Below are 55,081 nucleotides of genomic sequence, written 5' to 3' on the forward strand. Positions count from 1 at the left end.
CGCCACCACCGCGAGCCGGTCGGTGACGAACAGCCGGCCCTCGCCGAAGACGTCGGTGGCGTCGGCGTTCTGGTAGGTGTGCGAGGTCCGGGCTCCGCGCGCGCCCTTGATGTTCAGGTAGAAGTTGGAGTCCAGGTCGCCGGTGCGCAGCCAGGCGCCCAGGTAGGCGTCGGCGCGGCGGCCGCCGATCTCGCCCTGCCAATCCAGCCGGCCGAAGACGCCGTAGTTGCGGCTCTCCTGGTCGATCACCTGGAAGATCGGGTGGTCGAGGTCCTTCCACACCGCATAGACCGCGCCCTCGAAGACGGTGTTCTCGTTGAGCCGCCACCTGGTGCGCAGCGAGGTGCGCACGCCCCGCTGGTTCCGCGCCTGGTCGTTGGCGTAGTTTCCGGCCGCCGGCTGGCGCGGGTCGGCGTCGAACTGGGCCCGGGTGAGCGCCCCGGGGATCTCCTGGTTGATGTTCGAGCCGCCCACGATGAGCCGCACTTCGCGGTCCTCGCCGAAGCTGCGGCCGATGTTCAGGGCCCCGAACTGGATGTTCTGCTGGCTCTGAGGCCGGTAGCCCTGGGCGCGCTGGTTGGTCCCGGCGACGTAGACGTCCCAGTCGCCGAACTGGCGGGCCATGGCCAGGTGCTCGCGGTGCAGGCCGAAGCTGCCGCCCTCGATCCGGGCCTGATAGTCGTAGCCGGCGTCCTTGCCGGTGGGGGTGACCAGGTTGAGCGCCCCGCCCAGCAGGGCCCCGCCGAAGCGGAGCGCGTTGCCGCCGCGATAGACCTCGGTGAAGCGGGTGTTCAGCGGATCGACCGCCTGGCTGTCGCCGTACCCGTCGGCCTCGTTCAGGGGCACGCCGTCCTGGGCGATGAGGAGGCCGCGGTTGTGGTTGGCGTTGCCGATGCCGGAGCCGCGGATCGAGATGCGGATGTCGCCGCCCCACTTGCGCTGGGCGTAGACGCCGGGAGCGTCGCGCAGGACGTCGTCGAGGGCGAGCGCGGCGCGGGCGGCGTAGGATTCCTGCGAGATCACCGAGACGGCGCCGGGCGTTTCCGAGAGGCGCTTGCGCGCGCCGGCCACGACGGGCGGATCCTCGGGGTCGCGGGCGCCGGTGACGATCACCGAATCGACGGTGTTGGGCGGGGCGGCGTCCTCGGCGTGAGCGAGGACGGGCCAGGCGAGCGAGGCTGCGCCCAGCATGAGCGTGCGCCGAAAGGCGCGGGACTGCGAAAGCATATGTTGGGTTTCCGAACGTGACAGAACGGGCGCGCGAGCGGGCTCGCGCGCCGGCGATGCGGTCAGGCGTTCGGGAGCGGTGGCCCTTGTCCGGGCGGGCGCGGGGGCGCGCGGGCCGGCGGGCGCAGCGCCCGGGGCTGAGGCGCCACAGGGGCGCGCTCGATCACGTAGGCGATGCGAAGGATCGACAGGATGGGCGGCGGCGCGGCGGCGATCGCCGGGCAGACGCAGTGCTGGCAAGGGTGGCCGGACGGCGGCGCCGAGGGGTCGGTCGTCCCGCCCGTGACGCCGCCCGCGGCCAGCGGGCTGCAGATCGGCGCCGCGCCGGGACCGGCCGCCGCGGCGGCCAGCGACGGGAGCAGCGCCTGGAAGAGCAGGGCGAACACCGCCACGACAGCGACCATCGCGCGCCGCTCGGCGCGTGGGTCCATGCGCGTTTCGTGTCCAGCCCTCACGGCCGCGCCTTCTAGGCCCATCGCGGGATTCCGCAAGCGCGAACCGTGGGCCATAGTGGGCGGACACAGTACGGAGTGGGAATGGAAGGTCACGTCGAGCCCGGCGCCTACAAGGACGTGGTCCTCTTCCTCGCCACCGCCGGGGTGGTCGTGCCGCTCTTCCGCCAATGGCGGATCAGTCCGATCCTGGGATTCCTCGGCGCGGGCCTGGTTCTCGGCCCCTATGGCCTGGGCGCCCTGGCCCGCGAGGTCCGGTGGCTGGACGCCTTCACCATCGAGAAGCCCGACGAACTGGCGCAGCTCGCCGAGTTCGGCGTGGTGTTCCTGCTGTTCACCATCGGGCTGGAACTGTCATGGGAGCGGTTGCGCAGCCTGCGCCGGTTCGTCTTCGGCCTGGGTGGCGTGCAGGTGGCGCTGAGCACGGGGGCGCTGGCGGCGGTCGCCGCCCTCGCGGGTCAGCCGCCGACGGCGGCCATCGCCCTGGGGGCGGCGCTGGCGCTGTCGTCCACGGCCATCATCATGCCGATCCTGGCGGAGCAGAAGCGCCAGCACACCCTGGCGGGCCGCGCCACGTTCTCGGTCCTGCTGTTCCAGGACCTGGCCGTCGCCCCGATCCTCATCACCTTCACCCTGATGGGCCGCCGCGCGGGCGTGGATCTCTCCCCGGTCATGCTGCTCTCGGCCCTGCCCGCCGCCGCCGGCCTGGGCGCGCTACTCCTGTTCGGGCGGTTCCTGCTGCGCCCGATGCTGCGCTCGGTCGCCCGGGCCAAGAGCGAGGAGCTGTTCGTCGCCGCGTGCCTGCTGGTGGTGATCGGCGCCGGCCTGGTCAGCGCCCTGACCGGCCTTTCCATGGCCCTTGGGGCCTTTGTCGCCGGGTTGCTGCTGGCCGAGACCGAGTTCCGCCACGAGGTCGAGGTGCGGGTCGAGCCGTTCAAGGGCCTGCTGCTCGGGCTGTTCTTCATCTCGGTGGGCATCAGCCTCAACGTGCCGCTGCTGCTGCGCCAGCCGCTGATCATCCTGGGGATCGCCGCGGGCCTGCTGATCGTGAAGAGCGGCGTGGTGCTCAGCCTCGCCAAGGCCTTCGGCCTGCGGACGCGCAGCGCCCTGGAGCCGGCGCTGCTGCTCGCCGGCGCCGGCGAGTTCGCCTTCGTCATCCTCGGCCAGGCGATGGACCAGCGGCTGGTCGATCCCGCCATCGGCCAGGCGGCCCTGGTGGCGGGCACGCTGACGATGTTCGCAATTCCCTCCCTGGCCGCCCTGGGCCTGCGGCTCAGCGGCCGCCAGGTCCTGCCCAGCGAGGAGCCGCCGGACGTCGCCGAGGAGCCGCCGCCCGACGGGCCGCGGGCGCTGGTCGTGGGCTATGGCCGTGTCGGCCGCCTGGTGGGCGAGATGCTGCGTCGCCACGAGATCGCCTGGGTCGGCGCGGATCTCGACGCGCGGCTGGTCGAGCAGGGGCGTCACGCGGGCGAGACGATCTATTTCGGCGACGCGGCGCGGGCGGAGTTCCTGCTGCGCTGCGGCCTGGCCGAGGCCGCCGCGCTGGTGGTGACGATGGACGATCCCGAGGGCGTCGAGACCATCGTGGCCGTGGCGCGCGAACTGCGCCCGGACCTCACCATCGTCGCCCGCGCCCGTGACGCGCGCCACGCCCAGCGGCTCTACGATCTGGGCGCCACCGACGCCGTCCCCGAGACGGTGGAGGCCAGCCTGCAGCTCTCCGAGGCCGTGCTGGTCGAGATCGGCGTGCCGATGGGGCTGGTCATCGCCTCGATCCACGAACGCCGCGACGAGATCCGCACCGACCTGAACCGGCCGGAGTCGCTGGGCGGGCGCGGGCGGCGCTTCCAGCGCGATCAGGGCGGCTGAGGCGCCGCGCCCGCCTGGAAAAATTCATCGCCGGTTCATTTGTTTGGAACCAAGCGTCGCCTTGATCCGTTGGGCTGGCCGTGACGGGATAGATCGGGATCGGGGACGGGCGGAGCATGGCCGGACAGCGTGGGCGTCGATATGGGAGCGGCTCGCCGCGACTCGACGTTCCGGTGCGTCCACTCTTCACCTTTACAAGTGTTGCGATGCTTTCGCGTCAGAACTCGACGCGGGCCATGGCCAAGCTTGATCAGTCTCTGTCAGGTTCTCGACCTGAAAAGACCACCGGCATTGCACGCCCGGCGGGGTGTGTGAGGTTGTTCGCAAGGCGAGGTAACGCGATTCCGGCCGAAAGACCGCGACATCACCGCCCGAGTCCTGTTAGAGCGCGGACAACGCAAACGCGAATGCGGCCCGACTGTGGCTTCGGCGACACTTTCGCAATGGTTGGGCCTTGCTATAACGGCGGCTGGGTCAAACGGCCGCACCAATTGAGGGCAACAAGAGGGCTCCAATAATGAAGTTCAAACTCCTGGCTGGGGCCGCGATGGCCGCGGCGTTCGCCGCGTCCGGCGCGGCCGCCGAAGGCTGGTACGGCGCGGCCGACCTCGGCTACCACTGGCCTTCCAAGTACGAGAACAAGTCGTCGGCCAACAGCCCGAACGGCCTGCCTTACGACTGGGATTTCAACCAGGACAACGACTGGGCGGGCTTCGCCCGGCTCGGCTATCAGATCGACGGCCACTGGCGCGTCGAACTGGAAGCCGGCTACCGCAGCGGCGACGTGGACTCGATCCGCGGCAGCTCGAACCAGGCCATCCTCGGGCTCTGCTCGCCGGGCGTGACCCGCACGGCCGCCGCGCCTGACTGCGGCCCGGCCTCGGGCGACATCAGCGCTTGGACGCTGATGGGCAACGTCCTCTACGACTTCTTCCCCGATTCCCAGATCACGCCGTTCGTGGGCGCCGGTCTCGGGATCAACCACGTGAAGGTGGACACGCTCGGCCAGTTCTCGAGCGTGCCGGCCCCGATCACGGCGGCCAACCCGGCCATCCAGACCCTGACCATCGACGACACCGATACGGCGTTCGCCTATCAGCTGCTCGCCGGTCTCTCCTGGAAGGCGGGCGACCAGCTCAACGTCGACGTCACCTACCGCTACCTCGGCGGTTCGGACATCACGGTGAAGTCGACGGGCAGCGCGGCTCTGCAGCCGGGCTCGTTCAGCGGCCGCTACATCGACAACTCGGTGTCGCTGGGTCTGCGGTACACGTTCGCGGCGCCTCCGCCGCCTCCGCCGCCGCCTCCCCCGCCGCCGCCGCCGCCTCCGCCGCCTCCCCCGCCGCCGCCGCCTCCGCCGCCGCCTCCGCCGGCCTATGAGGCGAAGCAGTTCATCGTCTACTTCCCGTTCGATCAGTACGTGATCACGGAAGACGCCCAGGCGGTGATCAACGACGCGGCGAACTACGCGATGAGCGGCAACGCCACCCGCGTGGTCGTGGTCGGCCACACCGACACCTCCGGCTCGGCCGCCTACAACGTGCGCCTGTCGGAACGCCGGGCGAAGGCCGTGGCCGACGCCCTGGTCGGCGCCGGCGTCGGTCAGACGACGCTCTCTGTCGACTGGAAGGGCGAGACCATGCCTGCGGTCGACACCGGCGACGGCGTCAAGGAACCGCTGAACCGCCGCTCGACGATCGACATCAACTTCTAAGTCGATCGAAGACTGCGACTGAAGATCGGGGCCCGGCGGCGACGCCGGGCCCTTTTCTGTTCAGCCTTCCTCTCCCGCCGCAGGCGGGAGAGGGGGACCGCTCGCCGAGCGGAGCGAAGAGCGAGGGGTGGAGAGGGCAAGCCCCATCCGCCGCGTTGGAACGCCTAAATCGCGGGAGCGGCATGCCCTTCCCACCGCTCGCTCTGCGGCGAGCGGTCCCCCCTCTCCCGCTTGCGGCGGGAAGGGAAGGGGCTCAGATCGGCAGCCGGGTGGTGGACTTCACCTCTTCCAGTACGGCGTAGGTGCGCGTCTCGCGCACGCCCGGGATGCGGACGAGCACGTCCTCCAGGAAGGTCCGCCAGGCGGCCAGGTCGCGCACCCGCGACTTGATCAGGTAGTCGAAGCCGCCGGCCACCATGTGGCACTCCAGGATGTCGGGCGCGCGCCGCGCGGCGGCGGCGAAGGTCTCGAACACCTCCGGCGTGGTGCGGTCGAGCACCACCTCCACGAAGATCAGCACGCCGCGCTCCACCTTCCCGGGATCCACCAGGGCGGCGAAGCCGGTGATGTAGCCGGCCTCCCTCAGCCGGCGCACGCGGTCCGAGCAGGCGGAGGCCGAGAGGTTGCACCGCTCGGCCAGTTCGGCGTTGCTGATGCGTCCGTCCGCCTGCAACGCCCGCAGCAGCCGGCGGTCGGTGTCGTCAAGCCGTGGTTCGTTCGCCATGGGGCCCATCTTATCGAGTATTATTCGGCATAAAGCCTCATCTATCGCAGCACATTCGCCAAATCGTGGATTATTCCGACGTCTTCAACGGAGAATTCCATGGCGTTCGATCCTCTCGACGACGGCAAGTTCGCCGACGAGCGCACGGCGCTCGCCGCGGCGCTTTCGGCCCGCCCCCTCAGCCTGCAGGACCGCGACGCCGTGCAGGCCGAGGCCGAGGCCCTGGTGCGCGCCGCGCGCAAGGCCGCCCGCCGCCAGGGGGTGGTGGAGAGCTTCCTGCAGGAGTTCAGCCTGTCGACCCGAGAGGGCCTGGCGCTGATGTGCCTGGCCGAGGCCCTGCTGCGCACGCCCGACGAGGACACCCGCGACCGCCTGATCGCCGAGAAGATCGCCTCGGCCGACTGGTCGAGCCACGCCGGCCGCTCCGACTCGGTGCTGGTCAACGCCTCCACCTGGAGCCTGATGCTCACCGGCAAGCTGATCGACCCCGACGAGGAGGCGCGCGCCGACCTGTCGGGCTTCATCCGCCGCCTCGCCGGCCGCCTGGGCGAACCGGTGATCCGCCGCGCCGTGGGCGCCGCCGTGCGGATCATGGGCGAGCAGTTCGTGCTGGGCTCGACGATCACCCGCGCGATCAAGCGCTCGGCCGACGAGGGCTTCGTCTGCTCGTTCGACATGCTGGGCGAAGGCGCCCGCACCGACGCCGACGCCGACCGCTACGAGAAGGCCTACGCCGACGCCATCCGCACCGTCGGCAAGCACGCCAAGGGGCAGGGACCCGAACGGGGCCACGGGGTCTCGGTGAAGCTTTCGGCGCTCTCGCCGCGCTACGAGGCCCGCCAGGCCGAGCGCGTGATGGCCGACCTCTATCCCCGCATCGCCCGGCTGGCGCAGATGGCGGCCGAGGCGGACATCAACCTCACCCTCGACGCCGAGGAGGCCGACCGGCTCGTCATCTCGCTGGAGCTTTTGGACCGGCTGGCGCGCGAGCCGTCCTTGGGCGACTGGCGTGGCCTGGGCCTGGCCGTCCAGGCCTACCAGAAGCGCGGGCCGCAGGTGATCGAGGCCGTGGCCGGCATCGCGCGGGCCAGCGGGCGGCGGCTGATGGTGCGGCTGGTGAAGGGCGCCTATTGGGACTCCGAGATCAAGCGCGCCCAGATCGGCGGCCTGCCCGGCTATCCGGTCTACACCACCAAGGCCGCGACCGACGTTTCCTATCTGCTGTGCGCCCGCGCCCTGCTGGCGGCTGCGCCGGCGCTCTATGGGCAGTTCGCCACCCACAACGCCCACACCCTGGCCGCCGTGCGCGTCATGGCCAGCCAGCGCGGCCTGAGCCCTGAGTTCCAGCGCCTGCACGGCATGGGCGAGGCGCTCTATGACGCGGCCCACGACCGCTACGGCGACTTCCCGCTGAGGGTCTACGCCCCGGTCGGCAGCCACGAGGACCTGCTGCCCTATCTGGTGCGCCGGCTGCTGGAGAACGGCGCCAACACCTCGTTCGTCCACGCCCTGCTCGACGAGAAGACGCCGGTGGCCAAGGTGGTGGTCGATCCGATCAAGGCGGTCGAGGAGGCCGGCGCCGGCCCGCATCCGAAGATCCCCCTGCCGCGCGACCTCTACGGGCCCTCGCGGCGCAACTCGATGGGCGTCGACCTCTCCATCGCCGCCGAGCGCGCGCGGCTGACGGCGGCCATCGCCCGTTTGGACGGTGAGGCGCTGGAGGCGGGGCCGATCCTGTCCGGCCGCCTGGCCAAGGAGGGCGCGGGCGCCGAGGCCGTCTCGCCCGCCGACCTCTCCCGCAGGCTCGGCCAGGTCTGGTCGGCCACCCCCGCCGACGCCGACGCCGCCTTCGCGGCCGCCGGGAAAGCCCAGCCCGCCTGGGACGCCCGCGGGGGCGAGGGCCGCGCCAGGGTGCTGCGCGCCATGGGCGACGCCCTGGAGGCCGCGCGCGACCGGCTCATCGCCATCTGCGTGCGCGAGGCCGGCAAGACCCTGGCCGACGCCGTGGCCGAGGTGCGGGAGGCCGCCGACTTCTGCCGCTACTACGCCCATCTCGCCGAGCGGCAGTTCGCCAGCCCGGAGACCCTGCGCGGGCCGGTGGGCGAGACCAACCAGCTCTCCCTGCACGGCCGCGGCGTCTTCGTCTGCATCAGCCCGTGGAACTTCCCGCTGGCGATCTTCACCGGCCAGGTGGCCGCCGCGCTGGCCGCCGGCAACGGCGTGCTGGCCAAGCCCGCCGAACAGACGCCGATCGTCGCCTGCGAGGCGGTGAAGCTGTTCCACGCCGCCGGCGTCCCGGCCGAGTTGCTGCACCTGCTGCCAGGCGACGGGGCGACCGTCGGCCAGGCGCTCGTCGGCCATCCGGGCTGCGACGGGGTGGCCTTCACCGGCGGCACGGACACGGCCTGGGCCATCAACCGCACCCTGGCGGCGCGGCCCGGGCCGATCGTGCCCTTCATCGCCGAGACGGGCGGTTTGAACGCCATGTTCGTCGACACCACGGCGCTGCGCGAACAGGTGATCGACGACGTGCTGACCTCGGGCTTCGGCTCGGCCGGCCAGCGCTGCTCGGCGCTGCGCATCCTGTTCGTGCCGCACGACACCGCCGACCTGCTGATCGACGGCCTGAAGGGCGCGATGAGGACGCTGGTGGTGGGCGACCCGGCCGATCCGCGCACCGACATCGGCCCGGTGATCGACGAGGACGCCCGCGCCGCGCTGGAGGCCCACGTCGAACGCCTTGCGGCCGAGGCCAAGGTGCTGGAGCGGCTGGAAATCCCGGGCGGTGGGCACTTCTTCGCCCCCACCCTGGCCGAGATCCCCGACGCCGGCTTCCTGCCCAGGGAGGTGTTCGGCCCCGTCCTGCACGTGGTGCGCTACGACCCGGCGAAGCTGGACAAGGCCGCCGCCCCGCTGGTCGCCGCCCGCTACGGCCTGACGCTGGGCGTGCACTCGCGGATCGAGGCCTTCGCCGAGCAGGTCCAGCGCGCGGTTCCGGCCGGCAACGCCTACGTCAACCGCTCGATGATCGGGGCGGTGGTGGGGGTGCAGCCCTTCGGCGGCGAGGGCCTTTCCGGCACCGGCCCCAAGGCCGGCGGCCCGCACGCCCTGCTGCGCTATTCGGTGGAGCGCGCGCTGAGCGTCAACATCGCCGCCCAGGGCGGCGACCCGGCGCTGCTGAACCTGGACGCCTGAACGCCTCTCCTAGCTACCCACGCAAGATGGTGCGGGGAGAAAGGGGAGGGCTGGCATCGGCTGCAAGGCCGATCAGGTGGCAGACAGAGGATCGTCGTCAGAGAACGAATGGACGTCCCAGGCTAGCTCGGATGGAGAACGTCCCGCATCACTGGCTCTGCTTGGCTAGCACCTCATGCCGCGCCAACTGCCAGCGGATCGGCTCTGTTCGATGTCCCAGATCGAACACGTGCTGCATTCTCTCCAAGCAGCCCATTTCGTCACCGCAAGCCCGGCGCGCCGCGCCATCATGGAACAACACGACACCCAATCTCTGCATTGCGGAGCGGCTGCGTTCGGCCACGCGGAAAGCTGACGCCAACGCAGGCGCGCCAGTCGCGCATTCCAGTGCGTCCTCAAAGGCCATTTCCCCAAGCAGCTGCTTCACGGTCTGGACGGGGTAGCGGGACAAGGTAGGTCGCTTATCGTAATTGGCGTTGAGCGCGCGTAGGAAGTCCAGCGCCCGGTTGCGATTGATGTCGTCGGTCATCGTCACAGCCATGTAGTGGAGCACGAGCCCAAACGTGGCGCCGCCGGCTTGGTCCGGGGCCATGCCAATCTTTCCATCGAGCGTGTCGGCGCACAACTTTCGAACGAGTTCGACGGCTTTTGCGCGGCTTTCTAAGCACCAGTGGGCGACGCTCATTTGGAACTGTTGGCCTGGGGCGTCCGGAGTCCCCTTCCGCTGATAGGCATCAACCCGCTCGAGCAATGGCAAAGCGGCCTGGAAGTCGCCGATGGCGCAGTAGGACTTTCCAAGTCCATCAAGCCACGCGATGTCATTGGGTTCAGAGGCAACGAGCCCCTCAAAGGCGGCGGCGGCTTCCTCAAACTTGCCGGCCATGAACAGATCGAGCGCTGTCACCGGAAGTCAAACTCCCACCGTTCGCCACTGTTAGCATCGGGCGTCTTCCGTCCGCCCCTTAGCAGACTAACGGCCCAGCCGCGCCGGCGACAGGTCGGCCGCGGTGACGCCGAACTCGGCCACCGCCGGCGGGAGGTCGCCCGTGCGCACCAGCCCGGCGGCCGCCATCCCCATCGCCGGGGCGGTCTGGATGCCGTAGCCGCCCTGGCCGGCCAGCCAGACGAACGACGGCTCGCGCGGGTCGGGGCCGCACACCATCACCCGGTCGGGCGCGAAGGTCCTGAGGCCCGCCCAGCGGTGGGCGATGCGGCGCACCTGTTCGGTGGTGGCGGTCTCGAAGGCGTCGACGGCGTAGGCGATGTCCAGCTCCTCGGGCTGGGCGTCGCAGGGCGGGCTGGCGGTCTCGTCGGCCGGCGACAGCATCAGGCCGCCGGCGTCGGGGCGGAAATAGAACGTCTCCTCCACGTCGATCACGAACGGCCAGTCGGCGAGGCCGTCCTTCATGGCCGGTTCGATGCGCGCGGCGGTGCGCCGGTAGGGCGTGAGGCCGAGGTCGCCCAGGCCCGCCAGCTTTCCGACCTCGCCCGCCCAGGCGCCGGCGGCGTTGACCAGGGTCGGGGCCTCGAAGACCCCGGCCGTCGTCGTCACCTTCCATCCGGTCGGCGTGCGGTCCAGGGCGGTCGCGCGCGCGCCGGAAACCAGCTCCGCCCCCCGGGCCCGCGCCAGGCGCAGGAAGCCCTGCAGCAGGGCGTCGACGTCGATGTCGGCGGCGCCGTCGTTCAGCGCGCCGCGCCAGTCGATCTCCGGCCGCAGGATCGGGCAGAGCCGCAGGATCTCGTCCCGCTCCACGGCCCGCAGCGCGCCCGGATGTTCGCCGAGCAGGGCCTCCAGGGCGGCGGTCTGGTCGGGGCGGGCGATCTCCAGCTCGGCGCGCGGCCGCACCAGCGGATAGTCGGCGAACCCCTCCGGCGGGCTCCAGAAGAACGATCGCGACGCCCGTGTGAGCGCACAGACCTTGGGGTGGCCGTAGGTGTCGATGTAGCTCGCCGCCGAGCGGCCCGTGGTGTGGTAGCCGGGCTGCGCCTCGGCCTCGAGGATCGTGACCGGGCCGTCCCCGGCCAGGAAGGCGGCGGCGGATGCGCCGGCCATGCCGGCGCCGATGACGATGACCCGGCTTTTCATGCCCCCCTTCTGCGGCGCCGAAATCGCTTCGTCGAGGCACCCGAACGGCTCCGCTTGCGTTGTAGGCGGCTGGGATCGTCCAGGGGACACGAATTGACGCTGCAACAGGCGCTGGCCTTCGGGCTCGTTGGCGCGACCATCGTGGGCTTCGTCTGGGGCCGCTGGCGCTATGACGCGATCGCGCTGGTGGCCCTCGCCGTCGGGGTCGCCATCGGCGTGGTGCCGGCGGAGTCCGCCTTCGACGGCTTCAAGAACGACATCACGGTCATCATCGCCTGCGCCCTGATCGTCAGCGCGGCCTTCGCCAAGTCGGGCGTGGCCGAGGCGGTGCTGCGGCCGATCATCCCGCACCTGAAGGGGCCGGGCAGTCAGATCCCGTTCTTCGCCGCGGCGGTGGCCTTGTTGTCGATGGTGACCAAGAACGTCGGCGCGCTGGCGATCCTGATGCCCATCGCCCTGCAGGTGGCGCGGCGCACCGGCACGCCGGCCTCGCGGCTGCTGATGCCCATGTCGTTCGCCGCCCTGCTGGGCGGGACGGTCACCCTCGTCGGCACCTCGCCCAACATCATCGTCTCCCAGGTGCGCCAGGAGGTGCTGGGCCACCCCTTCGCCATGTACGACTACGCCCCGGTCGGCCTGGGCGTGACGGCGGCGGGGCTCGTCTTCCTGGCGCTCGCCTATCGCCTCCTGCCGGCGTCGCGGCCCGTCGCCGAGACCATGGATTCGGCCCTGGCGGCCAAGCCCTACGTCATCCAGGCCGTGGCGCCGGACGACTGGGACCCGGCCCGCACCACCATCGGCAAGCTGCGCCGCATCGCCTCGGGCGACATCGAGGTGACGGGCCTGATCCGCAAGGGCCGGCGCAAGGCCTCGCCTCACGCGAATCTGCGGGTCCTGCCCGGCGACATCCTCCTGCTGGAGGGCGAGCACGACGTGCTCGACGACCTGATCGGGCGCATGAAGTTCCGCCTCGCGCGGCCCGAGCCTGCCGCCGACGCGCCGCCCGAGCGCGCCGAGCGGCGCATCGTCGAGGCGGTGGTCGGGTCCGAATCGAGCCTCGTGGGCCAGTCGGCCCGCAGCGCCGAACTCAAGTCGCTGCACGGCCTCGATCTCCTGGCCGTGAGCCGCAGCGGCTGGCGCCTCGCCAGCGCGCTCGCCACCCTGCGCTTGCGCAGCGGCGACATGCTGGTGCTTGAGGGGCCGGAGACGGTCGTGCCCGGCGCGCTGAAGGCCCTGGGCCTGCTGCCCCTGGCCGAGCGCCAGGTGCGGCTGGGCGGCATTCGCCGCGCGCTGTGGCCGGCCCTGATCCTCGCCGCGGCCATGGTGCTGGTGGCCTTCCAGGTCGCGCCCGTGGCGATCGCCTTCTTCGGCGCGGCGCTGGCCATGGTGCTGGTCGACGCCATCAAGATGCGGGAGGCCTATGCGGCCCTGGATGGCCCGCTGCTGGTGCTCATCGCCGCCCTGATCCCGGTCAGCGACGCGATCCGCGCCACCGGCGGCGCCGACCTGATCGCCGGCGGCCTGGCCGAGGCGTTCCGTGGCCGGCCGCCGATCCTGGCCCTGGCCGGGGTCATGGCGCTGGCGATGGCCGCCACGCCGTTCCTCAACAACGCCGCCACCGTGCTGATCGTCGCCCCGGTGGGCGCCAGCCTCGCGCGGCTGCTGGGCCTGGCTCCCGATCCGTTCTTGATGGCGGTGGCGCTGGGGGCGGCCTGCGACTTCCTCACGCCCGTCGGCCACCAGTGCAACACGCTCGTCATGGCGCCCGGCGGCTACCGCTTCGCCGACTATCCGAGGCTGGGGGCGCCGCTGACCTTGATGGTGCTGATCGTGGGCACGGGCCTCATCGCCCTGGTTTGGCCACTGGCTCGCTAGGAGTTCACACTGTCGTGAGTCGATGGCGCCGCGCGCGGCCTTCCCCGAGGGGAGGGGGGTGCGCCTTAACGTCTCGTTTACGAAAAACCTTGGGGACGGAAGCCCGTCCTCATTGACGAGTCATTAGGACGGGTGCCCCATATGTGGGTTGTTCGGGCTGGGGCCGACACAACATGTAGGGGCTGGGGACCTTCGGAGGAGAGCCGGGGTTCCCAAGATGCATGGGTTCGAGGGACATGAGCGAAGCGGCGAAAGTTGGGATTGCCGAAGGTTCTGAACGGGTTGTGGCTCGTCCGGAGCGGCCGCAGCTGCAGCTGGTCCGGAAGGTCGAGGTCGATCGCAGCCGCGACGCGAAGCTGACCGACTTCGGCAAGACCACGCTGGAAGACCGGTACCTGCTTCCGGGCGAATCCTACCAGGACATGTTCGCCCGCGTGGCGACGGCCTACGCCGACGACGCCGACCACGCCCAGCGCATCTACGACTACATCTCCAACCTCTGGTTCATGCCGGCCACGCCGGTGCTGTCGAACGGCGGCGCGAACCGGGGCCTGCCGATCTCGTGCTTCCTGAACGCGGTGCCGGACAGCCTCGAAGGCATCCAGGGCGTCTGGAACGAGAACGTGGCGCTGGCCTCCAACGGCGGCGGCATCGGCACCTACTGGGGCGGCGTCCGCTCCATCGGCGAGAAGGTGAAGGGCGCCGGCCAGACCAGCGGCATCATCCCGTTCATCCGGGTGATGGATTCGCTGACGCTGGCGATCAGCCAGGGCTCGCTGCGCCGCGGCTCGGCGGCCGTCTACCTCGACATCCACCACCCGGAGATCGAGGAATTCCTCGAAATCCGGAAGCCGTCGGGAGACTTCAACCGCAAGAGCCTGAACCTCCACCACGGCATCAACATCACCGACGAGTTCATGGAGGCCGTCCGCGACGGCGCCATGTTCGGCCTGCGCAGCCCGAAGAACAACGAGGTGATCCGCGAGGTCGACGCCCGCAGCCTCTGGCAGAAGATCCTGGAGATCCGCCTGCAGACCGGCGAGCCCTACCTGATCTTCTCCGACACCGTGAACCGCTCGATGCCGCAGCATCAGCGCGAGCTCGGCCTGTCGGTGCGCCAGTCGAACCTGTGCTCCGAGATCGTCCTGCACACCGGCAAGGACCACCAGGGCCTGGAGCGCACGGCGGTCTGCTGCCTGTCGTCGGTGAACGCCGAGACCTTCCTGGAGTGGCGCGACCACCCGACCTTCGTCGAGGACGTCATGCGCTTCCTCGACAACGTGCTGGAGGACTTCATCACCCGCGCGCCGCCGGAGATGAAGAACGCCGTCTACGCCGCCCGCCGCGAGCGTTCGGTGGGCCTGGGCCTGATGGGCTTCCACTCGTTCCTGCAGAGCCAGAACGTTCCGTTCGAGAGCGCCATGGCCAAGAGCTGGAACATGCGGCTCTTCAAGACGCTGCGCCGCCAGTGCGACGCGGCCTCGCGCAAGCTGGCCGCCGAGCGCGGTCCCTGCCCGGACGCCGCCGAGCGCGGCGTCATGGAGCGGTTCAGCCACAAGCTGGCGATCGCGCCGACCGCCTCGATCTCGATCATCTGCGGCGGGACCTCGGCCGGCATCGAGCCGATCCCCGCCAACATCTATTCGCACAAGACCCTCAGCGGCACCTTCGCGGTGAAGAATCCCTTCCTGGAGCGCCTGCTCGACGAGAAGGGCCAGAACACCCCGGCGGTGTGGGATTCGATCCTCGCCCACGAAGGCTCGGTGCAGCACCTCGACTTCCTGGGCCAGGACGACAAGGACGTCTTCAAGACCGCCTTCGAGATCGACCAGCGCTGGGTCGTCGAACTGGCGGCCGACCGCACGCCCGACATCTGCCAGTCCCAGTCGGTCAACATCTTCCTGCCCGGCGACGTCGATAAGTGGGACCTGCACATGCTGCACTGGCAGGCGTGGGAGCGGGGCTGCAAGTCGCTCTACTACCTGCGCTCCAAGTCGGTGCAGCGAGCCAGCCATGCGGGCGGCGAGGTCGCCGAGATGGTCGCCGCCACGGTCGCGGGCAAGACCGACTACGAGGAATGCCTCGCCTGCCAATAAGGGCGGCGTTCAGCCTGTCATAATTCGCGTGCGACGCTTTCGCGCTTGAAGCGCCCACCGGGCGTGGAACTATGGCGCGGGGACACGGGGAGCACGAGGCATGCGCCGGCTGGCGGGAATGGCCATCGCGCTGGGGACCGCTGCGGCCGCGAACGCCGCCGCGGCGCAGACCGCTGATGCGCGCCGGCTGAACGAAGCCGCCTTCGCCCCCGAACAATGGTCGATCGGCCTGGGCCCGATGATCCGCTACGAGGGCGGGCTGAAGCTCACGCCCCGGGTCGACCTCAAGGTCGGGCTCGCCGTCGCGCCCGAGGGGCCCGACGCCATGCCGCACCTGGGCTTCGGCGCCGCCGGCGCAGGGGCGACGCTGACGGTCTCGAAATCGCGCGAAGCCGCCGCGGTCGAGCGGCTGAAGGCCATGGGCGTCGATGACGGCGCCGAGTTCGGCGACAAGGGCCGCTGGTACCTGTTCGCCGCCGCCAGCGGCCGGGCCGTGGGCCTCAACATGCTGCACGGCGAGCACGGCTGGGACCGCGCCGGCTGGTCCACCGACCCCACCGCCTCCCTGGTCGGCGACGCCCAGGTCGGCGTCGGCTGGCGCAAGGGCCAGATGCAGACCTCGTTCGGCGTGGTCCACCGCGAGGTGAAGGGCAATCACATGGTCTTCGGCCAGATCACCCGCGACGACACCCTGGCCGCCTTCACCTTCTCCATCCGCCCGGGGCAGTGATCCTCCCCCTGAGGGAGAGCGTCAGCCCTGCCAGTCGGCGGGGAAGGGCATGCGTTCGGCCCATAGGGCGGCCAGGCGCGGGTCGGCGTCGACGCGCCGGATCGCCTCGGCCGTCCGCGGCGCCACGGCGTTGAAGCGGCTGCGGCCCGGCGTCCAGCGCGAGACCACGGCGACATAGACGTCCAGGACCGAGAGGCGATCGCCCAGCAGGTGGCGGCCGGGCGAAAGCTGGGCCTCCATCATCGCCCAGCAGTCGGCGACGCGCTGGGCGGTGCGCGCCAGGATCACCGCCTCGGCCGCGGCGTCGGCGGCCAGCCGCGAGGGGACGTCGCGCACCCAGTACATCGAATAGATCTGGGCCGGGATGTAGATCATCCAGCGCAGGAAGGCCGCGCGTTCGGGATCGCCGGGCGCGGGCGCCAGGCCCGCCTCCGGATGGCGCTCGGTCAGGTGGATCAGGATCGCCGCGCTCTCGGTCATCACCTGGCCGCCGGGCAGTTCCAGGGCCGGGATCTGCCGCTGGGGGTTCACCGCGGCCACCGCGTCGGCCTCGGCGCCGCCTTCCCAAGCCGGATGCTCGCGCACCTCGTAGCGCTGGCCCATCAGGGTGAGCGCCGCCTCGACGGCCACCGAGCCCGAGCCCTTGGCTCCCCACACGACGTAGCCGGTCACTTGGCGTCGTCGTCCCTGATCCGCCGCATGCGGATGTGGACGCCCTTGCGCCCGCGGATCTCCAGCCGCTCGCCGTCGGTGCGCAGTTCCGCGTCGTCCAGCCCCCGGCGGAACGCCTCGGCGCGCTCCATCAGCCTCGGATCCCGGCGCGAGGGGCATCCCACGGTCTGGACGATGCCGCCGGTCGTGACCATGCGGCCGCCTTCGAGCCGGTACGCGCCGCCGTAGTTGTTGCATCCATCGTAGCCGCCGTAGTTCCCGGCCTGACCGAACGACAGGATCGCCCGGCGCGCCCGCGGCGGGATGGTGAAGCCGCTGATCCCCTTCAGCCGCCACGAGGTTCCGTCCAGGTCGGCCTGGGTGGCGAGCGCCATGGCGAAGGCGGCGGCGGCGAGCATGCGGCCACCCTGACTTACGGGCGGGCGGTTGGGAAGGCCGCCGGTTCATCCCCATATGGTTCACAAGATGTTGGGAAGTTCGGTGAACTTACCCCTAGATGTAGATGCCGATTGGCGCCTATCGTTGGCCTTGACCTCCTAGCGTACGGAATCGCGCCGTGACCACGTCCAACGTCCGCCAGCTTCCCGGCCTGCTTACGCCGTCGTTCGCCTACAAGCCGTTCCGCTATCCGTGGGCCTACGACTTCTGGAAGAAGCAGCAGCAGGTCCACTGGATGCCGGAGGAGATCCCGCTGGGCGAGGACCTCAAGGACTGGGCCTCCAAGCTCAACGACCGCGAGCGCAACCTGCTCACCCAGATCTTCCGCTTCTTCACCCAGTCGGACGTCGAGGTGAACGACAACTACATGGAGCGCTACAGCCGCGTCTTCAAACCCACCGAGGTGAAGATGATGCTGGCGGCGTTCTCCAACATGGAGACGATCCACATCGCCGCCTACGCCCTGCTGCTCGAGACGATCGGCATGCCCGATTCCGAGTTCACGGCGTTCCTCGACTACCAGGCGATGCGCGACAAGCACGACTACATGCAGCAGTTCGGCGTCGACACCGACGCCGACATCGCCCGCACGCTGGCCATGTTCGGCGGCTTCACCGAGGGGCTGCAGCTGTTCGCCAGCTTCGCGATGCTGATGAACTTCCCGCGCCACAACAAGATGAAGGGCATGGGCCAGATCGTCAGCTGGAGCGTGCGCGACGAGAGCCTGCACTGCGAGGGGATCGTCAAGCTCTACCACGCCTTCAACAAGGAGACCGGCGCGGTCACCAAGGCCGTGGCCGACGACATCGTCGACTGCTGCAAGACGGTGGTGGGCCTGGAGGACAAGTTCATCGACCTGGCCTTCGAGGCCGGCGAGGTGGCGGGCATGACGCCCGACGACATCAAGGCCTACATCCGCTTCATCGCCGACTGGCGCCTGCGCCAGCTCCAGCTGCCCGAGGTGTACGGCGTGAAGGAAAACCCGCTGCCCTGGCTGCAGTCGATGCTGAGCGGCGTGGAGCACGCCAACTTCTTCGAGGCCCGCAGCACCGAATATTCCAAGGCCGCCACCAAGGGCCAATGGCACGGGTCGGAAGGCGTCTGGTCCAGCTTCGACGCGATGATGGCCAAGCGGGGCAGCGAAGGGGCGGGGCTGCCGGCGGAGTAGGGAGCTACTTCCGGCCGCTCGCCGGGTCGGCCGTGGTCGTCGCCTCCCGATAGGGTGAGATCGAGCCGGTCCGCGCATCGACGGCGAAGGCGCTCTCGCCCGCCGCGGGATCGCCGGCCTGCCTGGGCAGGCGCACCACCCAGACACCGCCCTCGCGGGTCGCCGTGAACGGCCCCGCCACCTGGGGCGTGCCGCGCAGGCTCTCATGGACCAGCAGGACGGCCTCGTCGGCCGTGTCCACCCGGTGGCCCGGTGAGCCGCAGGCGGCGAGCAGGAGCAGCGCGGCTCCGATCCAGATACGCATCCTGGCGCGCCTCCCGCCGCCGTCGACCGCGCCGATGCCAGGCCGCCGCGCCCGGCAAGTCAAGGTTGCCGCGGCCGGAGGGCGCCGCTTAGGCTGCGCTCGGCAATTGGCCGCTCGACCAGGGAGTTCTCAAGCGTGCGCCCCCGCATCACGATCAGCCGTGGCAAGGACGGCTTCTTCCAGATTTGGCTGAATCCAGCGGGCCGCGACCTGCTGGTGCGGGAGCTTCAGCACCTGAGCGAGCAACACGACCATTTCCACATCATGCCGGAGGACATGGAGCCCGAACTCCCGGCGCGGAACCGGCCCTATGAGGAGGGCGACGAGGTGATCGAGTGGGGCAAGGTGCTGTTTCGTCCCGACGAGTGGGACGCCCGCTACTATCCGCACGTGATGGACGATGCGGAGGCCTAGGCAGAAGGCCCGATCAATAGCTTGAAAGCATCATAGGTCGTCATGGCCCGGCTTGTCCGGGCCATCCATGAACGCCATGCGGGCAGGCCGGGACGTCGCGCCGCCGCCGCCAAACCGGCCACTGTCCGTGTTCATGGGTCGCCCGGACAAGCCGGGCGATGACGGCGAGAGCCGGTTGATTGAGTCACCAACCTAGACAGCCGGCTCCCGCAAAATCTTCGCCATGGCCTTGCCCTTGGCGAGTTCGTCGATGAGCTTGTCGAGGTAGCGGATCTCGCGCATCAGCGGCTCCTCGATCGCCTCCACGCGGATGCCGCAGACCACGCCCTTGATCTCGGCGCGGGCGGGATTGGGCCGGGGCGCCTGGGCGAAGAAGGTCTCGAGGTTGGATTTCGCCGCGATCTGGGCCTCGAGCTGTTCCTGGCTGAAGCCGGTCAGCCAGCGGACGATCTCGTCGACCTCGGCCTTCGTGCGGCCCTTCCGTTCGGCCTTGGCGACATAGAGCGGATAGACGCCGGCGAAGCTCATTCCATAGATGCGGTGCTTGGTGGTGGTCATGCCCCGGTCCCCGGACGGGCGGCCAATCGGCCGGTGATACGGGGATAATAGCCATCCGGGTCGACGACGCGGAAGTCGGTCAGGCCCCAGGGCCGGGCGACCTGCGCCGTGGTCTCGGCGCCGCCATGGGCCGCGGCGCGGGCGTGGAGGGCCGCCGCGTCCTCGACGACGACGACCGGTTCCACGCCCGGGCTGGCGGCGGGCTAGCCGGCCGCGACCGCCCGCCGGCGCCGGATCGCCGCGCCCACGCCGGCGAAGCCCAGGATCATGATCGCCCAGGTGGACGGCTCGGGCACCGCGCGGGCGGCGTAGACGCCGGCCATGTTGTTCTCGCCGTCGGACATGCCGGCGTTGATCGCGAGCCAGCCGTTCCGATAGCTGTCGCGCTCCAGGCCCAGCGAGGTGATGGCCAGGCCGGCGGCGTCGGGATCGAGGGCGCCGCCGTCCATGCCGTATTCGGCGAGGGTGGAGAGCTCGCCGCCGAACAGGTGGTAGAGGCCCGTCGTGTCGAGGCCGCTGCCCTTGAACGCCGCGTTCCAGCCGTCGGAGGCGATGAACGAGGCCGAGCGCCAGCGGGCCAGCTCGCCGTCTTCCTCGTCCTCCGCGCCGGGGACCTTGCCGGAGAAGTTCCAGTACACGAAGTCCGAGAACTGGTCGCCGGTCTGGGCGACGAGCCGCGTCTCCAGGGTGTCGACGTCGGTGATGAAGAAGCCCTGGTTCACGGCGACGTCGAAGCTGTAGAGCCCGTCGCCGGCGACCCCGCTGCCGGAGGTCAGGCCGTCGTCCTGCGACAGGCAGAAGGCGCTGGTGGCGGCGTTCTCGATCGATCCGCAGCTGACGGTGACGGACCGCGTGGCCGTGACGAGCGCGCCGTTCTGGTCCTTCTCGCCCCAGGCGCCCCAGAAGGCGACGTGCTTGCCGTCGAACGACAGCGCCTCGCCGATCTGGGTGAAGAAGGCGTTCGCCTGGTTGACGACGGCGCCGCCGATGGACGCGATCGTCGTGAGCAGGCTGGGCGTGTCGGCCGCCTTCGCGTCGTCCAGGGCCGCCATGTAGATGCCGCCCTTGGTGGGCGCGGCTTCGTTGTCGACCCCGAGGAACACCGCCCGTCCGCCGGCGGCGCTGGGCGGCGCGGTCGAACCGAACTGCGTCCCGGCGTATCCGGGAATGTCGGTCTTGCTGTCGGCGATGAGTTGGACCGGGGCCGTGCCGCCGTTGGCCAGGACGTCGCGGAAGTAGACGCCGGTCTGGCCGCCCTCGGCGTCGGTCCAGTTTCCCTTGAACACCAGGGTGTCGCCCCCGGTCGCCGAAGGCGCGCCGGGGAACTGGTCGAACTTGGTGTTCGGCGACGTGTTGGGGACCGCGAAGTAGGTGAGGTCCGGGTTGGACGCGAAGGGGTTGCTGCTCACGTTGCCCAGCCCCGCCGCGCCCGTGATGAGCGTGCCGCCCGGATTGGTGTAGATGCCGGTGGTGCCGCCGCGCGTGGTCACGGGCTCGCCGGTGACCGGGTCGACGCCGTTCTGGTACTCGAGCACGGGCCTGGACTGTCCGCGCGTGGCGATCATCGACGAGGTCGCGTCGATCCGCGGGATGGAGGGGAACTCGTTGAACACCGCGCCCGTGTTGTTGGGCTGCGGGACGGCCGACCCGCGCGTGATGATGGGGACGATGGGATTTCCCGGGCTCGACATGTCGCGGGTCAGGATGCCGCTGGCCGGGCTGCCGGATCCGCCCTGGGTGCGGGCGCGGAACACCACGAGGCCCGCGTTGTTCACCGAGGGCTGGTTGTAGCTGTTGAAGTTGCGCGTATCGCCAGGGAACTGCGTGTTGTTGTTGACCACCGTGGACCAGTTCAGCGGCGTGCCGGCGTGAGCCGCGCTCGCCCCAAGCAGACAGGTGGTCGCGGCAAGTGACGCCGCAATCGAGACTGACGTTCGTGTCATGGGTGGCCCCGAAAGTGCCCCTGCCCTCGGCAGGGCGCGTTTGCCGGGCTAATTTCGCTTAACATTTCCGCGTTCGACTTGATTCCGATCAAGCCCGCCCGCGTCGGGGGGATGCGTCCGGCGCTGGCCTCCGACGGCCTTGGTGGGGGATAAGGGGCGCTTTCCCGCGTCCCGCCCGGAGAGGCTCCATGCAAGGTCCCACGTCCCACTTCTATTTCTCGCAGGGGCTGCGGCTGCACTATGTGGACTGGGGCAACGAGGACGCCCCGCCCCTGGTGATGGTGCACGGCGGGCGCGACCATTGCCGCAACTGGGACTGGGTGGCCGAGCGGCTGCGCGACCGCTACCACGTGGTGGCGCCCGACCTGCGCGGGCACGGCGACAGCGCCTGGGTGGTGGGCGGCGGCTACGACATGGCCGGCTACATCTACGACCTCGCCCAGCTGATCCACCAGAAGCAGATGGCGCCGGCGACGATCATCGCGCACTCGCTGGGGGCCGGGATCGCCCTCAACTACTGCGGCGCCTTCCCCGACCAGGTGAAGAAGGTGGTGGCGATCGAGGGGCTGGGGCCGTCGCCCAAGATGCTGTCGGCGCTGGAGAAGCAGACGGTCGGCGAGCGGCTGCGCAACTGGGTGAAGACCCGCCGCGAGAACTCGGGCCGCACGCCGCGCCGCTACGCGACCCTGGAGGACGCCGTGGCGCGCATGTCCTCGGAGAACCCCCACCTCAGCCCCGAGCAGGCGCGCCACCTCACCGTCTATGGCGCCCACCAGAACGAGGACGGCACCTATTCCTGGAAGTTCGACAACAACGTCCGCTGGGGCGGCGGTGTGAGCGGGCTGAGCCACGAGGACCAGCAGGCGCTGTGGCGCGACATCACCGCCCCGGTGCTGCTGATGCGCGGCGAGGAGTCGTGGGCCTCCGACCCCGTGGAGGACGGGCGCATCCAGCATTTCCGCAACGCCCGGCTGGCGAACTTCGAGGGCGCCGGCCACTGGGTCCACCACGACAAGCTGGAAGAATTCATGGCCGAGACCGAGGCGTTCCTCTCGGAATAGCCGGCGGCGCCACCACTTCCGATCTGGCGCGTTTCAGGCGCCGATGAGCTTCGACAAGGTCTTCGCCGCCTTCGCCAACCGCACCTCGCAGGCGGCGGGCAGCCCGTGGACGTTCTGCGCCTGCCTGGCGCTGGTCCTGCTCTGGGCCCTTAGCGGGCCGGTGTTCGGGTTTTCGGAGACCTGGCAGCTGGTGATCAACACCGGCACCACGATCATCACCTTCCTGATGGTGTTCCTGATCCAGAACACCCAGAACCGCGACAACGCCGCGGTGCAGGCCAAGCTGGACGATCTGATCCTCACCTCCGCGGCCGAGAACGATTTCGTCGGCATCGAGCGCCTGACCGATCGGGAGCTGAAGGTGCTGCGCGAGCGCTGCGAGGCGCGCTCGAAGGCGCACCGGAACCTGGGCGAGCGCCTGGATGCCGAGGCCGAGCGCCGCGCCACGCGGCGCCGACGCAAGCCGACGGCTGTCCGAAAACGGGCCGCCAAAGCCGCCTGACGAGGCCGGGCGGGTGACATCCGCGCGGGGCCGGTTAGACAGGGGACATGAGCCTTCATCGACGCACCCTGCTGGCCGCGGCGCCGGCGTTCCTGGCCACGGCCGCGCGGGCCGGCGCGGCCGCGCCCATCGCGGCCCTGACCGAGTACGAACGGGCCAGCGGCGGCCGCATCGGCCTGTTCGCCCAGAACCTGGTGAGCGGGGCCAGGCTGGCCTGGCGGGCCGACGAGCGGTTCATCATGTGCAGCACCTTCAAGGCCTCGCTGGCGGCCTGCGCGCTGTCGCGGGTCGACGCGGGCAAGGCGCGGCTGGACGAGACCTTCGCGTTCGGGCCCGGCGACCTGCTGGAATACGCCCCCGTGGCGCGCGAGACGCTGGCCAAGGCGGGCGGGTCGCGGGCGACGCTGACGCTGGCGGCGGCGTGCGAGGGCGCGGTGGAGCTCAGCGACAACACCTGCGCCAACCTGCTGCTGAAGCGGATCGGCGGGCCGCCCGCGCTGACCGCCTTCTGGCGCGCGTCGGGCGATACGGTGACGCGGCTCGACCGCATGGAGCCCGAACTGAACCGCTGGGCGCCCGGCGACCTGCGTGACACCACCACGCCGACGGCGATGGCGGGGACGCTACGCCGGTTCGTGCTGGGCGAGGTGCTCTCGGCCGCCTCGCGCACGCGGCTGACCGGCTGGATGATCGACTGCAAGACCGGGGCGAAGCGGTTGCGCGCCGGGCTGCCCGCCGGCTGGCGCACGGGCGACAAGACCGGCAACAACGGCCACGACGCCTCCGGCGACATCGCCATCACCTGGCCCTCGGCCGGCCGGCCGGTGGTGGTCTGCGCCTACACCCAGGGCGGAAAGCCGACGACGGCGCAGACCGAGGCGGCGTTCGCCGGAATCGGCCGGGCGGTGGGCGAGCGGTTGGCCTGATTCGGCCCGTCAGCCCTTCCGCATCGACGAATCGCCCATCCGCGACTGGGTGTTGAGCAGCTGGGCGATGTGCCGGGCGTCGTCCTCGGAGAGGCCGGTCTGGGCCACGCCGCCCACCTGGGCGGGCTCTCCCGTCCAGATCACGTAGCAGGTCCAGCCTGCCGCATCCCTGCGCAGGGCGTAGCGGTCGTTCTTGCGTTCGTCGGGCATCGGGGCGGAGCTTGCCGCAAGTTGTGGCTTTGTCCACTTCCGGCGACGCGAAACCTCGGCCTAGAGTTCGCCGGGGATGGGGGGCGGCCGGTGAAGATTCTGCTGGTTTCGGACCTGCACTATGCGCTGAAGCAGTACGACTGGGCCGCCGCGGCCCAGCCCGACTACGACCTCGTGATCATCGCGGGCGACCATCTCGACGTCGCCAACCCGCTCGACGGCCGCGTCCAGACGGTGGTGATCCTGAACTATCTGAAGCGCATGGCCGCGCAGGGTCGGCTGATCGTCTCGTCGGGCAACCACGACCTCGATACGCGCGATGCGTCGGGCGAGAAGATCGCCGCCTGGATGGAGCGGGTGCGCGGGCTGGGCATCCCCACCGACGGCGACACGGTGGAGGCGGGCGACGCGCTGGTGACCATCTGCCCCTGGTGGGACGGTCCGCGGGTGCGCGAGGCTGTGGCCGGGCAACTGGCGCGCGACGCGGTGCGGGCGAAGGACGCGCGGCGCTGGTACTGGGTCTACCACGCCCCGCCCGACAGCTCGCCGACCAGCTGGACGGGCAAGCGCCACTTCGGCGACGTCGAACTGAACCAGTGGATCGACGCCTACCGGCCCGACATCGTCTTCGCCGGCCACATCCACGAGGCGCCGTTCCGGCCGGGCGGATCGTGGGTGGACCGGATCGGCCCCACCTGGGTGTTCAACTGCGGCCGTCAGATCGGGCCCACGCCGACCTATGTGGCCCTCGACACCGAGGCGGGGGAGGCGGCGTGGTTCTCGCTGGCGGGCGCCGAGATGGTGACGCTGGACGCGCCCCTCACCCGCCCGCCGCCGGCGCTCACGGCCCCGCCGGCGTGGATGCCGCGCTGAGCGTTCAGTAGCCCGGGTCGCGGTCGGAGCCGAGCTGGACGTCGCGGCGCTGTTCGTGGGTCAGGCACTCGAGGATCGTGTCCACCATGCCCAGGTGGCTCTGCTCGCCCTCGAACTGCCGCTTGAGGTCGGCGAGGTAGGTGGTCACCCCGTGCAGGCGCTGGGCGAGCATGCGGGCCAGCCCATAGGCGATGTCGCGGTGCTCGTGCAGGAAGCCGGCGGCGTCGTCCGAGACATAGGCCGCGCAGGGCGTGGCGGCGCGGACGGTGGCCATGTGCGGCATGTCGAGCAGCACCGACATCTCGCCGAACAGCGCGCCGGGCTCGGTGACGTAGTTGACCTGGAATTCGCCCTTCAGCACCTCCACCGCGCCCTCGGCGAGGATGAAGAGCCGGCCCGACCGATCGCCCTCTGCCAGCAGCACCTCGCCGGGCGCGAAACGCGCGAGCGGCAGGTCGCGGCAGGCTTCGAGGACGGACGACACGGCGGGCGCTCCTGGCGACGATGCCGCGAGCCTAGCTCACGCAGGGCCGTGGGCAAGCGTCGCGCGGGGGCCGCGGCGCCCGCGGGCGCGGGTTCGCCGGTTTTCTGCGCACGCCCTAGCTGGCGCGGCGCAGGCCGTGGATCTGGGCCGACTCCTCGGCGAGGCTCTTGATCTCGCGGATCGCCGCCTCGGTCGGCGCCTTGAGCGCCTCGAAGGCCGTTTCGTCCAGCGGGCCGACGGTGAGCTCCAGGCGGGTGCCGCCCGGCCCCGGCGACAGCTCGAAGGTGTCGGCGAAGCTGCGCGGCTCGCCCGCCACCCCCTCGGCGTCGGTATAGACGAACTTCAGGGTCTTGCCGGGCCGGAAGGCGGCGACGGTTCCCTTCGCCCGGGTGCCGCCGTCGGGCATCTTCCAGGTGACGGGATCGCCCTCGCGCCACGACGTGCGGATCGAGACGCCCTCGACATAGGCGCAGGCCCATTCGCGGACGAGCTCGGGCGTGGTGAGCACGCGCCAGACCTCATCGGCGGGCGCGTCGATCGAAAGGGAGGTTTTCAGAACGGGCATCGGTTCACGCATGGCCAGAGACCAACCTTTGTGGGAACCCCCCGGTTCCCGCGATCGGATGCAACCCGGAACTGCACCTCAGGTTGAACACCCAACCCGCCAGACGCGCGAATCGCCTTCGCGCACCTGACATACTCAACTGCTGATAGGCCTGGAGGGGAAGGGGGCTGGCGATCAGGACCAGGGGCCGCGACGCCGTGCCGCAGTCACCGGGACGGCCGTTCCGCGCGGCGCCGCCACGCCGCGCCGCGCGCCGGCGTCGGCGGCCAGGGCCATCAGCGCCTCCACCCGGTTGTCGGTGGAGGGGTGGGTGGAGAAGAGGCTGTCGCCCCGCCCGCCGGCCAGCGGGTTGATGATGAACATGTGCGCGGTCGCCGGATGGCGCTCGGCGTCGGGATTGACGTAGCCGCCGCGGGCGTAGGCCTCGATCTTCCGCAGCGCCGAGGCCAGCGCATCGGGATCGCCGCTGATCTCGGCGCCGCCGCGGTCGGCTTCATACTCGCGGCCGCGGCTGATCGCCATCTGCACGAGGCCGGCGGCCATCGGCGCGACCAGCGCCACCAGCAGGGCCCCAACGATCCCCGTGGGGCGGCCGTTCTCGTCGCGCCCGCCGAAGAAGAAGGCGAAGCTGGCCAGCGCCGAGATCGCGCCGGCGATGGTGGCGGTCACCGTCATGGTCAGTGTGTCGCGGTGCTTCACGTGGGCCAGCTCGTGGCCCATGACGCCGCGGATCTCGCGCCGGTCGAGCATCGACAGCAGCCCGCGCGTGGCGGCCACGGCGGCGTGGGCCGGGTCGCGGCCGGTGGCGAAGGCGTTCGGCTGATCCTGGTCGATCACATAGACGCGCGGCCGCGGCAGGCCGGCGCGGTCGGCCATTTCCAGCACGTCGGCGGCGTAGTTGCGCACCAGCGGCTCAGGGTGGTCGGGGCCCACCTCCACGGCGCGGTACATCGACAGCACGATCCGGTCGGCGTTCCAGTAGCTGACGAGGTTCATCACGCCCGCGAACAGCAGCGCGACCACCATGCCGGTGGGCCCGCCCACGGCGTAGCCCGCGCCTACGAACAGCGCCGTCAGCACGGCCAGCAGGGTGAAGGTGCGAAGGGTGTTCCTCATGGTCTCCAACGGGTCATCGACAGCCCCGCCGGAAATATGGGCGCCGCCGGGCGAGTCCGGAAGCGGCCGGCGGCCTCAACCGTTGGCGGCGAGGCGCTCCGGCTCGGGACGGGTGTCCTCGCGCAGCATGGCCTCCATCGCGTCGCCCGGCATCGGCCTGGCGAAGAAATAGCCCTGCATCCGGTCGCAGCCGGCCGAGCGGAGGAACAGGGCCTGGCCCTCGTCCTCCACGCCCTCGGCGGTGATCCGCACCCCCAGGGACCGGGCGGCGTGCAGCATCGAGGCCACCAGCTTGGAGACCCGGGCGTCCCGGCCCACGTCGTAGATCAGCGAGCGGTCCAGCTTCACCGTCTGGATCGGCAGGTGCATGAGCGCGCGCAGGTTGGAATAGCCGGTGCCGAAGTCGTCGAGCGCCACCTGCACGCCGCGGGCGGCGAGGCGCTCGATGTGCCGGCGCGCCAGGCCCATGTCGGAAAGCAGGAAGGTCTCGGTGATCTCGACGGCCAGCGCCGTGGCCGGCAGGTCGGTGGCCGCGAGCCGCTGGATGAGCTTGCGCGAGAAGCCGGGGTCCAGCAGGTCACGCGGCGAAACGTTGCACGAAACGGTGTCGATCAGGCCGTCGGCCACCCAGGGCGCGGCGCGCGCGCAGGCGGCGTCGAAGATCGCCTCGTCGATCTGGCGGATCAGGCCCAGCTCTTCGGCCATGGGCACGAAGGCGAGGGGGGCGAGCAGGCCCTGGGTCGGGTGGCGCCAGCGCGCCAACACCTCGACGCCCACCATGCGGCCGGTCATGGCCTCGACGATGGGCTGGAACCACGGCTCCATCTCGCCCGCCGGGATGGCGCGGCGCAGCTCGTCGCCCAGGGTGCGCCGATGCTCGCTCTCGGCGCGCAGTTCGGCGTCGAACCGATGCCAGCCGCGTCCGACGATCGCCTTGGCCCGGTAGAGCGCCATGTCGGCGAAGCGCTGCAGGTCGGAGGCGTCCTGGGCGTCGCGGGGGAACTCCGCCACGCCGACCGATCCGCCGGGCATCACCACGCGGCCGTAGATCGTGTGGGGCTGGGCCAGGGCCGACACCAGCTCCTGGGCCCGGCCCTCGACGTCGGCGACGTCGGAGACGACCGCGAATTCGTCACCGCCCAGCCGCGCCACCAGCTCGCCCGGCCGAGCGCCGTCGCGCAGGCGGCGGCCGAGCTCGGCCAGCAGCATGTCGCCGGCGTGGTGGCCCAGGCTGTCGTTGAGGCTCTTGAACCGGTTCAGGTCGATGACGAACAGGGCCACGCTGGCGCCGTCGCGGCGCGCGGCCTCGAGCCGTTCGCAGAGGCCGGAGGTGAAGGCGCCCCGGTTGACCAGGCCCGTCAGCGAATCCGTCTGCGCCAGGCGCAGAGTCAGCTCGCGCTCCGCCTCCAGTTCGGCGACGCGGGCGGCGAGTTCGGACAGGCGGTCAGATAGTTCCGGCACGGGCGGGTCTTGGGAAATCGACTGAAGTCTGCAGATTCCCCAGACGAGGCGAACGCCCCGTTAAACGACGTGTTTAACGGCGCTTAAGTCGCGGCCCCTTCGCCGGACGGCTCCTCGATCTGTCCCTCCCACTTGGCGACCACCGCGGCGGCCACCGAATTGCCGATCACGTTCGTGGCCGAGCGGCCCATGTCGAGCAGGTGGTCCACGGCCAGGATCAGCAGCAGCCCGGCCTCGGGCAGATCGAAGAAGGTGAGGGTGGCGGCGATGACCACCAGCGAGGCCCGCGGCACGCCGGCCATGCCCTTGGAGGTGACCATCAGCAGCAGCAGCATGGTGATCTGCTGGCCGATCGACAGCTCGACGCCATAGACCTGGGCGATGAACATCACCGCGAAGGTGCAGTACATCATCGAGCCGTCGAGGTTGAACGAGTAGCCGAGCGGCAGGACGAAGCTGGCCACCTTGCGCGAGATGCCCCACTTCTGGAGCTCCTCCAGCGTGCGCGGGTAGGCCGCCTCGGACGAGGCGGTGGAGAAGGCCAGCAGCGCCGGGCTGCGGATCTGGTTCATCAGCTTGAGCGCGCGCGGGCCCACGATCAGCACGGCCACCAGCACCAGCAGTCCCCACAGCAGCGCCAGCGATCCGTAGAAGCCCAGGACGAACTTGGCGTAGGTGACCAGCACGTCGAGGCCCTGGGTGGCGATCGAGGCCGACAGCGCCGCGAAGATGGCGAGCGGCGCGGTGCGCATGACGTAGCCGGTCACCTTCAGCATGATCGCGGCGACCTGCTCCACCAGGGCCAGCACGGCCGGCGCGCGGTCGTCGACGGCCGAGACGGCCGTGCCCACCAGCACCGAGAACACCACGATCTGCAGGATCTCGTTCCGGGCCATGGCGTCGACGATCGAGGACGGCACCACGTGGGTGATGAATTCGCGCAGCGTGAACTTGCTCATGTCGAGCGTCGGCGCGGCCTCGCTGGCCGCCACGGTGAGCGACAGGCCCGAGCCCGGATGGATCAGGTGGACCATGATCAGGCCGATGGTCAGCGAGGTGATCGAGGCCAGGATGAACCAGCCGATGGTCTTGACGCCGACGCGGCCCACCTCCGAGGCGTCGCCCATGTGGGCGATGCCGGCCACCAGCGTGGAGAACACCAGGGGCGCGATGATCATCTTGATCAGCCGCAGGAAAACGTCGGTGATGATCGACAGATTCTCCGCCACCGCCTTGGCGCCCTCGGCCGGCAGGGTGGCGTTGATCGCCCAGCCCACCAGGATCCCGAGCACCATGGCGCCCACGACGAAGGCGGTGAAAATGCGGTTCATGAAACCCCCGAACAGCGGCTGCACCGCTTTTGTGGCCGGGATGGCGCGTCAGGTCCAGCAAGGGGGACTCACAACTTTCCCGGACCGGCGCTATAAGCGCCTCGATGAAAAAGACAGAAGCAGCCGGCATCGTCGATCGGCTTGAGACCGAATACCGCCAAAGCGTCGATTCTCTCAGAAGCGCCCTGAAGGGCTTCCTCGCCGGGGGCGCGCCCCCGGATCTCCGGACCCGGCGCAGCGGCGCCTACGTCTATCCGGAGCTGCGCCTGGTCTGGCCCGAAGGCCGGGCCTACCCCCGCACCAGCCGCGCCTACGCCCGCATCCCGTCGCCGGGCCGCTACGTCGCCACGGTGACCCGGCCCGAGCTCTACCGCGACTATCTGGTCGAGCAGCTGTCGCTGCTGCAGGAGGACTTCGACGTCGAGCTGGACGTGGGCCGTTCGACGCAGGAGATCCCGTTCCCCTACGTGCTCGACCCGGCCGACCTGGCCATGGCCGACGTCAGCTCGGTGGAGATCGCCCGCCACTTCCCGACCACCGAACTGGCCGACATCGGCGACGAGATCGCCGACGGCATGTGGGAGGGCGACCACGAGGCGCGCCCGCTGGCGCTGTTCGACGGGCTGCGCACCGACTTCTCGCTCCAGCGGCTGGCCCACTACACGGGCGCCCCGGCCGAGCACACCCAGCAGTACATCCTGTTCACGAACTACCACCGCTACGTCGACGAGTTCGTGAGCTGGGGCTGCCGGCAGCTCAAGGCCGGCGGGCCCTATACGGCGCTGTCGGCGGCGGGCCACGTCTACGTCACCGCCGAGACCGAGAACCCCGAGGCCGCCATCGCCGCCGGGACGTGGCGCAAGCACCAGATGCCGGCCTATCACCTGATGGCGCCCGGCCGCGGCGGCATCACCCTCGTGAACATCGGCGTCGGCCCGTCCAACGCCAAGACGGTGTGCGACCACCTCGCGGTGCTGCGGCCCCAGGCCTGGCTGATGATCGGCCACTGCGGCGGCCTGCGCGGCAGCCAGAAGATCGGCGACTACGTCCTGGCCCACGCCTACCTGCGCGACGACCATGTGCTGGACAAGGTGCTGCCGCCCGAGATCCCGATCCCGCCGCTGGCCGAGGTGCAGGTGGCCCTGAACGGGGCGGCCGAGCTGGTGACGGGCGAGACCGGCGACGTGCTGAAGCGGCGCCTGCGCACCGGCACCGTTGTCTCCACCGACGACCGCAACTGGGAGCTCAAGTACTCGTCGAGCGCGCTGCGCTTCAACCTGAGCCGCGCGGTGGCCATCGACATGGAAAGCGCCACCATCGCCGCCCAGGGCTACCGCTTCCGGGTGCCGTACGGGACGCTGCTGTGCGTGTCCGACAAGCCGCTGCACGGCGAGATCAAGCTGCCCGGCCAGGCCAACGCCTTCTACGACCGCGCGATCGCCCAGCACCTGCAGATCGGCCTGGCGACCATCGGGCTGCTGCGCCAGGAGGGCAGCCGCCTGCACTCGCGCAAGCTGCGCAGCTTCGACGAGCCGCCGTTCCGGTAGGATGGACAGGCACGTCGACTTCGAGCGGATCGAGAACTTCCGCGACTTCGGCGGCTACGACACCGCGTGCGGGCGGGGCCTCAGGCGCGGGCGGCTCTTCCGTTCGGGCCACCATCACACCGCGACGCCCGCCGACCTCCAGAAGCTGCGGGACCTCGGCGTCGAGGTGATCGTCGACCTGCGCGGCGCCACGGAGCGTGAGCGCGAGCCCTCCCGCCGGTTCGACGGGTTCGACGGGCTGGTCATCCAGAGCGATATCCCGGCCGTCGGGCCAGAGTGGCTCTCGCGGATAGCGGGCGCGCCGCTGACTGCGGAGTGGTTCTTCGAAGACAGCATGGCGGGCTATCGCCGCAATCCGTTCGAGCCCCGCCACATCGAACTGTTCAGCCGGTTCCTCCGCGCCGTCGGCGAGCGGGATGGCGCCGTCGTCGTCCATTGCGCGGCGGGCAAGGACCGCACCGGCCTGGCCTGCGCCTTCCTGCACCACCTGGCCGGCGTGGCCTACGAGGACATCGTCGCCGACTTCCTCCTGACCAACGACGAAAGCCGGATCGCGCGGAAGATCGAGGCGTCGGGTGCGTACCTCGAACGCACGATCGGCTGGCGGCCGAGCGAAGACGCCCTGCGGGCCGCCTCGTCGGTCTTCGCCGAGCACCTGGATGCGGCCTTCGACGAGATCCGCGCGCGGTGCGGTTCAGTCGACGGCTACCTGGAGACCGTGCTGGGCGTGGACGCGGAGCTGCGCGGGCGAATCCACGGCCGCGTCCTGGGGTGACGTAGGGGCCGCCTCGAATTCGTCGTCGAAGCCGGGTAGGACGATGGCCATGACCCGGCACATCCCCTTCGAAGGCATCGAGAACTTCCGCGACTACGGCGACTACGCCGCGGGCGACCGGCGGCTGAAGCGGGGACTGCTCTACCGCTCGGCCGGCCACGGCGCGGCGACCGACGCCGACCTCGAGAAGCTGGCGGCGATGAACCTGGCGGTGATCGTGGACCTGCGGCGCGCCAACGAGCGCGAGCGGCAGCCCAGCCGCCGCTGGCAAGGCTTCGCCACGCCGGTGATCGAGAACGACATCGGCCAGGACGTGGCCGACGAGTGGCTGACCTTCATCCAGGGCTCGGACCTCAGCCCCGGCTCGTTCCACGCGTACATGCTGGACTACTACCGCAAGGCCCCGCACCAGGAGCGTCACCTCGACCTCTACCGGCGCTACTTCCGGGCCCTGGCCGAGGCGGAGGGCCCGATCCTGGTGCACTGCTCGGCGGGCAAGGACCGCACGGGCATCATCTGCGCCCTGACCCAGCACGTGGCCGGCGTGCACGACGACGACATCCAGTCGGACTACCTGCTCACCAACGACGCCGAGCGGCTGGCCAGGCGCCTGCCGACGATCCGCGAGGTGATCCGCGAGGCCACCGGCCAGATCGCCACCGACGAGGCGCTGATGACGGCCATGCGGGTCGAGCCGGAATACCTGGCGATGGCGTTCGAGGTGATGCGCGAGGCCCACGGCTCGCTGGACGGCTATCTGGACCAGGCGTTGGGGCTGGACGCGGCCCTGCGCGCGCGCATTCACGATCGCCTGCTGGGCTGAGCCGCGCCCCGCGGCCATCGACAAGCCACGATGTCCCGCTAACGTAGCCGGCAAGGTCGCCGGGACTTCAGAGCGACCCTCTCGTAGGGGATACGCTCTTGGCCGACATGCCCGCCGCCGATGCGCCCATGGAAGCGGAGATCGGCGGGGACGGGAGGCTCAACCGGGGCGGCGTGGCCTGGGCCGTCTTCGAGGGCGGCCGCGACCCCTATGTGATCCTCATCACCATCTACATCTTCATGCCCTACGTGGCCGCCAGCATGGTCGGCGACCCGGTGCGGGGGCAGGAGCTGATCTCGCGCTTCCAGCAATATGTCGGCTGGATCGTCATGGCGACGGCGCCGTTCCTGGGCGCCTCGATCGACAAGCTGGGCCCGCGCAAGGGCTGGCTGGCGCTGATCGTGGCCGCCATGGTCCCGCTGATCGGGGCCCTGTGGTTCGCCCGGCCCGATCAGACGGGGCTCAGCATCATCGCCACCATGTCCATCGCCCTGGTGGTCAATGTGCTCTTCACCTACTCCGAGGTGCTGCACAATTCGCTGCTGGTGCGCGCGGCCGGCCTGTCGGGCGCGCACCGCGCCTCGGGCCTGGCGCTCAGCCTGGGCAACGGCGCCTCGGTCCTGGCGCTCGCCTTCACCGCCTGGGCCTTCGCGCTGCCCGGCAAGGTGAGCTGGAGCTGGGTGCCCGCCCAGCCGCTGTTCGGGCTCGACCCGGCGACGCACGAACCCGAGCGCGTGGTGGCGATCCTGGCGGCGGGCGTCCTGGCGCTGGGCGCGATCCCGCTGTTCCTTTTCACGCCCGATGCGCCGAAGACCGGCGTCTCGATCCCGCGGGCCTTCGCCCAGGGCGCGCGCGACCTGTGGGGGATGCTGCGCACCGTCGGCCGCTACCGCGACGCGGTGGTCTACCTCGCCTCGCGCATGCTGTTCGTGGACGGGATGAACGGCGTGCTGTTCTTCTTCGGCGTGCTGGCGGCGGGCGTGATGAAATGGGGCCCGCTGGAGCTATTGGCGGCGGGCATCACCATGAGCGTGATGGCGGTGCTCGGCGGTCTCGTCGGACGCTGGCTGGACGAACATCTCGGGCCGAAGACCGCGCTGCGGATCGAGATCTTCATGACCATCCTGGGGCTGATCGCCCTGCTCGGCATGAAGGAGGATCGCATCCTCTATTTTTGGGCCTACGACGCGGCCGCGCACGGGCCGCTGTGGGACGGGCCGGTGTTCACGACCCTGCCCAGCCTGATCTTCCTGCTGATCGGCTTCTCCAACGCCGTCTTCATCACCGGCCAGTACGCCTCCAGCCGCACGGCCCTGACCCGGCTGACCCCGCCCGAGCAGACCGGGGCGTTCTTCGGGGTCTATGCGCTGTCGGGGGTGGCCACGGCGTGGCTGGCGCCCGGCCTCGTGAACATCGGGACCCGCATCACCCACTCCCAGCAGGGCGGGTTCGCAAGCATCGTGGTGTTGCTGGCCGCCGGATTGGCCGGCCTCTTCCTGGTGCGCGGCGGCGGCCCCCGGCGCGGCGCCGGCGCCTGACCGAACCTTGATTCTTCAGGGGAATGCGCCGCCGCCGGCGCGCATGGTTTACCGAAATCAATCATGAACGGCGGTAAAGGGTGAATCTACATTAACGTACTGGTTTCACAGCGAATTAAACGCTCCGGGCGACATTGGTCACGTTCTTAGGGGCGAGCAGGCGGCAAGCTTGAGGCCCCCGCAAAACCGACTGCTCGCTGAACAGGAGAAGATACAATGTCGAAGTTCGTGACCCGCTTCCTGAAGGACGAATCCGGCGCCACCGCCATCGAGTATGGCCTGATCGCCGCCCTGATCGCCGTCGTCCTCGTCGGCACCCTGCAGGCCCTCGGCGGCCAGCTGAAGACGACGTTCGAGTCGGTCCAGACGGCGCTGCAGAACGCCGGCTAACGCCACCTGTCGTCTGACGGCAAGACAAGGCCCCCGGCGGAGACGCCGGGGGCCTTCTTCTTTTGAAGCTGCGCTGCAACGCTCCGTTCACGCCCGCCGGGGCAAAGTGCGTCCGAAGAGGTTTCGGCACCATGCCTTCGTTGCTCGCTATCACCCCTGCGATCCTGTTCGCGGCGCTGATGCTCACCGCCGGCGCGCGCGACGCGCTGTCGTTCCGGATCCCCAACTGGATCTCCCTGGCGATCGTCGCCCTGTTCCCCGTCGCGGCGCTGGCGAGCGGCCTGTCGTGGGCGGGCGTGGGGCTCCACCTGGGCGTCGGGGGCCTGGCGCTGGCGGCCGGATTGGCGATGTTCGCGCTGCGCTGGGTGGGCGGGGGCGACGCCAAGCTGTTCGCCGCCGCGGCGCTGTGGCTGGGCTGGCCGGCGGTGGTCACCTTCCTGGCGGCGGCGGCCTTCGCGGGCGGAGCGCTGGCCGTCGTCCTGATCGGCATGCGCTCGACGGTGCTGCGGCCGCTGGTGCTGATGGGGCCGCGCTGGGTCGCGCGCCTGGCCGAACCGGGCGAGGGCGTGCCCTATGGCGTGGCCATCGCCATCGGCGCGCTCTTCGCCCTGCAGGGCTCTCCCCTGGCCGCCGGCCTGGAGCTCTAGCTTGCGGACGCGCGTCACATGGGCGACACGGTCGCCGGACCTGTTGGCGAGGCCGGCATGACGGACGTGATCCTCGACGCCTGGGACGGGACGGCCACGCCCGTCCATCCCGTGACCGAGGCCGAGACGGCCAAGGCGCTGGAGGCCGACGCCTTCGCCGCGGCCCTGGCGCGCACCGCCGAATTCAAGGGCAAGGCCGGACAGGCCCTGCTGGTCCCGGGCGCCGACGGCGGCCTGGGCCGCGTGCTGTTCGGCCTGGGCGAAGCGGCCCGAGCCAACACCTTCCGCGTCCTGCCCGCGCGCCTGCCGGCCGGTGTCTACCGCATGGCCGCGACGCCGCAGGGCGTCACCGCCGACCAGATCGCGCTCGCCTTCGCGCTCGGGAGCTACCGGTTCGACCGCTACAAGCCGCGCCGGGGCGAGGGCGGCGAGCGGCCGCGGCTGCTGGCGGAAGGCTGCGACCTGGCCGAGGTGCGGCAGGTGGCGCACGCCTGCGCCCTGGCCCGCGACATGGTCAACACGCCCGCCAACGACATGGGCCCCCTGCAGATCGAGACGATCGCCCGCGAGATCGCCGAGCAGCACGGCGGTCAGGTCACGGTGATCGAGGGCGAGGGCCTCCTGGAAGCCAACTATCCGGCCGTCCACGCGGTGGGCCGGGCGGCCGATCCGGCGCGCGCGCCGCGGATGATCGAGATCGCCTGGGGCAAGGCCGCCGATCCCCTCGTCGCCATCGTCGGCAAGGGCGTGGTGTTCGACACCGGGGGGCTCGACATCAAGCCGTCGGCCGGCATGCGGCTGATGAAGAAGGACATGGGCGGGGCCGCCCACGCCCTGGCGCTCGCGCGCATGGTCATGGCGGCCAGGCTCCCGGTGCGCCTCGTGGTGCTGGTTCCGGCCGTCGAAAACGCCATCTCGGGCGACGCCATGCGGCCGGGCGACGTGATCGCCTCGCGCAAGGGCCTGTCCATCGAGGTGGGCAACACCGACGCCGAGGGCCGGCTGATCCTGGCCGACGCGCTCACCCGGGCCGCCGAGCTTGAGCCGGTCCTGACCATCGACATGGCGACCCTGACGGGCGCGGCCCGCATCGCGCTCGGACCGCAGCTGCCGCCCTTCTACACCGACGACGAGGAACTGGCCGGCCAGATCGCGGCCGCCGCCGAGGCCGAGTCGGACCCGCTGTGGCGGATGCCGCTGTGGAAGCCCTACGCCGAGGCGCTGGAGTCCGACGTCGCCGAGATCAAGAACGACCCCGACGGCTGGGCCCAGGCGGGCTCGGTCACCGCGGCGCTGTTCCTTCAGCGGTTCGCGCCCCAGGGTCCCTGGGTCCACCTCGACATCTTCGCCTGGAACCCCCGGGGCCGCCCCGGCTGGCCCGGCGGCGGCGAGGCCCAGGCGATCCGGGGCCTCTACCGCATGATCCGCGAGCGCTTCGCATGAAGTTCGATCCCCGCATCACGCCCTGCCGCGACGGCGTCGCCGCCCGCAGCCTGGAAGGCGTGCTGGAGGCCGAGGTCTACCTCGACCCCAAGGCCATGAGCTGCACGGCCGCCGCCGCCGCCATCCGCTCGGCTCCCGACGCCGGCGCCGAGCAGATGGACCAGCTGCTGTTCGGCGAGCGGTTCGAGGTGATCGAGGAAGAGGGCGCCTGGCTGTTCGGCCAGGCCGCGCGCGACGGCTACGTGGGCTTCGTGGAGGCCGCGGCCCTGGGCCCGGCCGGCCCGATGCCGACCCACCGCGTGTCGGCCCTGCGCACCTACGCCTTCGCCGAGGCCAGCATCAAGTCGCGCGCCGCCGGCCCCTATTCGATCAACAGCCTCGTGGCCGTGGAGACCGTCGAGGGCAAGCTCGCCAAGGCGGCCGGCGCCGGCTGGATGACGGCCGCGCATCTCGAGCCGATCGGTATGTTCGAGGACGACTGGGCGGCCGTGGCCGAGCGCTTCGTGGGCGCGCCCTACCTCTGGGGCGGCCGCGAGAGCCTGGGCCTGGATTGCTCGGGCCTGATCCAGCAGGCGCTGTTCGCCTGTGGCCGCGCCTGCCCGCGCGACACCGACATGCAGGAAGAGCTTGGCCGGGCCATCGCGGCGGCCGACTTCGGGCGCGGCGACCTGGTGTTCTGGAAGGGCCACGTGGCCATGGGGGTCGGCGACGGCCGCATCGTCCACGCCAATGGCCATCACATGGCGACGGTGGTCGAGGCGCTCGCCGACGCCATCGCGCGAATCGCCGCGGCCGGCTCCGGCGAGCCGACCAGCTACCGGCGGGTCTGAGCGGACTCTGCCGTCATCCCAGGCCCTGTGCCTGGGATCCCGCTATCGGCGTCCAGATGCGACGAGGCCCTGCTCGGGCCAGCCAGCTCAGCGGGAGCCGCGCCAGGGATCCTCGCCACAAGGGCGAGGATGACGATCCCTACTTCTTCTCGGGCTCGGCGGCGGGAGCCGCCGCGGCCGGGGCGGCGCCTTCGGCCGGAGCCGCGCCCTCGGCGGGCGCAGCGCCTTCCGCCGGCGCCTCAGGCGCTGCGGCGGCCGGGTTCGGCGCCGGGATCGGCAGCGTGCCGCCCTGCTGGCGCAGGTAGGCGATCACGTCGATCCGGTCCTCGGGCTTCTTCAGACCCACGAAGGTCATCTTGGTGCCCGGCAGGTGCTTCTGCGGTTCCTTGATGAACGCGCTGATGTGCTCGTAGTCCCACACGGGCTGTTCGGCGCCGAACGCTTCCATCGCCGACGAATAGGCGAAGCCCGGATGGCTGCCCGGCTTGCGGCCGACCACGCCCCAGAGGTTGGGGCCGGTGCCGTTGGCGCCGCCCTGGTCGGCGTTGTGGCACGACTTGCACTTGGCGAAGACCGCCTCGCCCTTCGACACGTCGGCGGTCGGCAGGACCGTGCCCCAGTCGATCGGCGCCTCGGCCTTGGGGGCGCCCTCGCCGCCCTCTTCGGAAATCTCGACGGCATAGCCCGGCTTGGCGGGCTTCTCGGGGGCGAACACGCCCGCCGTAAGCTGCTGGAGGCCGACAATGGCCAGGCCCGTCGCCAGCACGGCGCCAGCGATCTTGTTGAACGTCAGGTCGCTCATGGTCCCCTAGTCGCGCCTCTCATCGGCCGGACGGATGCGCCCCCCGCTCGCACGGGAATCCCGCCCTTTGTTGCGTGCGGCTCTCTTACACGCTACCGGCGCTCGCGCAACCGCCCAAGCTGTCCCACCTTGCCGCATGAACCCGATCGTCCTCATCCCCGCACGTCTGGCGGCCACCCGGCTGCCCGGAAAGCCGCTGGCGGATATCGGCGGCATGCCGATGATCGTGCGCGTGCTGCGCCAGGCCGAGGCCGCCGGCGTGGGCCCCGTGGCGGTGGCCGCCGGCGACCGCGAGATCGCCGAGGCGGTGACGGCGGCGGGCGGCCGGGCGGTGCTGACCGACCCCGACCTGCCCTCGGGCTCGGACCGGATCGTCGCGGCCCTGGCCGAGCTGGACCCAGCCGGCGCCCACGACGTAGTGGTGAACCTGCAGGGCGATATCCCCTTCGTGGCGCCCGCCGCGGTGCGGGCGGTCGCCGACCTGCTGGCGGCCCGGCCGGCGTGCGACCTCGCCACGGTGATGGTGGCCGAATCGGACCCCGCCGAGCGGACCAATCCCGACATCCCCAAGGTGGTGGCCGCGATGCAGCCCGACGGGCGGAGCGCGCGCTGCCTCTACTTCACCCGCTCGGTGCTCTACGGCGACGGGCCGGTGTGGCTGCACCACGGCATCTACGGCTTCCGGCGCGCGGCGCTGGAGGCCTTCACCGCCGCGCCGCCGTCGCCGCTCGAGAAGCGCGAGCGGCTGGAGCAGCTCCGGGCCCTGGAGATGGGCCAGCAGATCTGGGCGGCCGTCATCGACGAGGCGCCGATCTCGGTGGACAGCCCCGCCGACCTCGAACGCGCCCGCGCCTACGCCCGCCAACTTCAAGCTGGGACTCTCGCATGACCAAGGGACGGATCGCCTTCCAGGGCGAACTGGGGGCCAACAGCCACGAAGCCTGCGTGGCGGCGTTCCCCGACATGGAGCCGGTCCCCAACGCCACTTTCGAGGAGGCGTTCGAGGCCGTCCGCTCGGGCGCCTGCCAACTGGGCATGATCCCGGTGGAGAACTCGATCATGGGCCGGGTGGCCGACGTCCACCACCTGCTGCCGTCCTCGGGCCTGAAGATCATCGGCGAGCTGTTCAAGGCGATCCACTTCAACCTGATGGTCAATCCCGGCGTGACCCTCGACGAGGTGAAGACCGCCGTCTCCATGCCCATCGCGCTCGGCCAGTGCCGCAAGACATTGCGGCGGCTGAACCTGAGGACCGAGGCGGCCGGCGATACGGCCGGCGCGGCCAAGCGGCTGGCCGAGAACCCCGACCGCACCAAGGCGGCCGTCTCGCCGGCTCTCGCGGCCGAGATCTACGGGCTGGAGATCCTGGCGCGCGACATCGAGGACGAGCACCACAACACCACCCGCTTCCTGGTGATGACGGCCGACGCGAATCCGCCGCGGCCGCCGCCGTCGGTGGAGACCTGCGTGACCAGCTTCGTCTTCCGCGTCCGCAACATCCCGGCGGCGCTCTATAAGGCGCTGGGCGGCTTCGCCACCAACGGCGTCAACATGACCAAGCTCGAGAGCTACATGGAGAACGGCGCCTTCACGGCCACCTTCTTCTACGCCGAGGTCGACGGCCGGCCCGAGGACGAGGGGCTGGCCCGCGCCTTCGAGGAGCTGCGGTTCTTCTCCGAGAAGTTCGAGATCCTGGGCGTCTACCCCGCCGACCCGTTCAGGACGCGGGGGTAGAGGCGGCCGACCCCGGCTCTAGCTTCCCTCGAACGCCCAGGCCTTGATGAGCTGGTGGGCGATGGCCATGGGCTGGGGGCAGAAGGTGTCGGGGATCTCGCCCGCCAGCAGCTTCCGCGCCTCCTCGCGGGTGAACCAGCGCACCTCGGACAGCTCGGTCTGATCGGGCGTGCCCTCGTCGTCCTCTACCTCGGCGATCAGGCCGATCATCAGCGAGCTGGGATAGGGCCACGGCTGGGTGGAGTGGTAGCGGACCGAGCGCGTCCGCAGACCGGCCTCTTCGTTGAGCTCGCGCGCGCAGGCCTCCTCGATGGACTCGCCGGGTTCGAGGAAGCCGGCCAGGGCCGAGAACATGCCCTTGGGCCAGGCCTCCTGGCGGCCCAGCATGCAGCGCTCGCCATGGCAGGCCAGCATGATCACCACCGGGTCGGTGCGCGGGAAATGCTCGGCCTCGCAGCTGGGGCACTGGCGCTTCCAGCCGCCCTCGCGCGCCTGGCTGGGCTGGCCGCAGGCCGCGCAGAACAGGTGGCGGCGGCGCCACTCGAACATCGCCTTGGCGGTGGCCAGTATGGCCGCGTCGGTGTCGGGCAGGCGCAGGGCGATCTGGCGCAGGTCCAGGAACTCGCCCAGCCCCTCCAGCGGCCCGTGCGCCGGGTCGCCGGAGCCTTCGAGGTCGACGGCGAAGACCGCCGTGTCCTTCCACAGGCCCATGAACAGCAGCCGCTCGTCGCCGCCCGCCAGCTCGCCCACCAGCCGGGCGGGCAGGTAGGCGATCTGCACGCCGCCCTCCTTGGTCTTCTCGACAAAGGGCCGGCCGTTCCACAGCGCGATCCCGAGGCTGTCGGACGAGGCGAGCTGGCCGGCGAGCCACTCGGCGGAGCCCCGCCGGTCGCTGGCGCGGTCGAGCGGGTTTCCGGCGAAGGTGTTCTGGAAGAAGCTGAGCGGCATGCCGACTATCTAGAGCGCAGCCGTGACAACGTCGAGGCGGGGCTGGCCAAACCCACCTCGGCGCCCCACATCGGTAGGCACAGGGCCGCCACGATCCCGAAGATCGACCCAGGGAGAGACCGAATGTCCGAAACGCCCCCCCCGAACCAGCCCGCCGGCTACGTCCCCCCCAAGGTCTGGACCTGGAACAAGGACAACGGCGGCCGCTTCGCCAACATCAACCGCCCGATCGCCGGTCCCACCCACGACAAGGAGCTGCCGGTAGGCGAGCATCCCTTCCAGCTCTATTCGCTGGGCACCCCCAACGGGGTGAAGGTGACCATCATGTTCGAGGAGCTGCTCGAGAAGGGTCACAAGGGCGCGGAATACGACGCCTGGCTCATCAACATCGGCCAGGGCGACCAGTTCGGCTCCGGCTTCGTCGACGTGAACCCCAACTCCAAGATCCCGGCGCTCATGGACCGTTCCGGGCCCAAGCCGTTCCGCATCTTCGAGTCGGGGGCGATGCTGATCCACCTGGCCGAGAAGTTCGGCGAGTTCCTGCCCAAGGAGCCGGCCAAGCGCGCCGAGACCCTGTCGTGGCTGATGTGGCAGATGGGCTCCGCGCCGTTCCTGGGCGGCGGCTTCGGCCACTTCTACGCCTACGCGCCGTTCAAGATCGAATACGCCATCGACCGCTACGCCATGGAGGTGAAGCGCCAGCTCGACGTGCTGGACCGCCGCCTGGCCGAGAGCGAGTACCTGGCGGGCGACGAGTACACGGTCGCCGACATGGCGGTCTGGCCCTGGTACGGCCTGCTGGCCAAGGGCGGCGCCTACGAGGCCGGCGAGTTCCTCGACGTGGCCAGCTACAAGAACCTCCAGCGCTGGACGAACCAGGTGGGCCAGCGCACGGCCGTGAAGCGCGGGCGCATCGTCAACCGCGCCGGCGACGGCCTGATCCCCGAGCGTCACAGCGCCGCCGACATCGACGCGGCGCTGGCGGCCAAGACCAAGGAACCGGCCGAGTAGCGGCCGACCCCCCGGCGTAAGGCCCGCCGCGGGCGGGCCGGACCGCCGACGCAACGCGCCGACTCCCCACGGCGCGGTTTCTGCCGCACAGTCCCCCCAACAACCGCCGCGACACGGACGCGTCGGCCAGGGCTTCGGGCCCGGAGACAGGGGGGAAGGCATGAAGACGAACACGCCCGTCGGCGCGAGGGCCGGCGGCTATGGCCTGTTGGCGCTGCTGACGCTCACCAACACCCTGAACTTCGTCGATCGCAACCTTCTCGGCAGCTTCGCCAACTTCCTGAAGCCCGAACTGCACCTCACCGACTTCCAGTTCGGCCTGCTGACCGGGCTGGTGTTTCTGGTCTTCTACTCGGTCGCCGGACTGTTCATGGGGATCCTGGCCGACCTGACGCACCGGCCCCGGCTGATCGCCGTCGCCATCGGGCTCTGGAGCCTGCTGACGGCGGCCTCGGGCGCGGCGCGCGGCTTCGTCAGCCTGGCGCTCCCGCGGGCGATGATCGGCGTGGGCGAGTCGGCCCTGACCCCCTCGGCGATGTCGCTGCTGGCCGATTCCGTGGACCGCGCCCGCATGGGGCTGGCGGCGGGGATCTACTACATGGGCGTGCCGCTCGGCACGGGCGCCGGCCTCTTGGTGGCGGGCTATCTCGGCCCGGCGATCGGCTGGCGCAACTGCTTCTACGTCCTGGGCGCCATCGGCCTGGCGGTAGCCTCGATCTACCTCTTCGTGCCCGAACCGCGGCCGGCGCGCCCGCCCACCCGGGTCAAGGGGCCGGGCCTGGGCGAACAGGTTCGGCTGCTGGTGGACGCGCTGCGGCGTTCGCCCGCGCTTGCGGCCACCATGATCGGCGGCACCGCCCTGCACTTCGCCGTCGGCGCGGCCCAGTTCGACCAGCTCTGGTTCGTGACCGAGCGGGGCTTCGAGCGTGGCGAGATCGCGCGGCTGTCGGGCTATGTGACCGTCGTGGCGGGGGTGTCCGGCAATCTCTTCGGCGGCTTCATCGGCGACTGGTGGCACCGCCACCGCAAGTCGGGCCGGCCGATGGTGCTGGCGGCGATGATGCTGGTCGTCCTGCCGCTCGCGGTCGGCTACCGGCTGATGCCGCCCGGCTCGCCGCTGTTCGTCGCCGGCATGGGGCTGGGCGTCTTCCAGCTCGCCGCCTTCTACGGGCCGACGTTCTCGACGGTGCAGGAACTGGCGCCGCCCGGCGCGCGGGCGACGGTGACGGCCTTCTATCTGCTGTGCCTCAACGTGATCGGCCTGGGGATCAGCATCACCGGCGCCGGCTGGGCCATCGACCACTTCCGCGCGGCCGGGGCGGACCAGTCCTATACCTATTCGGCGCTGATCTTCATCGGCGCCTCGGCGCTGGCTATCCCCAGCTTCTTCGCGGCCGGCGCCTGGGCCAAGCGCGACCGCGAGCGCATCGACGTGGCGGCCTCAGCGTGAGCCCTGGCCGTCGTCGATCTTGATGCAGGTCCCGGTCACGGCCTCCGAGGCCGGGCTGACCAGGTAGAGCAGGGTGGAGTCCATCTGCGCCGGATCGCCCAGGCGCTTGCGCGGGAAGCGCTGGGAGATGTCGCCCATGCGTTCCAGCATGCCGTCCATCATCTCCGAGGCGAAGGCGCCGGGGGCGATCGCGTTGACGTTGATGTTGTTGCGCGCCCACTCGACCGCCAGGGTCTCGGTCATGCGCACGACGGCGGCCTTGGTGATGGAGTAGAGCGCCGCGCCGTTGCCGCCGTAGCTGAAGGCCGCGATCGAGGCGATGTTGACGATGCGGCCGGGCTTTTCGGCCGCCATCAGCCGCCGGGCGACCTCGCACGAGAGGATGTAGGGCGCGCGCAGGTTCACCCCGATCACCCGGTCGATCAGGTCGAGCGGCATCTTGTGGGCCCGTTGGGCGTCGGGGATGCCGGCGTTGTTGACCAGGATGGTCACCGGGCCGAAGGCGGCCTCCGCCTGGGCGACCGCCCCGACGAGCTGGTCGGCGTCGGTGACGTCGAGAGCCACGGGCAGAGCCTCGCCGCCGGCGTCGCGGATGTCCTTGGCCAGGGCCTCGAGGCGGTCGACCCGCCGCGCGGCGATCGCGACCTTGGCGCCGCTGGCGGCCAGCACCCGGGCGAACCGCAGGCCCAGGCCCGACGACGCCCCGGTGACGAGGGCGACCTGTCCGGTCAGATCTGTCGAGGCGTTGGGAAGCGGAAAGGCCACGGGCGGCTCCTCAGGATGGCTTTTCGCCGACCAAAGGCCGTTTCCGTGGGGGGAGGGAAGGGTCGACCCGCTCAGCGCGGGGACTTGCGGCCGTGGCAGGCCTTGAAGCGTCGCCCGCTGCCGCAGACGCACGGATCGTTCGGCTGTGCGTATTTCATCGCCAGGCGCGACTGGGCGTAGCCCTGCGCCAGCTCCGCCGATTGGAGCCGGCCGAACTCGGCCATGTCGTCGGCGGCGTCGGCGCCGGGGTTGGAGCGCCAGATCCGCGTCCGCGCCTCCATGCCGGCGAACATCTCCGCCACGAGCGGATCGCCCGAGAGCGCCAGGCGGATGTTGTCGCGCCGCCCGCGGGGGTCGGCGAGATCGTAGGTCGCCGTGTCGTCGGGCAGGAAGAGACGGCGGCGGACGCCCGGGCCGGCCGGGGTGATGTCGCGCCACGCCGCGCCGGACGCCGGGGCGAACACCGCGTGGTGCTCGGCCTCCACGAAGACCCGCGGCCAGATCCAGATCGCCCAGCCGGTTTGCGCGCGGCCGCCTTCGCGGCCGACCTTGCGCTCGACGTTGCTGAAGCATCCGAGGGGCTCGCAATCGGCCTCGGGCGTCACTCTCAGGTAGAACGGCCGGACGTCCGGCCGGATCTGCCCGCAGAGCGCCAGCACAGCCGGCCCTACCGATGTCGGAGTGTGGGTGAGCGCCACGCGCGGCGGCTGCGAGGCTATACGCGAAGCTCGACGAAGACCCGATCGCTGCCGGCGGTGTGGCCGAGCATCACGAGGCGGAGTTCCTTGCCGAGGTCCAGCACCAGCACGCCCTCGCCGGCGCGGAATGCGCGCGCGACGACGTCGGGATCGGATTGCAGCGAGCCGCGCAGGGTGCCGACGCCCCGCTTGAGGCGCGCCATGTCGCCTTCGATGCGGTAGCTGACGGGGCCGCTGTGGCCCAGGATGCGGAGTTCGCCCTGCCCCTCGATGACGGGCTTTGGCTTGGGATTCACTCTGGCGATCCCCTTGGCCTAATAGATCGTGGCCGAGACGCCGAGGAGCCGACGATTGATCTGCTCCGCCAGCTCGCGCGCCTCGTCGACGGTCACGCCGGGCTGCAGATCGAGCGTGAAGAGCGAGCTCGTGAACGCTGGATGGTCCCCGTTCGAGGGCTCGAAGACCAGGAATGGAGCGCCGTGCCGCCCGGTCTGGACCGAGCAGCGATGAGGTTGGTCAGTATGCATGGTGTCGTCGCGCTCCGGGCGGTGTGGTGGAGAGGATGGTCGAAAGCCGTTCCGAGGAGGTCCGGTCGGTCCTCCTCTCCGCCACGGAATCCGGGGCGCGGACGGCTCAGGCCGCCTGCAGCTGGCCGACCGCCATCTTGCCGCTGCGCTTGTCGCGCTCCACGTCGAAGCTGACCTTCTGGCCCTCGGCCAGGGAGCCCAGGCCCGCGCGTTCGACCGCGGAGATGTGCACGAAGACGTCAGCGCCGCCCTCGTCGGGCTGGATGAAGCCGAAGCCTTTTTGGCTGTTGAACCACTTCACGGTGCCGGTTTGCATGATTGTCGTCCCTTTCCGGACATGAGGTCTCGCGCCCAGAATGGACGTTCAGATCAAATTTTCGAAGAGGACCGATCTTGAATTTCGCGACCAAATTTGAATTCGGCCAGCGGTATTCTCGCGAACCAGTGCGATATTTGACTTTAGAACAATACAGAAATTCCATCTCAAATCAAGTGTTTTTTTGAATTATGCTGAACCTGCCTCGCGATGTTATGAGGTCGCGCATGCGCATGATTCCAGATCGGACCGTACTGACCATTTCGCGACAGGAGGGCGTCTGGCGCGTGGAGCACGACGGAGAGACGTTCGGTCATTCGCCGGACAAGGAGATCGCCCGCGCCGCCGCCGTGCGCCGCGCCCGCGAAATGCAGGATCGGGGGCGGGCCTGCGAGTTGCGCGTCACCGGCGAGCACGCGTTCGGAGGCTGACGGCGATGGCGAAGTCAGCCGGATCTCCCGACAGTCGGTTCCGCGGCCAGATCGAGGCCGCCCTGGCCGATGGGGCCACGCTCGACGCCATGGTCCTGCGCCTGACCCTGCGCGACGCCAACCTGATGGCGCGCGACCCGGTGACCCCGGTGGCCGACATCAGCTACGCGGGCGGTGAAATGCGGTTCCTGGGCGTCCGCGTCGAAAAGGGCGGCGTCGACGTCAGCCGCCTGGACCTCGGCGAGGGCTGAACTCCGAACCTGCGGGCTGGCCGGACGAGCCGCCGTCGCAGCAATCTCCCCTCACCAGAGGACGGAATCGGCGGGGACCATCCTGTAGGGTCGCGTCCGGGGCGTCGGAGATTGAGTGCGCATGGAGACCGGGTTCGCGGCGAAGCTTGATTTCGTCCTGAAGGCCCTTTCGATCAGCCGGGGAAGCCTCGCCGCGGAACTGGGCGTGGACAAGTCGGCGGTCGCCCGGTGGGTGGGCGGCACGGTCGTCCCCTCGGGCTACAACATGGCGCGGCTGACCAGCTTCGTGGCCGCGCGCGCGCCGGGCTTCACCGGGCTGGACTGGGAGCTCGATCTGGATGGCCTCGCGGCGGCGGTCGGCGCCGCCCGGCGCGGCGCGGCCCCCCACCTGAGGATTCCGCTTCTGGCCGAGAGCCTGGCGACGACGCGGCTGCGTGGCGCGGCCTACGAGGGGTTCTACCGGACGACTCGGCCCTATGTGCAGAGGCCGGGCCTCTTCATCCACGATCAGGTGATGATCCGGGCCGAGCCCGACGATTTCCTCAGCCTGCGGATGTACGCCGCCGGCGTGCTTGTCGAGGGCCAAGTCATGCTGTTGCAGAACCAGCTCTTCTTCGCAGGGGCCGAGATGACGAGCGCGAGTTTCGCCTTCGCGATCTTCAACGGCGTTTCGACCCTGAAGGCCGGTGTGATCGACGGGCTGATCATGTTCTGCGCCCTCGATACGGCCCGCACGCCCGCGGCGACTCCGGCCGTGATGCGGAGGGTCGACGACCTCAGCGGCGACGGGGCGGCCGACGAGGCCCGGTTCGCCGCGCTTTGCGAGCAGAGCGGAATCGCCACCGACGAGTCGGCTCTCGAGGCCATCCGCCAGCACCTGGCGCGGGACTTCGGCCCCGCCCAGCTGGCCGTCGGCGGCGAATGGGTGCTCAGCCTGCCGCTGGTGCGTTCGCTGGCGCGGGGCATGACCGCGCCGCAGAACGCCCCGATCTAGGCGAGGGCCGGATCGAACGGCGCGCGGGCGCGTCAGGCCGCGATCCGGCGTCGAGCCCGCAGGCTCGTCCCCATGACGCCGAAGCCGGCGATCATCAGGGCCCAGCTCGCCGGTTCGGGAACGCCGCCCATGGTGACCGAGTCCGCGATCATCGAGACCTCCGCGCTGTGGGTCACCGTGCGCGTGAAGGGTGGTTGGTCGATCGCGTCACCGTCGACGTTATAGTCGTCCACATACTCGTAGATGCTGGCGAAGACCGACAGGTTCACCGGCGGGTTCGTCAAGTCGTATCCGGTGTGCGCGAGGCCGGTCAGCGTGCCGTCTTGGGCATAGGCGCCGGCGTTGAGGAAGCGTCCCGAATAGTAGTTCATGCCGCCGGCGAAGGTGCTGGCCTGGTTCGACACGGCCTGCTGGAACATGGCGGTCTGGCAGTCGAGCGTGCAGCCCGGCTCCAGGCTGTAGTCGGTGCGGGCATCGGCGCCGTAGTCGCCCGGAAGGCCGCCGCCGATCGCGAACGTGTGGCCGTTGAGCTGCAGCACGCCCGTGACCGGATTGGCTGCGTTGTAGCCGTAGAGGTAGTCGTACCAGACGTCGCTCGCGTGCTGGAGGCCCGCCGTGCCGAGGTCGACGGTGAACGTCGCGGTGAACGCCTGGCCGACCAGGGTGTTCGAGCCGATCGCGCCGAATTCGCCCGTGTTGTCGAGGCTTTCCGAGACGTGGCCCTTGTAGGTGAAAGTCAGCACGGACGCCTGCGCCGCGGCGGGCGCGACCAACAGCGCCGCCGCGGCGGCCGCAACAAGATATCCGAGACGCATCTTCGTCCTTCCCCGTCAAAAGTCGACGCCCGGGAGTCTGCGGCGGGGGAGCGTCAGCGGTAGCCGCGCCGGCATGCGCCGGCATGCGACGCGGCGCACGAATTCGCGCGAGCCGGGAATCCGGACCGAATGCTCGCCCGGCCTGCCCGGTTCGGTTCCCGTCGCGGGCGTCGCCCGCCGCTTCGAGTTGGCGGGGGGGGGGATGGCGCGCGCCGACGCGCCGGGCTAGACGCGTCTCAAACGATCGTATGAAGCGGAGGCGGGCCATGCAGCTCAAGGACAAGATCGTCGTGGTCACCGGCGCGGCGAGCGGCATCGGCCGGGCGCTGGCCCAGCGGTTCGCCAGGGAAGGCGCCAAGGCGGTGGTGTGCGCCGACCGCGACGAGGACGGCGCCAAGGCGACGGCGGCCGGCATCGGCGGCCTGGCCTTCAAGGTCGACGTCTCCCACGAGGACGAGATCAAGGCCCTCATCGACACCGTCGAACGCGACGTGGGGCCGATCGACCTCTTCTGCTCCAACGCCGGCATCGGCATCGGCGGCGGCGCCGAGGCCCCCAACGAGGGCTGGCAGCGGATCTGGGACATCAACGTCATGTCGCACGTCTGGGCCGCACGCCATCTCGTGCCGCTGATGGCCGCCCGCGGCGGCGGCTACCTGATGAACACCGCCTCGGCGGCGGGCCTGCTCTCGCAGATCGGCTCGGCGCCCTATGCGGTGACCAAGCACGCCGCGGTCGGCCTGGCCGAATGGCTGGCGATCACCCACGGCGACCAGGGCATCAAGGTCTCGGTGCTGTGCCCGCAGGCCGTGCGCACGGCGATGACCGCCGGCAACCCCGACGGCGTGGCCTCCATCGACGGCATGATGGAGCCGGAGGAGCTGGCCGACGCGGTGGTGAAGAGCCTGGAGAAGGAGGAGTTCCTGATCCTGCCCCACCCCGAGGTGCTGCAGTACATGCGCAACAAGACCGGCGACTACGACCGCTGGATCGGCGGCATGCGCAAGCTGAACCGCCGGTTCCAGGGATAGGCCCGGCTGCTCCGGGGCCTCATGCCCTGCGACTATGGCCGCCCAAACCCGGGGGCGGTCGTCGAAACTCCGGTTTGCCGTTACGACTGATCGTCATCCGAGTCAGCGTTTGGGAGGCGACGGCATGGATAAGATCAAGCTCGCACGCCGGGCCGCCGCGCCCATGGTTCTCGCCGCCGGGGCCCTGGTCCTGGCCACAGGCGCGGCGCGCAGCCGCGACGACGGCGCCGCGCCGCAGGCCGCCAAGGCCGCGGCGGCCGACGCGGCGGCGCCGGACAGCCCCGCGGATCGCCGCGTCTTCTACGGCGAGCTGCACCTGCACACGACCCTGTCGTTCGACGCCTGGACCTTCGGGACCAAGGTGACCCCCGACCAGGCCTACAAGTTCGCCCGCGGCGAGACGGTGATGGTCTCGCCCGCCCAGCTCGGCGCCGAACAGGGCATGACCACCGACGAGGCGGTGCCGGCCAAGCGGTCCTGGCCGCTGGATTTCGCAGCGGTGACCGATCACTCGGAATTCCTGGGTGCGGTGGCGCAGCTCGACGACCCGAACAGCGGCTTTTCGAAGTCGGACTTCGGCAAGTCGCTGAAGGCGGGCGGCCGGGGCGCGTTCTTCCGGGCCGCCGCGGTCATGCACGGCGGCGACAGCGAGGCCGCCGGGGAGATGAAGGCCGCGGCTCAGGCCGCCGACGGCTGGGCCGTCGAGACCAAGGCGGTGCGCGACAACTACCAGCCGGGCCGGTTCACCACCCTGCTGGCCTATGAGTGGACCTCCTCGCCGGGCCACGGCATCCACATGCACCGCAACGTGATCTTCGAGAAGGACCACGCCCCGGCCCCGTTCACCTCGGTGGATTCGACCCGGCCGGAGGACCTGTGGGCTTTCATGGACGGCGTGCGGAAGACCGGGCTGGACCTGCTGGCCATCCCGCACAACTCCAACCTCAGCGACGGCCTCGACTTCGACTGGAACAACTCCGACGGCCGGCCGATCGACGCCGCCTACGCCCTGCAGCGCGCCCGCAACGAGCCGCTGGTCGAGATCTCGCAGGTGAAGGGCACGTCGGAGACCACGCCGGAACTGTCGCCCAGCGACGAGTTCGCCGGCTTCGAGATCATGGACCGCATCTACGCCGGCGAGACCGAGGCCAAGCAGAACGGCTCGTACGTGCGCCAGGGCTGGGGCCGGGGCCTGGTGATCGAGTCGAAGACCGGGGCCAACCCGTTCAAGATGGGCGTGGTCGGCGCCTCCGACATCCACAACGGCCTGTCCACCAGCGAGGAGGAACAGACCCCGGGCGCCAGCATGGGCTTCGACCCGCGGACCATGCCGGTCCAGGGCGCGGCGCTGAAGCGGACGCTGGGCCTCGACGGCGACGCGTTGAGCGTGCGCCCCAACGGCCAGCGCGAGAACGATCCGCTGCAGATGAGCTCGGCGGCGATTACCGGCGTCTGGGCCGAGGAGAACACCCGGCCGGCGATCTTCGCGGCGCTCAAGCGCAAGGAGACCTTCGCCACCTCGGGCACGCGCATCCGCGTGCGGATGTTCGGCGGCTGGTCGTTCGCCCAGGCCGACCTGAAGCGGCCCGACTGGATCAGGCGCGCCTATGCGGCCGGCGTCCCGATGGGCGGCGACCTGCCGGCGGCGGGCGCGGGCAAGGCGCCCAGCTTCATCGTCCAGGCGGCCAAGGACCCGACGGGCGCCAACCTGGACCGCGTGCAGATCATCAAGGTCTGGCTGGCCGGCGACGGCTACCGCGAGAAGGTGTTCGACGTGGCGCTCTCCGACGGCCGCGCCGTGGACCCGAAGACCGGCAAGGCCCCCGCCGTCCGCAACACCGTCGACCTGAAGACCGGCCGCTATGCGAACAGCGTCGGCGCGAAGGTGCTGACCCAGGTGTGGACCGACCCCGACTTCGATCCGAAGGCGCCGGCCGTCTACTACGCCCGGGTCATCGAGATCCCCACGCCGCGCTGGACCACGCTGATGGCCCTGCGCAACCACCTGCCGCTGCCGGAGAAGGCGCCGGCGACCATCCAGGAACGCGCCTGGACCTCGCCCATCTGGTACGACCCGCCCAAGACGACGGCGGCGCGGGCGGCGTCGCGCCGAAACGGGTAGCCGCACAGGCATCCTGTTGATCTTCCCGCGAAAAGGGTGATCCCATCCCGGGCGGGGGGAGAGGGGGTGTCATGGTTTCGGCGTCGGACGAGCATGCCCAGCGCATGCGCGAGCGGGTCGGCGGCTTCTTCGGCCACCCGCGCGGCCTGGGCTATCTGGTGGCGGTGGAGGGCTTCTGGGCCTTCTCCTACTTCGGCCTGCAGACGATCCTGACGCTCTATATGACCCGCCAGCTGCTCGCGACGGGCCACGCCGAGCACGTCCTGGGCTTCACCGCCTACCGCCGCATGCTGGAGGGCGGCGGCCCGCCCCTGGGCGCCATCGACATCGCCTCGCAGACCTACGGGCTCCTCACCAGCCTCGCCTACGCCTTGCCCCTCGTCGGCGCGGTGATCGCCGACCGCTGGCTGGGCCAGAAGCGGACCATGATCCTGGGGCTGGTCATCCTGTCCGTCGCCATGGCCGTGATGGTCTTCGAGCAGGCCTTCCTGATCGCGATCGGCCTGATCGTGATCGGCAACGGGCTCCTGAAGTGCAACCTGATGGTCTCGATCGGGCGGCTCTACGCGCCCGACGACACGCGGCGCACCAGCGCCTTCGCCTTCTACCTGATCGCCGCCAACATCGGTTCGTTCTCGTCGCCCCTGGTGGCCGGCACCCTGGCCGAGCGTGTGGGCTTCCAGGCGGGCCTGATCGCCCTGGCGATCGGCATGATGGGCGCTCTGGCGGCCTATCTGGCGGGGCTTTCGCACGTGTCCGGGGCCGCCGCGCCGGCCGGTGAGCGCGATGGCGGAAAGGCCGCGCGGCTGTCGCGGCGCGACCTGCTGGTCGCCGCGGTGCTCGTGGCGGTCCTGGTGCCGGAGATGGTGCACTTCGCCGCCTACCAGCAGTCGTTCAACATCTTCCCGATCTGGGCGGCCGATCACGTGCAGCGGACGATCTTGGGCTTCGAGATGCCGGTGACCTGGTTCAGCACCCTGGACGGCCTGCTGACCATCGCCGGCGCCGCGGTCACCATCCGCCTGTGGGACCGCCAGGCCGCCGACGGCCGGCCCATGGGCGACCTGACCAAGATCGCCATCGGCTGCGCCATGGGGCTGGTCGGCTTCGCGATCCTGGCCGTCGGCGCCATGGCGCCCGGCAAGGCGCCGCTGGGCGCGGCGGTGGGCTACTTCCTGCTGGTCGATCCGGCGATCATCTGGGTCGACACCGTGACCCTGGCGCTGATCTCGCGGGCGGCGCCGGCCTCGATCAACTCGACGATGGTCGGCGTCTACACCCTGGCCATGTCGGCTTCCTACTTCGGCACCGGCCAGCTCGGGCGGCTCTATGAGCACATGTCGCCACCGGCGTTCTGGGCCGTGCACGCCGGCGCCGATGTGGTCTGCCTGGTGTTTCTGGTCCTGGCCGGCCCGGCGATCGCGCGCGTGCTGGCCGGGAAGGGCGCAACAGCGGAGTCCACGCCCGCGTCCGCGCCGGCTGGGTAGAATCGCGCCGCCGAGGCCGGTTGGGGTTTGACCGCGCCGATAACTTCGTACAACGATGTTATTGCAGGACATGGGGGTGGCCTGTCGGACCAGCGCTGGGGGGCGTCATGGTCGCGGAAGCCAAGCGGGACGTCCCGGCCGGACAGCCGAAGCTCAAGCGCCGCCACATCGCCGCCGCGACGATCGGCAACGCGCTGGAATTCTACGACTTCCTCACCTACGCGTTCTTCGCCATCCAGATCGGCCACGCCCTGTTCCCGAGCGGGAACGCCTATTCCAGCCTGATGCTCTCGCTGGCCACCTTCGGGGCGGGGTTCGTGACGCGGCCGATCGGCGCGCTGGTGATTGGCGCCTACTCCGACCGCGTCGGGCGCAAGCCGGCCATGGTGCTGTGCTTCACCCTGATCGGCGTCTCGATCGTGGCCATGGCGCTGATCCCGTCCTACGCGACGATCGGGATCGCGGCCCCCATCCTGGCCGTCATCGCGCGCATGGCCCAGGGCTTCTCCCTGGGCGGGGAGATCGGCTCCAACACCGCCTTCCTGTCCGAGGCGGCCTCGCCGGAGACGCGCGGCCTGGTCGTGTCGTGGCAGGGCGCCAGCCAGTTCATCGCCCTGACCGCCGCCGGCCTCGTCGGCGTGGTGCTCAGCGCCGTGATGCCCGAGCACCTGCTGGACGCCTACGGCTGGCGCGTCGCGTTCCTGCTGGGCGCCACGGCCATTCCGTTCGGGCTGTGGCTGCGCGTCAGCCTGCCCGAGACCCTGCACGCGCCGGAGCCGGCGACAGCGGCGGCGCCCGTGGCCGAGGGATCGCGGCTGCAGCAGGCGCGCCGCTCCTGGCGGATCATGGCGCTGGGCGTCGCCGCGCTCGGCGCCGGCACCATCGGGTCGTACATCTTCACCTACATCGTGACCTACGCCCAGGACACGCTGCACATGAAGGCCTCGGCCGGCTTCGCCGCGGAGACGGTGACGAACCTCGTCTCCATTCCGGTGGTGCTGCTGGGCGGCTGGCTGTCGGATCGCATCGGCCGGTGGCGGGTGAACGTGTGGGGCAACCTCGTCTATCTGCTGATGATCTATCCGACCTTCCTGTGGGTCTCGTCGGAGCGGACGGCCTTCGCCCTGATCGCCGGCATGACGGCGCTGGGGATCGCGGCGGCGTTCTTCCAGGGCTCGTTCTACGCGGCCCTCAGCGAGAGCCTGCCCAAATCCATCCGCGGCGCCGGGTTCGGGACGGTCTATTCCCTCGCCATCGCCGTATTTGGCGGCACCACCCAGATGGTCGTCACCTGGCTGATCCACGTCACCGGCAGCGCCATGGCTCCGGCCTGGTACCTGGTGGGGGCCACGGCCGTGGGCCAGATCGCCGTGATGCTGATACGCGAGAGCGCGCCGGCGAAGATCGCGCCGAGGGGCGCGCCGGGCCTCCGGCTGGCCGCCGGCTAGGGCCTGCGCCAACCCGCCCCGCTTGCATCGGCGGTCCCCATCCGCCATATGCGGCCCCGGAGATCGGCGGCGGACGAACGCCCCGCCAACCTGGTCAGGGCCGGAAGGCAGCAGCCACAACGGGTCACGGCTCGGGTCGTTGTCCGGTCTCCACCTTTCCACAGATGCCGGGGGCTTTCCCCTTTCGCCGGGCGCCCGGCTCCCGTTAGATGCCCCGATGGCGGACGAGGATTTCCCACGCGACGACGACCCGCCCGAGCGTGA

The 55,081-nt window shown here is 70.5% G+C and carries 57 protein-coding genes and 1 other RNA gene (1 of these 58 cut by a window edge); 33 read left to right on the top strand and 25 right to left on the bottom strand.

All coding sequences use genetic code 11. The features are described 5' to 3' along the window. Together GC203_RS18915 and GC203_RS18920 are read right to left on the bottom strand one after the other, a co-directional pair. Positions 1–1,227: TonB-dependent receptor plug domain-containing protein (locus GC203_RS18915; protein WP_366502073.1), on the bottom strand; the 1,227-nt coding region annotated here is incomplete at its 3' end. Between the two features lie 62 nt (positions 1,228–1,289). Further along, positions 1,290–1,658 carry a DUF2946 family protein gene (locus GC203_RS18920; RefSeq protein ID WP_293457915.1) on the bottom strand — a complete coding sequence of 123 codons (369 nt, stop codon included), beginning with the start codon at positions 1,656–1,658 and terminating at the stop codon, positions 1,290–1,292. Between the two features lie 105 nt (positions 1,659–1,763). Between GC203_RS18920 and GC203_RS18925 the strand changes: the two genes are divergently transcribed. Beyond that, entirely contained in the window at positions 1,764–3,548 is a 1,785-nt protein-coding gene (locus GC203_RS18925; RefSeq protein WP_293457918.1) for a cation:proton antiporter, read from the top strand. 517 nt (positions 3,549–4,065) lie between these two features. Further along, positions 4,066–5,262 (top strand): outer membrane beta-barrel protein, encoded by a 1,197-nt coding sequence (locus GC203_RS18930; protein ID WP_293457920.1) that lies wholly within the window; start codon positions 4,066–4,068, stop codon positions 5,260–5,262. A 253-nt stretch (positions 5,263–5,515) separates the two neighbouring features. Here GC203_RS18930 and GC203_RS18935 read toward each other — a convergent pair whose 3' ends face one another. Further along, positions 5,516–5,986 carry a winged helix-turn-helix transcriptional regulator gene (locus GC203_RS18935; protein ID WP_293457922.1) on the bottom strand — a complete coding sequence of 157 codons (471 nt, stop codon included), beginning with the start codon at positions 5,984–5,986 and terminating at the stop codon, positions 5,516–5,518. A 72-nt stretch (positions 5,987–6,058) separates the two neighbouring features. On the opposite strand from GC203_RS18935, the gene putA reads away from it, so the two are divergent. Next, positions 6,059–9,181 carry a bifunctional proline dehydrogenase/L-glutamate gamma-semialdehyde dehydrogenase PutA gene (gene putA, locus GC203_RS18940; protein WP_293458021.1) on the top strand — a complete coding sequence of 1,041 codons (3,123 nt, stop codon included), beginning with the start codon at positions 6,059–6,061 and terminating at the stop codon, positions 9,179–9,181. A 148-nt stretch (positions 9,182–9,329) separates the two neighbouring features. Here putA and GC203_RS18945 read toward each other — a convergent pair whose 3' ends face one another. Both GC203_RS18945 and GC203_RS18950 read right to left on the bottom strand, forming a co-directional pair. Continuing rightward, entirely contained in the window at positions 9,330–10,085 is a 756-nt protein-coding gene (locus GC203_RS18945; protein ID WP_293457924.1) for a tetratricopeptide repeat protein, read from the bottom strand. A gap of 66 nt (positions 10,086–10,151) precedes the next feature. Continuing rightward, on the bottom strand, positions 10,152–11,267 hold the full coding sequence (locus GC203_RS18950) for an FAD-binding oxidoreductase (RefSeq protein ID WP_293457926.1): 1,116 nt from the start codon (positions 11,265–11,267) through the stop codon (positions 10,152–10,154). A gap of 93 nt (positions 11,268–11,360) precedes the next feature. Between GC203_RS18950 and GC203_RS18955 the strand changes: the two genes are divergently transcribed. From GC203_RS18955 to GC203_RS18965, 3 genes are all read left to right on the top strand, one after another. Continuing rightward, complete coding sequence (locus GC203_RS18955; RefSeq protein ID WP_293457927.1) at positions 11,361–13,142, top strand: SLC13 family permease; 1,782 nt, start codon at positions 11,361–11,363, stop codon at positions 13,140–13,142. 236 nt (positions 13,143–13,378) lie between these two features. Further along, entirely contained in the window at positions 13,379–15,238 is a 1,860-nt protein-coding gene (locus GC203_RS18960) for a ribonucleoside-diphosphate reductase subunit alpha (protein WP_293457930.1), read from the top strand. 100 nt (positions 15,239–15,338) lie between these two features. Next, positions 15,339–15,968 (top strand): lipid A-modifier LpxR family protein, encoded by a 630-nt coding sequence (locus tag GC203_RS18965; RefSeq protein WP_293457932.1) that lies wholly within the window; start codon positions 15,339–15,341, stop codon positions 15,966–15,968. A 21-nt stretch (positions 15,969–15,989) separates the two neighbouring features. Here the strand turns inward: GC203_RS18965 and GC203_RS18970 are convergent, their stop codons facing one another. Then, positions 15,990–16,640, bottom strand: coding sequence for a glutathione S-transferase family protein (locus tag GC203_RS18970; RefSeq protein WP_293457934.1), 651 nt, complete (start codon positions 16,638–16,640; stop codon positions 15,990–15,992). After that, positions 16,637–17,038, bottom strand: a complete 402-nt coding sequence (locus tag GC203_RS18975; RefSeq protein WP_293457936.1) for an META domain-containing protein — start codon at positions 17,036–17,038, stop codon at positions 16,637–16,639. The genes GC203_RS18970 and GC203_RS18975 overlap by 4 nt, the downstream gene beginning before the upstream one ends. A 158-nt stretch (positions 17,039–17,196) precedes the next feature. On the opposite strand from GC203_RS18975, the gene GC203_RS18980 reads away from it, so the two are divergent. Then, positions 17,197–18,246 carry a ribonucleotide-diphosphate reductase subunit beta gene (locus GC203_RS18980; protein ID WP_293457938.1) on the top strand — a complete coding sequence of 350 codons (1,050 nt, stop codon included), beginning with the start codon at positions 17,197–17,199 and terminating at the stop codon, positions 18,244–18,246. Between the two features lie 4 nt (positions 18,247–18,250). Here GC203_RS18980 and GC203_RS18985 read toward each other — a convergent pair whose 3' ends face one another. Next, on the bottom strand, positions 18,251–18,550 hold the full coding sequence (locus GC203_RS18985) for a hypothetical protein (protein ID WP_293457939.1): 300 nt from the start codon (positions 18,548–18,550) through the stop codon (positions 18,251–18,253). Positions 18,551–18,685: 135 nt separating this feature from the next. Between GC203_RS18985 and GC203_RS18990 the strand changes: the two genes are divergently transcribed. Further along, entirely contained in the window at positions 18,686–18,964 is a 279-nt protein-coding gene (locus GC203_RS18990) for a hypothetical protein (RefSeq protein ID WP_293457940.1), read from the top strand. 192 nt (positions 18,965–19,156) lie between these two features. On the opposite strand, the gene GC203_RS18995 is transcribed toward GC203_RS18990, so the two are convergent. The 3 genes from GC203_RS18995 to GC203_RS19005 are packed head-to-tail and all read right to left on the bottom strand — an operon-like array spanning position 19,157 to position 21,465. Next, complete coding sequence (locus GC203_RS18995; RefSeq protein WP_293457941.1) at positions 19,157–19,522, bottom strand: DUF2200 domain-containing protein; 366 nt, start codon at positions 19,520–19,522, stop codon at positions 19,157–19,159. Next, positions 19,519–19,707 (bottom strand): hypothetical protein, encoded by a 189-nt coding sequence (locus GC203_RS19000; RefSeq protein WP_293457943.1) that lies wholly within the window; start codon positions 19,705–19,707, stop codon positions 19,519–19,521. Before GC203_RS19000 ends, GC203_RS18995 begins: the two co-directional genes overlap by 4 nt. A gap of 18 nt (positions 19,708–19,725) precedes the next feature. Next, entirely contained in the window at positions 19,726–21,465 is a 1,740-nt protein-coding gene (locus GC203_RS19005; protein ID WP_293457945.1) for a PEPxxWA-CTERM sorting domain-containing protein, read from the bottom strand. A gap of 188 nt (positions 21,466–21,653) precedes the next feature. On the opposite strand from GC203_RS19005, the gene GC203_RS19010 reads away from it, so the two are divergent. From GC203_RS19010 to bla, 3 genes are read left to right on the top strand one after another with little or no spacing between them, the layout of a single operon-like run. Next, positions 21,654–22,526 (top strand): alpha/beta hydrolase, encoded by an 873-nt coding sequence (locus GC203_RS19010; protein WP_293457947.1) that lies wholly within the window; start codon positions 21,654–21,656, stop codon positions 22,524–22,526. A gap of 43 nt (positions 22,527–22,569) precedes the next feature. Continuing rightward, positions 22,570–23,028, top strand: a complete 459-nt coding sequence (locus GC203_RS19015; RefSeq protein ID WP_293457948.1) for a low affinity iron permease family protein — start codon at positions 22,570–22,572, stop codon at positions 23,026–23,028. Positions 23,029–23,075: 47 nt separating this feature from the next. Further along, positions 23,076–23,954 carry a class A beta-lactamase gene (gene bla / locus GC203_RS19020; protein ID WP_293457949.1) on the top strand — a complete coding sequence of 293 codons (879 nt, stop codon included), beginning with the start codon at positions 23,076–23,078 and terminating at the stop codon, positions 23,952–23,954. A gap of 9 nt (positions 23,955–23,963) precedes the next feature. Here bla and GC203_RS19025 read toward each other — a convergent pair whose 3' ends face one another. Further along, positions 23,964–24,164, bottom strand: a complete 201-nt coding sequence (locus tag GC203_RS19025) for a hypothetical protein (RefSeq protein ID WP_293457950.1) — start codon at positions 24,162–24,164, stop codon at positions 23,964–23,966. Positions 24,165–24,254: 90 nt separating this feature from the next. Here GC203_RS19025 and GC203_RS19030 point away from each other — a divergent pair, with 90 nt between their 5' ends. Continuing rightward, positions 24,255–25,037, top strand: a complete 783-nt coding sequence (locus GC203_RS19030) for a metallophosphoesterase (RefSeq protein ID WP_293457952.1) — start codon at positions 24,255–24,257, stop codon at positions 25,035–25,037. Positions 25,038–25,041: 4 nt separating this feature from the next. On the opposite strand, the gene GC203_RS19035 is transcribed toward GC203_RS19030, so the two are convergent. From GC203_RS19035 to GC203_RS19055, 5 genes are all read right to left on the bottom strand, one after another. Further along, on the bottom strand, positions 25,042–25,521 hold the full coding sequence (locus GC203_RS19035) for a cyclic nucleotide-binding domain-containing protein (protein ID WP_293457954.1): 480 nt from the start codon (positions 25,519–25,521) through the stop codon (positions 25,042–25,044). Positions 25,522–25,636: 115 nt separating this feature from the next. Then, positions 25,637–26,086: an SRPBCC domain-containing protein gene (locus GC203_RS19040; RefSeq protein WP_293457956.1), complete on the bottom strand. Its 450-nt coding sequence runs from the start codon at positions 26,084–26,086 to the stop codon at positions 25,637–25,639. Positions 26,087–26,260: 174 nt separating this feature from the next. Continuing rightward, a complete protein-coding gene (gene htpX / locus GC203_RS19045; RefSeq protein ID WP_293457958.1) occupies positions 26,261–27,202 on the bottom strand; it encodes a zinc metalloprotease HtpX in 942 nt (313 codons plus the stop codon). A gap of 75 nt (positions 27,203–27,277) precedes the next feature. After that, positions 27,278–28,663: a bifunctional diguanylate cyclase/phosphodiesterase gene (locus GC203_RS19050; RefSeq protein WP_293457960.1), complete on the bottom strand. Its 1,386-nt coding sequence runs from the start codon at positions 28,661–28,663 to the stop codon at positions 27,278–27,280. 83 nt (positions 28,664–28,746) lie between these two features. After that, positions 28,747–29,994, bottom strand: coding sequence for a dicarboxylate/amino acid:cation symporter (locus GC203_RS19055; RefSeq protein WP_293457962.1), 1,248 nt, complete (start codon positions 29,992–29,994; stop codon positions 28,747–28,749). Positions 29,995–30,098: 104 nt separating this feature from the next. Here GC203_RS19055 and GC203_RS19060 point away from each other — a divergent pair, with 104 nt between their 5' ends. The 8 genes from GC203_RS19060 (at position 30,099) to GC203_RS19095 (ending at position 37,987) form a co-directional block, all read left to right on the top strand. After that, positions 30,099–31,541, top strand: a complete 1,443-nt coding sequence (locus GC203_RS19060; RefSeq protein ID WP_293457964.1) for an AMP nucleosidase — start codon at positions 30,099–30,101, stop codon at positions 31,539–31,541. A 1-nt stretch (position 31,542) separates the two neighbouring features. Beyond that, positions 31,543–32,316: a tyrosine-protein phosphatase gene (locus GC203_RS19065; RefSeq protein ID WP_293457967.1), complete on the top strand. Its 774-nt coding sequence runs from the start codon at positions 31,543–31,545 to the stop codon at positions 32,314–32,316. Positions 32,317–32,365: 49 nt separating this feature from the next. Continuing rightward, positions 32,366–33,139 (top strand): tyrosine-protein phosphatase, encoded by a 774-nt coding sequence (locus GC203_RS19070; protein WP_293457969.1) that lies wholly within the window; start codon positions 32,366–32,368, stop codon positions 33,137–33,139. A gap of 107 nt (positions 33,140–33,246) precedes the next feature. Next, the gene (locus GC203_RS19075) at positions 33,247–34,677 is read left to right on the top strand and encodes an MFS transporter (RefSeq protein WP_293458022.1); all 1,431 of its coding nucleotides are present in this window, start codon (positions 33,247–33,249) and stop codon (positions 34,675–34,677) included. A gap of 216 nt (positions 34,678–34,893) precedes the next feature. Further along, entirely contained in the window at positions 34,894–35,067 is a 174-nt protein-coding gene (locus GC203_RS19080) for a Flp family type IVb pilin (protein ID WP_293457971.1), read from the top strand. 131 nt (positions 35,068–35,198) lie between these two features. Beyond that, a complete protein-coding gene (locus tag GC203_RS19085; protein WP_293457973.1) occupies positions 35,199–35,714 on the top strand; it encodes a prepilin peptidase in 516 nt (171 codons plus the stop codon). A 57-nt stretch (positions 35,715–35,771) separates the two neighbouring features. Next, positions 35,772–37,157 (top strand): leucyl aminopeptidase family protein, encoded by a 1,386-nt coding sequence (locus GC203_RS19090; RefSeq protein WP_293458024.1) that lies wholly within the window; start codon positions 35,772–35,774, stop codon positions 37,155–37,157. Further along, a complete protein-coding gene (locus tag GC203_RS19095; RefSeq protein WP_293457975.1) occupies positions 37,154–37,987 on the top strand; it encodes an NlpC/P60 family protein in 834 nt (277 codons plus the stop codon). The genes GC203_RS19090 and GC203_RS19095 overlap by 4 nt, the downstream gene beginning before the upstream one ends. A 139-nt stretch (positions 37,988–38,126) precedes the next feature. Here the strand turns inward: GC203_RS19095 and GC203_RS19100 are convergent, their stop codons facing one another. Next, complete coding sequence (locus tag GC203_RS19100; protein WP_293457977.1) at positions 38,127–38,789, bottom strand: cytochrome c family protein; 663 nt, start codon at positions 38,787–38,789, stop codon at positions 38,127–38,129. A gap of 136 nt (positions 38,790–38,925) precedes the next feature. Here GC203_RS19100 and GC203_RS19105 point away from each other — a divergent pair, with 136 nt between their 5' ends. Next, on the top strand, positions 38,926–39,678 hold the full coding sequence (locus tag GC203_RS19105) for a 3-deoxy-manno-octulosonate cytidylyltransferase (protein WP_293457979.1): 753 nt from the start codon (positions 38,926–38,928) through the stop codon (positions 39,676–39,678). Then, complete coding sequence (locus GC203_RS19110; RefSeq protein WP_293457980.1) at positions 39,675–40,523, top strand: prephenate dehydratase; 849 nt, start codon at positions 39,675–39,677, stop codon at positions 40,521–40,523. The genes GC203_RS19105 and GC203_RS19110 overlap by 4 nt, the downstream gene beginning before the upstream one ends. An 18-nt stretch (positions 40,524–40,541) precedes the next feature. On the opposite strand, the gene nudC is transcribed toward GC203_RS19110, so the two are convergent. Further along, complete coding sequence (nudC, locus tag GC203_RS19115; RefSeq protein ID WP_293457981.1) at positions 40,542–41,471, bottom strand: NAD(+) diphosphatase; 930 nt, start codon at positions 41,469–41,471, stop codon at positions 40,542–40,544. Positions 41,472–41,594: 123 nt separating this feature from the next. On the opposite strand from nudC, the gene yghU reads away from it, so the two are divergent. Continuing rightward, positions 41,595–42,482 carry a glutathione-dependent disulfide-bond oxidoreductase gene (gene yghU / locus GC203_RS19120; RefSeq protein ID WP_293457983.1) on the top strand — a complete coding sequence of 296 codons (888 nt, stop codon included), beginning with the start codon at positions 41,595–41,597 and terminating at the stop codon, positions 42,480–42,482. 160 nt (positions 42,483–42,642) lie between these two features. Beyond that, positions 42,643–43,932 (top strand): MFS transporter, encoded by a 1,290-nt coding sequence (locus GC203_RS19125; protein ID WP_293457984.1) that lies wholly within the window; start codon positions 42,643–42,645, stop codon positions 43,930–43,932. On the opposite strand, the gene GC203_RS19130 is transcribed toward GC203_RS19125, so the two are convergent. The 5 genes from GC203_RS19130 to GC203_RS19150 all read right to left on the bottom strand — a co-directional run bounded on the left by GC203_RS19130 (position 43,924) and on the right by GC203_RS19150 (position 46,238). Beyond that, positions 43,924–44,697, bottom strand: a complete 774-nt coding sequence (locus GC203_RS19130) for an SDR family NAD(P)-dependent oxidoreductase (RefSeq protein ID WP_293457986.1) — start codon at positions 44,695–44,697, stop codon at positions 43,924–43,926. The genes GC203_RS19125 and GC203_RS19130 overlap by 9 nt on opposite strands. A 71-nt stretch (positions 44,698–44,768) precedes the next feature. Further along, positions 44,769–45,356, bottom strand: a complete 588-nt coding sequence (locus tag GC203_RS19135; protein ID WP_293457989.1) for an SEC-C domain-containing protein — start codon at positions 45,354–45,356, stop codon at positions 44,769–44,771. 56 nt (positions 45,357–45,412) lie between these two features. After that, positions 45,413–45,691, bottom strand: a complete 279-nt coding sequence (locus tag GC203_RS19140; RefSeq protein WP_293457991.1) for a hypothetical protein — start codon at positions 45,689–45,691, stop codon at positions 45,413–45,415. Between the two features lie 18 nt (positions 45,692–45,709). Further along, positions 45,710–45,922 (bottom strand): hypothetical protein, encoded by a 213-nt coding sequence (locus tag GC203_RS19145; protein ID WP_293457993.1) that lies wholly within the window; start codon positions 45,920–45,922, stop codon positions 45,710–45,712. A gap of 106 nt (positions 45,923–46,028) precedes the next feature. After that, positions 46,029–46,238, bottom strand: a complete 210-nt coding sequence (locus GC203_RS19150) for a cold-shock protein (RefSeq protein WP_293457996.1) — start codon at positions 46,236–46,238, stop codon at positions 46,029–46,031. Between the two features lie 227 nt (positions 46,239–46,465). Between GC203_RS19150 and GC203_RS19155 the strand changes: the two genes are divergently transcribed. The 3 genes from GC203_RS19155 (at position 46,466) to GC203_RS19165 (ending at position 47,914) form a co-directional block, all read left to right on the top strand. Further along, complete coding sequence (locus GC203_RS19155; protein ID WP_293457997.1) at positions 46,466–46,669, top strand: hypothetical protein; 204 nt, start codon at positions 46,466–46,468, stop codon at positions 46,667–46,669. 5 nt (positions 46,670–46,674) lie between these two features. Next, positions 46,675–46,920, top strand: a complete 246-nt coding sequence (locus GC203_RS19160) for a hypothetical protein (RefSeq protein WP_293457998.1) — start codon at positions 46,675–46,677, stop codon at positions 46,918–46,920. Positions 46,921–47,041: 121 nt separating this feature from the next. Beyond that, positions 47,042–47,914: a hypothetical protein gene (locus GC203_RS19165; RefSeq protein WP_293457999.1), complete on the top strand. Its 873-nt coding sequence runs from the start codon at positions 47,042–47,044 to the stop codon at positions 47,912–47,914. 32 nt (positions 47,915–47,946) lie between these two features. Here GC203_RS19165 and GC203_RS19170 read toward each other — a convergent pair whose 3' ends face one another. Then, positions 47,947–48,729, bottom strand: coding sequence for a PEPxxWA-CTERM sorting domain-containing protein (locus GC203_RS19170; protein ID WP_293458001.1), 783 nt, complete (start codon positions 48,727–48,729; stop codon positions 47,947–47,949). A gap of 266 nt (positions 48,730–48,995) precedes the next feature. Between GC203_RS19170 and GC203_RS19175 the strand changes: the two genes are divergently transcribed. From GC203_RS19175 to GC203_RS19200, 6 genes are all read left to right on the top strand, one after another. Continuing rightward, positions 48,996–49,760, top strand: a complete 765-nt coding sequence (locus GC203_RS19175; RefSeq protein WP_293458003.1) for an SDR family oxidoreductase — start codon at positions 48,996–48,998, stop codon at positions 49,758–49,760. Between the two features lie 124 nt (positions 49,761–49,884). Next, positions 49,885–51,882 carry a DUF3604 domain-containing protein gene (locus GC203_RS19180; RefSeq protein WP_293458004.1) on the top strand — a complete coding sequence of 666 codons (1,998 nt, stop codon included), beginning with the start codon at positions 49,885–49,887 and terminating at the stop codon, positions 51,880–51,882. 71 nt (positions 51,883–51,953) lie between these two features. Beyond that, positions 51,954–53,369: an MFS transporter gene (locus GC203_RS19185; protein WP_293458006.1), complete on the top strand. Its 1,416-nt coding sequence runs from the start codon at positions 51,954–51,956 to the stop codon at positions 53,367–53,369. 107 nt (positions 53,370–53,476) lie between these two features. Beyond that, complete coding sequence (locus tag GC203_RS19190) at positions 53,477–54,817, top strand: MFS transporter (RefSeq protein ID WP_293458008.1); 1,341 nt, start codon at positions 53,477–53,479, stop codon at positions 54,815–54,817. Between the two features lie 57 nt (positions 54,818–54,874). Continuing rightward, positions 54,875–54,973: signal recognition particle sRNA small type (ffs, locus tag GC203_RS19195), an RNA gene on the top strand. Between the two features lie 61 nt (positions 54,974–55,034). Beyond that, a protein-coding gene (locus GC203_RS19200; protein ID WP_293458009.1) for a DNA polymerase III subunit gamma/tau crosses the window boundary here: on the top strand, positions 55,035–55,081 show its 5' portion. 1,744 nt of this gene lie beyond the right edge of the window; only the first 47 of its 1,791 coding nucleotides appear in the window; its start codon is at positions 55,035–55,037; the stop codon falls past the right edge of the window.

The sequence above is a fragment of the Phenylobacterium sp. genome (genome assembly GCF_016124325.1).
In the GTDB taxonomy this organism is placed as follows: domain Bacteria; phylum Pseudomonadota; class Alphaproteobacteria; order Caulobacterales; family Caulobacteraceae; genus Phenylobacterium.

Excerpts from the sequence above, each read along its gene's own strand:
- GC203_RS18920 (WP_293457915.1), bottom strand. The coding sequence starts at position 1,658 with ATGGACCCACGCGCCGAGCGGCGCGCGATGGTCGCTGTCGTGGCGGTG.
- GC203_RS18925 (WP_293457918.1), top strand. The coding sequence starts at position 1,764 with ATGGAAGGTCACGTCGAGCCCGGCGCCTACAAGGACGTGGTCCTCTTC.
- GC203_RS18930 (WP_293457920.1), top strand. The coding sequence starts at position 4,066 with ATGAAGTTCAAACTCCTGGCTGGGGCCGCGATGGCCGCGGCGTTCGCC.
- GC203_RS18935 (WP_293457922.1), bottom strand. The coding sequence starts at position 5,986 with ATGGCGAACGAACCACGGCTTGACGACACCGACCGCCGGCTGCTGCGG.
- GC203_RS18950 (WP_293457926.1), bottom strand. The coding sequence starts at position 11,267 with ATGAAAAGCCGGGTCATCGTCATCGGCGCCGGCATGGCCGGCGCATCC.
- GC203_RS18960 (WP_293457930.1), top strand. The coding sequence starts at position 13,379 with ATGAGCGAAGCGGCGAAAGTTGGGATTGCCGAAGGTTCTGAACGGGTT.
- GC203_RS18965 (WP_293457932.1), top strand. The coding sequence starts at position 15,339 with ATGCGCCGGCTGGCGGGAATGGCCATCGCGCTGGGGACCGCTGCGGCC.
- GC203_RS18975 (WP_293457936.1), bottom strand. The coding sequence starts at position 17,038 with ATGCTCGCCGCCGCCGCCTTCGCCATGGCGCTCGCCACCCAGGCCGAC.
- GC203_RS18985 (WP_293457939.1), bottom strand. The coding sequence starts at position 18,550 with ATGCGTATCTGGATCGGAGCCGCGCTGCTCCTGCTCGCCGCCTGCGGC.
- GC203_RS18995 (WP_293457941.1), bottom strand. The coding sequence starts at position 19,522 with ATGACCACCACCAAGCACCGCATCTATGGAATGAGCTTCGCCGGCGTC.
- GC203_RS19005 (WP_293457945.1), bottom strand. The coding sequence starts at position 21,465 with ATGACACGAACGTCAGTCTCGATTGCGGCGTCACTTGCCGCGACCACC.
- GC203_RS19010 (WP_293457947.1), top strand. The coding sequence starts at position 21,654 with ATGCAAGGTCCCACGTCCCACTTCTATTTCTCGCAGGGGCTGCGGCTG.
- GC203_RS19015 (WP_293457948.1), top strand. The coding sequence starts at position 22,570 with ATGAGCTTCGACAAGGTCTTCGCCGCCTTCGCCAACCGCACCTCGCAG.
- bla (WP_293457949.1), top strand. The coding sequence starts at position 23,076 with ATGAGCCTTCATCGACGCACCCTGCTGGCCGCGGCGCCGGCGTTCCTG.
- GC203_RS19025 (WP_293457950.1), bottom strand. The coding sequence starts at position 24,164 with ATGCCCGACGAACGCAAGAACGACCGCTACGCCCTGCGCAGGGATGCG.
- GC203_RS19040 (WP_293457956.1), bottom strand. The coding sequence starts at position 26,086 with ATGCCCGTTCTGAAAACCTCCCTTTCGATCGACGCGCCCGCCGATGAG.
- htpX (WP_293457958.1), bottom strand. The coding sequence starts at position 27,202 with ATGAGGAACACCCTTCGCACCTTCACCCTGCTGGCCGTGCTGACGGCG.
- GC203_RS19055 (WP_293457962.1), bottom strand. The coding sequence starts at position 29,994 with ATGAACCGCATTTTCACCGCCTTCGTCGTGGGCGCCATGGTGCTCGGG.
- GC203_RS19060 (WP_293457964.1), top strand. The coding sequence starts at position 30,099 with ATGAAAAAGACAGAAGCAGCCGGCATCGTCGATCGGCTTGAGACCGAA.
- GC203_RS19065 (WP_293457967.1), top strand. The coding sequence starts at position 31,543 with ATGGACAGGCACGTCGACTTCGAGCGGATCGAGAACTTCCGCGACTTC.
- GC203_RS19070 (WP_293457969.1), top strand. The coding sequence starts at position 32,366 with ATGACCCGGCACATCCCCTTCGAAGGCATCGAGAACTTCCGCGACTAC.
- GC203_RS19075 (WP_293458022.1), top strand. The coding sequence starts at position 33,247 with ATGCCCGCCGCCGATGCGCCCATGGAAGCGGAGATCGGCGGGGACGGG.
- GC203_RS19080 (WP_293457971.1), top strand. The coding sequence starts at position 34,894 with ATGTCGAAGTTCGTGACCCGCTTCCTGAAGGACGAATCCGGCGCCACC.
- GC203_RS19085 (WP_293457973.1), top strand. The coding sequence starts at position 35,199 with ATGCCTTCGTTGCTCGCTATCACCCCTGCGATCCTGTTCGCGGCGCTG.
- GC203_RS19090 (WP_293458024.1), top strand. The coding sequence starts at position 35,772 with ATGACGGACGTGATCCTCGACGCCTGGGACGGGACGGCCACGCCCGTC.
- GC203_RS19095 (WP_293457975.1), top strand. The coding sequence starts at position 37,154 with ATGAAGTTCGATCCCCGCATCACGCCCTGCCGCGACGGCGTCGCCGCC.
- GC203_RS19100 (WP_293457977.1), bottom strand. The coding sequence starts at position 38,789 with ATGAGCGACCTGACGTTCAACAAGATCGCTGGCGCCGTGCTGGCGACG.
- GC203_RS19105 (WP_293457979.1), top strand. The coding sequence starts at position 38,926 with ATGAACCCGATCGTCCTCATCCCCGCACGTCTGGCGGCCACCCGGCTG.
- GC203_RS19110 (WP_293457980.1), top strand. The coding sequence starts at position 39,675 with ATGACCAAGGGACGGATCGCCTTCCAGGGCGAACTGGGGGCCAACAGC.
- nudC (WP_293457981.1), bottom strand. The coding sequence starts at position 41,471 with ATGCCGCTCAGCTTCTTCCAGAACACCTTCGCCGGAAACCCGCTCGAC.
- yghU (WP_293457983.1), top strand. The coding sequence starts at position 41,595 with ATGTCCGAAACGCCCCCCCCGAACCAGCCCGCCGGCTACGTCCCCCCC.
- GC203_RS19125 (WP_293457984.1), top strand. The coding sequence starts at position 42,643 with ATGAAGACGAACACGCCCGTCGGCGCGAGGGCCGGCGGCTATGGCCTG.
- GC203_RS19145 (WP_293457993.1), bottom strand. The coding sequence starts at position 45,922 with ATGCATACTGACCAACCTCATCGCTGCTCGGTCCAGACCGGGCGGCAC.
- GC203_RS19150 (WP_293457996.1), bottom strand. The coding sequence starts at position 46,238 with ATGCAAACCGGCACCGTGAAGTGGTTCAACAGCCAAAAAGGCTTCGGC.
- GC203_RS19155 (WP_293457997.1), top strand. The coding sequence starts at position 46,466 with ATGCGCATGATTCCAGATCGGACCGTACTGACCATTTCGCGACAGGAG.
- GC203_RS19160 (WP_293457998.1), top strand. The coding sequence starts at position 46,675 with ATGGCGAAGTCAGCCGGATCTCCCGACAGTCGGTTCCGCGGCCAGATC.
- GC203_RS19165 (WP_293457999.1), top strand. The coding sequence starts at position 47,042 with ATGGAGACCGGGTTCGCGGCGAAGCTTGATTTCGTCCTGAAGGCCCTT.
- GC203_RS19170 (WP_293458001.1), bottom strand. The coding sequence starts at position 48,729 with ATGCGTCTCGGATATCTTGTTGCGGCCGCCGCGGCGGCGCTGTTGGTC.
- GC203_RS19175 (WP_293458003.1), top strand. The coding sequence starts at position 48,996 with ATGCAGCTCAAGGACAAGATCGTCGTGGTCACCGGCGCGGCGAGCGGC.
- GC203_RS19180 (WP_293458004.1), top strand. The coding sequence starts at position 49,885 with ATGGATAAGATCAAGCTCGCACGCCGGGCCGCCGCGCCCATGGTTCTC.
- GC203_RS19185 (WP_293458006.1), top strand. The coding sequence starts at position 51,954 with ATGGTTTCGGCGTCGGACGAGCATGCCCAGCGCATGCGCGAGCGGGTC.
- GC203_RS19190 (WP_293458008.1), top strand. The coding sequence starts at position 53,477 with ATGGTCGCGGAAGCCAAGCGGGACGTCCCGGCCGGACAGCCGAAGCTC.